At 67.1% G+C, this 55604-nt stretch carries 51 protein-coding genes and 4 tRNA genes (2 of these 55 only partly in view); 30 read left to right on the top strand and 25 right to left on the bottom strand.

Annotated elements, in window-relative coordinates; all coding sequences use genetic code 11:
• Positions 1 to 58: the end of an acyl-CoA thioesterase gene (locus tag C6570_RS15690; protein WP_106704046.1), read on the top strand. It extends 365 nt beyond the left edge of the window; only the last 58 of its 423 coding nucleotides appear in the window; its start codon lies off the left edge, out of view; the stop codon is at positions 56 to 58.
• Between the two features lie 123 nt (positions 59 to 181).
• On the opposite strand, the gene C6570_RS15685 is transcribed toward C6570_RS15690, so the two are convergent.
• The 3 genes from C6570_RS15685 to C6570_RS15675 form a co-directional block, all read right to left on the bottom strand.
• Positions 182 to 1273 (bottom strand): glycosyltransferase family 4 protein, encoded by a 1092-nt coding sequence (locus tag C6570_RS15685; protein WP_106704045.1) that lies wholly within the window; start codon positions 1271 to 1273, stop codon positions 182 to 184.
• Between the two features lie 269 nt (positions 1274 to 1542).
• A complete protein-coding gene (locus C6570_RS15680) occupies positions 1543 to 2769 on the bottom strand; it encodes an exo-beta-N-acetylmuramidase NamZ family protein (RefSeq protein WP_106704044.1) in 1227 nt (408 codons plus the stop codon).
• Positions 2770 to 2822: 53 nt separating this feature from the next.
• A complete protein-coding gene (locus tag C6570_RS15675; RefSeq protein ID WP_106704043.1) occupies positions 2823 to 3386 on the bottom strand; it encodes a DOMON-like domain-containing protein in 564 nt (187 codons plus the stop codon).
• Between the two features lie 231 nt (positions 3387 to 3617).
• Between C6570_RS15675 and C6570_RS15670 the strand changes: the two genes are divergently transcribed.
• From C6570_RS15670 to C6570_RS15645, 6 genes are all read left to right on the top strand, one after another.
• On the top strand, positions 3618 to 4469 hold the full coding sequence (locus tag C6570_RS15670) for a GNAT family N-acetyltransferase (protein ID WP_106704042.1): 852 nt from the start codon (positions 3618 to 3620) through the stop codon (positions 4467 to 4469).
• A 193-nt stretch (positions 4470 to 4662) separates the two neighbouring features.
• Positions 4663 to 5490: a UDP-2,3-diacylglucosamine diphosphatase gene (locus C6570_RS15665; RefSeq protein ID WP_245896510.1), complete on the top strand. Its 828-nt coding sequence runs from the start codon at positions 4663 to 4665 to the stop codon at positions 5488 to 5490.
• The gene (locus tag C6570_RS15660; protein WP_106704041.1) at positions 5487 to 6539 is read left to right on the top strand and encodes a glycosyltransferase family 4 protein; all 1053 of its coding nucleotides are present in this window, start codon (positions 5487 to 5489) and stop codon (positions 6537 to 6539) included. Before C6570_RS15665 ends, C6570_RS15660 begins: the two co-directional genes overlap by 4 nt.
• Positions 6540 to 6589: 50 nt before the next feature.
• Positions 6590 to 8671 carry a polyphosphate kinase 1 gene (gene ppk1 / locus C6570_RS15655; protein ID WP_106704040.1) on the top strand — a complete coding sequence of 694 codons (2082 nt, stop codon included), beginning with the start codon at positions 6590 to 6592 and terminating at the stop codon, positions 8669 to 8671.
• A complete protein-coding gene (locus C6570_RS15650; protein ID WP_106704039.1) occupies positions 8662 to 9123 on the top strand; it encodes a SixA phosphatase family protein in 462 nt (153 codons plus the stop codon). Before ppk1 ends, C6570_RS15650 begins: the two co-directional genes overlap by 10 nt.
• Positions 9124 to 9328: 205 nt before the next feature.
• Positions 9329 to 9976, top strand: coding sequence for a CHRD domain-containing protein (locus C6570_RS15645; protein WP_106704038.1), 648 nt, complete (start codon positions 9329 to 9331; stop codon positions 9974 to 9976).
• A 193-nt stretch (positions 9977 to 10169) separates the two neighbouring features.
• Here the strand turns inward: C6570_RS15645 and C6570_RS15640 are convergent.
• The 4 genes from C6570_RS15640 to trxB form a co-directional block, all read right to left on the bottom strand.
• Positions 10170 to 10257 (bottom strand) — tRNA-Ser (locus C6570_RS15640).
• Positions 10258 to 10363: 106 nt separating this feature from the next.
• Positions 10364 to 10534 (bottom strand): 50S ribosomal protein L33, encoded by a 171-nt coding sequence (rpmG, locus tag C6570_RS15635; protein WP_006298735.1) that lies wholly within the window; start codon positions 10532 to 10534, stop codon positions 10364 to 10366.
• A 22-nt stretch (positions 10535 to 10556) separates the two neighbouring features.
• Entirely contained in the window at positions 10557 to 10790 is a 234-nt protein-coding gene (rpmB, locus tag C6570_RS15630) for a 50S ribosomal protein L28 (protein ID WP_028601562.1), read from the bottom strand.
• 192 nt (positions 10791 to 10982) lie between these two features.
• Positions 10983 to 11936, bottom strand: coding sequence for a thioredoxin-disulfide reductase (gene trxB / locus C6570_RS15625; protein ID WP_106704037.1), 954 nt, complete (start codon positions 11934 to 11936; stop codon positions 10983 to 10985).
• 149 nt (positions 11937 to 12085) lie between these two features.
• Between trxB and C6570_RS15620 the strand changes: the two genes are divergently transcribed.
• The 8 genes from C6570_RS15620 (at position 12086) to C6570_RS15585 (ending at position 21654) form a co-directional block, all read left to right on the top strand.
• On the top strand, positions 12086 to 12760 hold the full coding sequence (locus C6570_RS15620; RefSeq protein ID WP_106704036.1) for a Crp/Fnr family transcriptional regulator: 675 nt from the start codon (positions 12086 to 12088) through the stop codon (positions 12758 to 12760).
• A 182-nt stretch (positions 12761 to 12942) separates the two neighbouring features.
• Complete coding sequence (locus C6570_RS15615; protein WP_106704035.1) at positions 12943 to 15288, top strand: DNA translocase FtsK; 2346 nt, start codon at positions 12943 to 12945, stop codon at positions 15286 to 15288.
• Between the two features lie 158 nt (positions 15289 to 15446).
• Positions 15447 to 16142: an outer membrane lipoprotein periplasmic chaperone LolA gene (lolA, locus tag C6570_RS15610; RefSeq protein WP_106704034.1), complete on the top strand. Its 696-nt coding sequence runs from the start codon at positions 15447 to 15449 to the stop codon at positions 16140 to 16142.
• Between the two features lie 273 nt (positions 16143 to 16415).
• Positions 16416 to 17747, top strand: a complete 1332-nt coding sequence (locus C6570_RS15605) for a replication-associated recombination protein A (protein ID WP_106704033.1) — start codon at positions 16416 to 16418, stop codon at positions 17745 to 17747.
• 262 nt (positions 17748 to 18009) lie between these two features.
• On the top strand, positions 18010 to 18939 hold the full coding sequence (locus C6570_RS15600; protein WP_106704032.1) for a branched-chain amino acid ABC transporter permease: 930 nt from the start codon (positions 18010 to 18012) through the stop codon (positions 18937 to 18939).
• Positions 18940 to 18951: 12 nt separating this feature from the next.
• Positions 18952 to 20148 carry an ABC transporter permease subunit gene (locus C6570_RS15595; protein WP_106704031.1) on the top strand — a complete coding sequence of 399 codons (1197 nt, stop codon included), beginning with the start codon at positions 18952 to 18954 and terminating at the stop codon, positions 20146 to 20148.
• 14 nt (positions 20149 to 20162) lie between these two features.
• Entirely contained in the window at positions 20163 to 20936 is a 774-nt protein-coding gene (locus tag C6570_RS15590; RefSeq protein WP_106704030.1) for an ABC transporter ATP-binding protein, read from the top strand.
• A gap of 1 nt (position 20937) precedes the next feature.
• The gene (locus C6570_RS15585) at positions 20938 to 21654 is read left to right on the top strand and encodes an ABC transporter ATP-binding protein (RefSeq protein WP_106704029.1); all 717 of its coding nucleotides are present in this window, start codon (positions 20938 to 20940) and stop codon (positions 21652 to 21654) included.
• Between the two features lie 249 nt (positions 21655 to 21903).
• Here the strand turns inward: C6570_RS15585 and C6570_RS15580 are convergent, their stop codons facing one another.
• Positions 21904 to 22692: a siderophore-interacting protein gene (locus tag C6570_RS15580; protein WP_106704028.1), complete on the bottom strand. Its 789-nt coding sequence runs from the start codon at positions 22690 to 22692 to the stop codon at positions 21904 to 21906.
• 35 nt (positions 22693 to 22727) lie between these two features.
• Between C6570_RS15580 and C6570_RS15575 the strand changes: the two genes are divergently transcribed.
• Together C6570_RS15575 and C6570_RS15570 are read left to right on the top strand one after the other, a co-directional pair.
• A complete protein-coding gene (locus C6570_RS15575) occupies positions 22728 to 23210 on the top strand; it encodes a MarR family winged helix-turn-helix transcriptional regulator (RefSeq protein ID WP_245896220.1) in 483 nt (160 codons plus the stop codon).
• Between the two features lie 159 nt (positions 23211 to 23369).
• Positions 23370 to 24512: a branched-chain amino acid ABC transporter substrate-binding protein gene (locus tag C6570_RS15570; RefSeq protein WP_106704749.1), complete on the top strand. Its 1143-nt coding sequence runs from the start codon at positions 23370 to 23372 to the stop codon at positions 24510 to 24512.
• Positions 24513 to 24591: 79 nt separating this feature from the next.
• Here C6570_RS15570 and C6570_RS15565 read toward each other — a convergent pair whose 3' ends face one another.
• Together C6570_RS15565 and C6570_RS15560 are read right to left on the bottom strand one after the other, a co-directional pair.
• Positions 24592 to 25557: a Bug family tripartite tricarboxylate transporter substrate binding protein gene (locus C6570_RS15565; RefSeq protein WP_106704027.1), complete on the bottom strand. Its 966-nt coding sequence runs from the start codon at positions 25555 to 25557 to the stop codon at positions 24592 to 24594.
• 89 nt (positions 25558 to 25646) lie between these two features.
• A complete protein-coding gene (locus tag C6570_RS15560; protein ID WP_106704026.1) occupies positions 25647 to 26690 on the bottom strand; it encodes a CDP-6-deoxy-delta-3,4-glucoseen reductase in 1044 nt (347 codons plus the stop codon).
• A 50-nt stretch (positions 26691 to 26740) separates the two neighbouring features.
• Here C6570_RS15560 and C6570_RS15555 point away from each other — a divergent pair, with 50 nt between their 5' ends.
• Entirely contained in the window at positions 26741 to 27673 is a 933-nt protein-coding gene (locus tag C6570_RS15555; RefSeq protein WP_106704025.1) for an NAD-dependent epimerase/dehydratase family protein, read from the top strand.
• 238 nt (positions 27674 to 27911) lie between these two features.
• Here C6570_RS15555 and C6570_RS15550 read toward each other — a convergent pair.
• Positions 27912 to 27998, bottom strand: a tRNA-Leu gene (locus tag C6570_RS15550).
• Positions 27999 to 28038: 40 nt separating this feature from the next.
• Here C6570_RS15550 and cysM point away from each other — a divergent pair.
• The 3 genes from cysM (at position 28039) to C6570_RS15535 (ending at position 29794) form a co-directional block, all read left to right on the top strand.
• A complete protein-coding gene (cysM, locus tag C6570_RS15545) occupies positions 28039 to 28941 on the top strand; it encodes a cysteine synthase CysM (protein WP_106704024.1) in 903 nt (300 codons plus the stop codon).
• Positions 28942 to 29003: 62 nt separating this feature from the next.
• Positions 29004 to 29552, top strand: coding sequence for an NUDIX hydrolase (locus C6570_RS15540; protein WP_106704023.1), 549 nt, complete (start codon positions 29004 to 29006; stop codon positions 29550 to 29552).
• 14 nt (positions 29553 to 29566) lie between these two features.
• Positions 29567 to 29794 (top strand): sulfurtransferase TusA family protein, encoded by a 228-nt coding sequence (locus tag C6570_RS15535; RefSeq protein ID WP_106704022.1) that lies wholly within the window; start codon positions 29567 to 29569, stop codon positions 29792 to 29794.
• Positions 29795 to 29842: 48 nt separating this feature from the next.
• Here the strand turns inward: C6570_RS15535 and C6570_RS15530 are convergent, their stop codons facing one another.
• The 5 genes from C6570_RS15530 to galU form a co-directional block, all read right to left on the bottom strand.
• A complete protein-coding gene (locus C6570_RS15530; protein WP_106704021.1) occupies positions 29843 to 30844 on the bottom strand; it encodes a helix-turn-helix transcriptional regulator in 1002 nt (333 codons plus the stop codon).
• 151 nt (positions 30845 to 30995) lie between these two features.
• On the bottom strand, positions 30996 to 31856 hold the full coding sequence (locus C6570_RS15525) for a PP2C family protein-serine/threonine phosphatase (protein ID WP_106704020.1): 861 nt from the start codon (positions 31854 to 31856) through the stop codon (positions 30996 to 30998).
• Positions 31843 to 32580: a hypothetical protein gene (locus tag C6570_RS15520; protein ID WP_106704019.1), complete on the bottom strand. Its 738-nt coding sequence runs from the start codon at positions 32578 to 32580 to the stop codon at positions 31843 to 31845. Before C6570_RS15520 ends, C6570_RS15525 begins: the two co-directional genes overlap by 14 nt.
• Positions 32558 to 33607, bottom strand: coding sequence for a Sir2 family NAD-dependent protein deacetylase (locus C6570_RS15515; RefSeq protein ID WP_342747936.1), 1050 nt, complete (start codon positions 33605 to 33607; stop codon positions 32558 to 32560). The genes C6570_RS15520 and C6570_RS15515 overlap by 23 nt, the downstream gene beginning before the upstream one ends.
• Positions 33608 to 33711: 104 nt before the next feature.
• Positions 33712 to 34599, bottom strand: coding sequence for a UTP--glucose-1-phosphate uridylyltransferase GalU (gene galU / locus C6570_RS15510; RefSeq protein ID WP_106704018.1), 888 nt, complete (start codon positions 34597 to 34599; stop codon positions 33712 to 33714).
• A gap of 85 nt (positions 34600 to 34684) precedes the next feature.
• Between galU and C6570_RS15505 the strand changes: the two genes are divergently transcribed.
• Entirely contained in the window at positions 34685 to 35665 is a 981-nt protein-coding gene (locus C6570_RS15505) for an NAD(P)-dependent oxidoreductase (RefSeq protein WP_106704017.1), read from the top strand.
• Positions 35666 to 35748: 83 nt separating this feature from the next.
• On the opposite strand, the gene C6570_RS15500 is transcribed toward C6570_RS15505, so the two are convergent.
• Entirely contained in the window at positions 35749 to 38799 is a 3051-nt protein-coding gene (locus C6570_RS15500; protein ID WP_106704016.1) for a valine--tRNA ligase, read from the bottom strand.
• A 337-nt stretch (positions 38800 to 39136) separates the two neighbouring features.
• On the opposite strand from C6570_RS15500, the gene C6570_RS15495 reads away from it, so the two are divergent.
• Positions 39137 to 39964: a tRNA threonylcarbamoyladenosine dehydratase gene (locus C6570_RS15495; RefSeq protein WP_106704015.1), complete on the top strand. Its 828-nt coding sequence runs from the start codon at positions 39137 to 39139 to the stop codon at positions 39962 to 39964.
• Between the two features lie 44 nt (positions 39965 to 40008).
• Positions 40009 to 40084 (top strand) — tRNA-Lys (locus tag C6570_RS15490).
• Between the two features lie 279 nt (positions 40085 to 40363).
• Here the strand turns inward: C6570_RS15490 and gluQRS are convergent.
• The 3 genes from gluQRS to C6570_RS15475 are packed head-to-tail and all read right to left on the bottom strand — an operon-like array spanning position 40364 to position 43382.
• The gene (gene gluQRS, locus C6570_RS15485) at positions 40364 to 41311 is read right to left on the bottom strand and encodes a tRNA glutamyl-Q(34) synthetase GluQRS (protein ID WP_106704014.1); all 948 of its coding nucleotides are present in this window, start codon (positions 41309 to 41311) and stop codon (positions 40364 to 40366) included.
• 53 nt (positions 41312 to 41364) lie between these two features.
• Complete coding sequence (locus tag C6570_RS15480) at positions 41365 to 42432, bottom strand: NAD(P)/FAD-dependent oxidoreductase (protein ID WP_106704013.1); 1068 nt, start codon at positions 42430 to 42432, stop codon at positions 41365 to 41367.
• A 5-nt stretch (positions 42433 to 42437) separates the two neighbouring features.
• The gene (locus C6570_RS15475) at positions 42438 to 43382 is read right to left on the bottom strand and encodes a LysR family transcriptional regulator (protein ID WP_106704012.1); all 945 of its coding nucleotides are present in this window, start codon (positions 43380 to 43382) and stop codon (positions 42438 to 42440) included.
• Between the two features lie 155 nt (positions 43383 to 43537).
• On the opposite strand from C6570_RS15475, the gene C6570_RS15470 reads away from it, so the two are divergent.
• The 3 genes from C6570_RS15470 (at position 43538) to C6570_RS15460 (ending at position 45907) form a co-directional block, all read left to right on the top strand.
• Positions 43538 to 44239: a pirin family protein gene (locus C6570_RS15470; protein ID WP_106704011.1), complete on the top strand. Its 702-nt coding sequence runs from the start codon at positions 43538 to 43540 to the stop codon at positions 44237 to 44239.
• Between the two features lie 177 nt (positions 44240 to 44416).
• Positions 44417 to 44824, top strand: a complete 408-nt coding sequence (locus tag C6570_RS15465) for a DoxX family protein (RefSeq protein WP_106704010.1) — start codon at positions 44417 to 44419, stop codon at positions 44822 to 44824.
• Positions 44825 to 45205: 381 nt separating this feature from the next.
• The gene (locus C6570_RS15460) at positions 45206 to 45907 is read left to right on the top strand and encodes a response regulator (protein ID WP_106704009.1); all 702 of its coding nucleotides are present in this window, start codon (positions 45206 to 45208) and stop codon (positions 45905 to 45907) included.
• Positions 45908 to 46008: 101 nt separating this feature from the next.
• Here C6570_RS15460 and C6570_RS15455 read toward each other — a convergent pair whose 3' ends face one another.
• Both C6570_RS15455 and C6570_RS15450 read right to left on the bottom strand, forming a co-directional pair.
• The gene (locus C6570_RS15455; protein WP_106704008.1) at positions 46009 to 46314 is read right to left on the bottom strand and encodes a hypothetical protein; all 306 of its coding nucleotides are present in this window, start codon (positions 46312 to 46314) and stop codon (positions 46009 to 46011) included.
• A 267-nt stretch (positions 46315 to 46581) separates the two neighbouring features.
• Positions 46582 to 47178 (bottom strand): NADPH-dependent FMN reductase, encoded by a 597-nt coding sequence (locus C6570_RS15450; RefSeq protein WP_106704007.1) that lies wholly within the window; start codon positions 47176 to 47178, stop codon positions 46582 to 46584.
• Positions 47179 to 47243: 65 nt separating this feature from the next.
• Between C6570_RS15450 and C6570_RS15445 the strand changes: the two genes are divergently transcribed.
• Both C6570_RS15445 and C6570_RS15440 read left to right on the top strand, forming a co-directional pair.
• Positions 47244 to 47696, top strand: a complete 453-nt coding sequence (locus tag C6570_RS15445) for a MarR family winged helix-turn-helix transcriptional regulator (protein WP_106704006.1) — start codon at positions 47244 to 47246, stop codon at positions 47694 to 47696.
• Between the two features lie 82 nt (positions 47697 to 47778).
• Positions 47779 to 47853: transfer RNA gene (locus C6570_RS15440), tRNA-Arg, on the top strand.
• Positions 47854 to 47956: 103 nt separating this feature from the next.
• On the opposite strand, the gene C6570_RS15435 is transcribed toward C6570_RS15440, so the two are convergent.
• Together C6570_RS15435 and C6570_RS15430 are read right to left on the bottom strand one after the other, a co-directional pair.
• Positions 47957 to 52153, bottom strand: coding sequence for a translocation/assembly module TamB domain-containing protein (locus tag C6570_RS15435; RefSeq protein WP_123812280.1), 4197 nt, complete (start codon positions 52151 to 52153; stop codon positions 47957 to 47959).
• A 158-nt stretch (positions 52154 to 52311) separates the two neighbouring features.
• Entirely contained in the window at positions 52312 to 54201 is a 1890-nt protein-coding gene (locus C6570_RS15430; protein WP_245896502.1) for an autotransporter assembly complex protein TamA, read from the bottom strand.
• Positions 54202 to 54344: 143 nt separating this feature from the next.
• Here C6570_RS15430 and C6570_RS15425 point away from each other — a divergent pair, with 143 nt between their 5' ends.
• Positions 54345 to 54899, top strand: coding sequence for a hemerythrin domain-containing protein (locus C6570_RS15425; protein WP_106704003.1), 555 nt, complete (start codon positions 54345 to 54347; stop codon positions 54897 to 54899).
• 12 nt (positions 54900 to 54911) lie between these two features.
• Here the strand turns inward: C6570_RS15425 and C6570_RS15420 are convergent, their stop codons facing one another.
• Positions 54912 to 55604, bottom strand: partial view of a vWA domain-containing protein gene (locus C6570_RS15420; RefSeq protein ID WP_106704002.1) — the 3' portion only. It continues 495 nt past the right edge of the window; 693 of the gene's 1188 nt are visible here — the last part of the coding sequence; its start codon lies off the right edge, out of view; it ends in the stop codon at positions 54912 to 54914.

Raw genomic sequence — 55604 nt, 5'->3', positions numbered from 1 at the left:
CCCGCGGCAGAAGGCGGTGGAGCTGCCCGACTGGATCCGCAAGCTGGTCAGCGAATAGCGCCTTCGTTCACCTTCGCTCACTTTCATTTGTGGCGTTCATTCGCCCAGGGCGATATGGCACTGCGCCTTGAACATTCCCAGTAAAATCGGCCTCTGGCGCAGGTGCAGCCTGCGCTGGCAGCTATTTAATGGATAGCGATTTGCCGTCAGCGCCAGCGACTGGGTCGTGCCCGAAGTCTGCCGTGACTGGCGTTGGAGCCGCCCCGCGGGCGTGCGGCAGCGGCGCCAGCGCCTGCTCGAACTGGCGGGTGGCAGCCGGCCAGTTGAACTGCTCGGCATGGCGGCGCACGCCGTCGCGCGGCTTGTGCAGCGCGGCCAGGCAGGCGGCGCGCAGGTCGTCGCTCAGCGCGCCGCCGGGCGAATCGCGCCCCACCACGTCGATGGGCCCGGGCACGGGGTAGGCGGCCACGGGCGTGCCGCAGTCCATGGCTTCGGCCATCACCAGGCCGAAGGTGTCGGTGACGCTGGGGAAGACCATCACATCGGCGCTGCGGTACACGGCGGCCAGCTCGTCGCCGCCCAGCACGCCAAACCAGCGCACGTCGGCAAACTGGCGCTTCAGGCGCGCTTCTTCGGGGCCGGTGCCGGCCACCCACTTTTCACCCGGCAAGTCCAGCGCCAGGAACTTCTGCACCTGCTTTTCGACCGCCAGGCGCCCCACGTACAGAAAGACAGGGTGGCTGGGCCGGGGCAGGCGCGGGCCGTCGGGCGTGAAGGCGTCCAGGTTGACGCCGCGCGACCACAGGCGCGCCTGGGTGAAGCCGCGCGCGCGCAGGTCGTCCACGATGGCGGGCGTGGGCGCCAGCGTGGCTTGCGCGGCGTTGTGAAAGCGCCGCAGCAGCGCGTAGCTCCAGCCCAGCGGCACGCGAACGCGGGCGTGCACGTATTCGGGAAAGCGGCTGTGGTACGCGGTGGTGAAAGGCCAGCCGCGGCGCAGCGCCACGCCGCGCGCGGCCCAGCCCAGCGGGCCTTTGGTGGCGATGTGAAGGCAGTCGGGCTGGACCTGGTCGATGTGCCGGGCCACCGCGCCGGGGCTGACCAGCGCCAGCGAGATCTCGGGGTAGGTGGGACAGGGGAAGGAGCGGAAATCCAGCGGCGAAAGGATGTGCGTGCTGTGCCCCATCGACTGCAGGTGCCGCGTGGTCATCTTCAGCGTGCGCACCACGCCATTGACCTGCGGCTCCCACGCGTCGGTGACGATCATGATCTTCATCGTCGCTACCGAGTTGATAGCTGCTTGCGCAACAGAAGTGCGCACCGCAGCGGTGTTGAGTTCGAAGCGCGCAGGCTTTCCCGCGTGCCGCTGCGGGCATTGAGCCGTCGGAATGTGAAGCGCGTGTGACGGGGCGCGCGCGCCTCATACCCAATTGCGTTGAATCCGTCAGAAACCGTTCGCACTGAGCTTGTCGAAGTGCATGCACCGCGCAGGGCTTCGACAGGCTCAGCCAGAACGGTTCTTATATTTTTGAGGGCGGATTCGTATCAGCCAGCGGCGTCGTACAGCAGGTGCGGGCGGCGTTCGGCCAGCCAGGCGGCTTCGTCGGCGCGGGCCAGCGCGTCCAGCTCGGCCGGGGGCGCGGTCACGTCGTCCACCCATTCGCGCAGCAGCGGGCTGCCGTTGATCAGGTCGATGGCCAGGCGGTCGTGCTCGTATTCGTAGCCGAAATCGCGCCACAGCGGGTAGTCGGGCCGCTGCAGGCGCACGGCGCGAAACGCCAGCGCCTGCAGGCGCCAGGGCTGGAAGGCGGCGTGGTCGTAGTGGGCCGGGTCTTCCACGTGGATCTGCACGCCCGCGCACAGCTGGCCCACGTGCTTGTGGAAGGTGGGCTCAAACCAGCACTCGCGCAGCTGGCAGCCGCGCAGCCAATCGGGCGCCAGCGCGCGCATGTCGGCCAGCAGGCGGGCGGTGTCGATGTCGGGCGCGCCAAACAACTCCAGCGGGCGCGTGGTGCCGCGCCCTTCACTTAGCGTGGTGCCTTCCAGCATCACGGTGCCGGCATAGGCGCGCGCCATGCTCAGGTTGGCGGCGTTGGGGCTGGGGTTGACCCAGGTGCGCCAGTCTTGCGGGCCCATCGGCCAGCCGTAGCCGGGGGCGGCCCCGGGCTGCCAGCCTTGCATGGTGACCACGCGGTATTCCAGCTGCATGCCCAGCTGGGCGATGAACCAGTGGCCCAGCTCGCCCATGGTCATGCCGTGGCGCATGGGCATGGGGCCGGCGCCCACGAAGCTTTCCCAGCCGGGGCGCAGCGTCAGCCCTTCCACCGGGCGGCCGGCGGGGTTGGGGCGGTCCAGCACCCACACGGCCTTGCCATGCGCGGCGGCGGCTTCCAGCACGTAGCGCAGGGTGGTGATGAAGGTGTAGATGCGGCAGCCCAGGTCTTGCAAGTCCACCAGCAGCACGTCCCACGGCGCCAGCATGGCTTCGGTGGGGCGGCGCACTTCGCCGTACAGGCTGAACACCGGGATGCCCAGACGCGGGTCCACAAAGTCGGGCGATTCGACCATGTTGTCCTGCTTGTCACCGCGCAGGCCGTGCTGCGGGCCGAAGGCGGCCGTCAAGCGCACGTCGGGCAGGGCGGCCAGTGCGTCGAGCGAGTGCGTCAGGTCGCGCGTGACAGACGCGGGGTGCGCCAGCAGCGCCACGCGGCGGCCCTTCAGCGGGGCGCGCAGGGCAGGGTCTTCGATGAGGCGTTCAAGTCCGGTTTTCATTCGGTGGCAGGCGGAAAGAGGTAGAGAAGCGGCGGCAGCGGGTTGCAAGCCAGTCACGCGGCGGGCAGGCGGGCTGGCCAGCCGGCGCGGGTGTGAAAGTCGGGCTGCGGCCGGGGGTGGGCCAGCGCCCAATAGCTCAGCTGCCCGTCGGCCGATTCGATCACGGCGCTCAGGCCCAGCAGGGTGTCGGCGGACTCGTCCCACGGCGTGGGCAGGTGGGGGGTGACCGCCGTCAGTGTCAGCGCGTCGGCCTGTTGGCTAAAAGTCAGGGTGGGTGCGGCAGGCGCGGGCGGCGCGTCGGCGCGCACGCGCTCTTGGGCGAAGTCGTATACGGCCCAGTCGCCGGAGGGGGAGAAGTTGAACTCGCGGTAAGTCGTTGCCGATGCGGGCCCAATGAATGCTTCAAAGCAGGTGTGGCGCCACAGCCCGTCGCTGGGCTGCGGTTGGTCCGATGCGGGTGGCAGGCGCAATGCGGCCACATCGCCGCTCAGCCGGTAGACCAGGCGCAGCGCGCCAGCGGCGGTGCGCCCCACGTCCACCGACAGCGAATGCACGGCGCGGCACGGCGTGCTGGGGTGCGGTGCAAGCTGAAAGCGCAGGGGCGGCGGTGTGGGCATGGGAAATATTGTCTCAGCGCAGCGGTCAGCCGCCGGATGCTATGCAAAAAGTAGCTGCCAGCGCTAGTGGAGTGTGCGCTGGCGGCCTAAATGGTTCCAAAACCTTTCGCGCAGGCGGCATGCTTTCGTGGCGGCGTTGTCATCCATTTTTCATGAATTCGACACGTCTTGGTCACGCGGCAAAACCACCATCTGGGGCAACCAGCGGACATACAACAAGAGGACTTGGCCATGAAAGAACTGCCTACGCCGACCTTCGCCCTGTCCCAGTTGAACCATGCGGTTCAGCTGCCACGGGGGTCTCTTCATCCAGGCTGCGGCGTCGCGGATTCTCGCTCGGGTGCGTCGCGGTACGGCGCCGACATCGAAGTCACCTGGGCACGCCATCAGGACGAAGTAAGGGCCGCGCAGCGCCTGCGCTACCAGGTGTTCGCCGGTGAGATGGGCGCGCGCCTGACCACCTCCGTGGCCGGGCACGACGTGGACCTGTTTGACGACTATTGCGAACACCTGCTGGTGCGCGACGCGGCCTGCGGCGAGGTGATCGGCACCTACCGCGTTCTGACGCCCGCGCAGGCCCGCCGCGTGGGCGGCACCTACAGCGACACCGAATTCGATCTGACGCGCCTGCGTGCGCTGCGTTCGCGCATGCTGGAGCTGGGCCGCAGCTGCGTGCACGCCGATCACCGCCACGGCGGCGTGATCATGGCGCTGTGGACGGCGCTGGGCGAATTCATGGTGCGCAACCAGCTGGACACGATGATCGGCTGCGCCAGCATCCCGATGCTGCACAACGGCATGGTCAGCGGCGACGTGGCCGCCAGCATCTGGCGCCAGATGAGCGAAAAGCACATGGCGCCCATCGAATACCAGGTGCGCCCGCGCCTGCCCCTGCCGGTGGAGCAATTGAACGCCAGCCTGCCGGTGGAGCCGCCTGCGCTGATCAAGGGCTACCTGCGCCTGGGCACCAAGGTGCTGGGCCCACCGGCGTGGGACCCGGATTTCAACTCGGCCGATTTGCCGATGCTGATGCGCCTGGGCGACCTGCCTTCGCGCTACCGCAAGCACTTCCTAGGGCAGTAAATTGGGACGCCCGCCTGAGTCGCTGCGCGCCTTGTCCGCGCTCACTTTGGGAGCAGGGGCAACGCCATCGCCCCACGTGGGGGCCGACGCGGCGCTCGCGGGCGATGGCCTCGCGGCGGCTGCCGTACGGGCGCTGGGGCCAGCGTCGTGGCTGGCGCGCGCCGGCGTGCAGGGCGCGGGGGAAGCACAGCACCTGTGGGAATGCGACGGGACAGCGCAGCCAGACAAGCCTGGCGCGGCAACCGAGCGCCCACGCTATCGCGCCATCTTCATTTCCGACCTGCACCTGGGCACGCCCGGCTGCCAGGCCGTGCCGCTGCTCGAGTTTTTGCGCGAGCACAACAGCGAGTCGCTGTACCTGATCGGCGACATCATCGACGGCTGGCAGCTGCGCCGGCGCTGGTACTGGCCGCAGGCGCACAACGACGTGGTGCAAAAACTGCTGCGCCAGGCGCGCAAGGGCTGCCGCGTGGTGTTCGTGCCGGGCAACCACGACGAATTTGCGCGCGGCTTCGTCGGCAACAACTTCGGCGGCATCGAGGTGGCTGAAGACGCCGTGCACACCACGGCCGACGGGCGGCGGCTGTGGATCACCCACGGCGACCATTTCGACGGCGTGATCCAGTGCGCCAAATGGCTGGCCTACGTGGGCGATCATGCGTACGAGTTCGTGCTCAAGCTCAACCGCCACGTGAACAGCTTTCGCGCGCGGGCGGGCTTGCCGTACTGGTCGCTGTCGGCGTACCTGAAACACAAGGTCAAGAAGGCCGTGAACTACGTCAGCGACTTTGAGCGCGCGGTGGCGGCCGAGGCGCGCCGCCGGGGGCACCACGGCGTGGTGTGCGGGCACATCCACCACGCGGAAATCCGCGAGATCGACGGCACGCTGTACTGCAACGACGGCGATTGGGTCGAAAGCCGCAGCGCGCTGGTCGAACACCACGACGGCCGGCTCGAATTGGTCTATTGGCAGGGCGTAGGCGCGCCGGCCGAGCGCGCGGCGCCGGCGGTGCACGCATGAGGCTCGCGCTGATCACCGACGCCTGGGCGCCACAGGTCAACGGGGTCGTCACCACGCTGGTGGAACTGGTGGCTGCGCTGGAGCGGCGCGGCGACGAGGTGCTGGTGATTCACCCATACCGTTTTCGCACGCGGCCCTGCCCGGGCTACGCGGGCATTGACCTGGCCGTTCGGCCGGGACGCGAAGTGGCCCGCCTGCTGGACGGCTTTCGGCCCGACCCGGTGCACATCGCCACCGAAGGGCCGCTGGGCTGGGCGGCGCGCGGGCACTGTCTGCGTCGCGGCTGGGCCTTCACCACGGCGTTCCACACCAAGTTTCCCGAGATCCTGAACGCCGCCGTCAAGGTGCCGCTGAGTTGGGGCTACGCGCTGTTTCGCCACTTTCATCGCCCCTCGGCCGGGGTGATGGTGCCGACCGATTCGGTGGCCGACATGCTGGCCCAGCGGGGCTTTCGCAATCTGCGCTACTGGACGCACGGGGTGGATACGCGCCTGTTCGCCTTCAGCGGCTTACCGGTCGCGCACCCTGCGCTGGCCGGCCTACCGCGCCCGCTGCAACTGTTTGTAGGCCGCGTCTCGTACGAAAAGAACATCGAAGCCTTTCTGGCGCTGAAAACGCCCGGCACCAAGGTGGTGTGCGGCGTGGGGCCCGTCGAGCAGAAACTGCGTGCCGACCACCCGGGCGTGCGCTGGCTGGGCGTGCTGCCACGCCATGAGCTGGCGCGCGTTTATGCCAGCGCCGACGTGTTCGTCTTTCCCAGCCGTGCCGACACGTTCGGCCTGGTGATGCTGGAGGCCATGGCCACCGGCACGCCCGTGGCCGCCTACCCGGTGGATGGCCCGCTGGAGGTGCTGCGCGCGCCCGCGGGCACGCCGGTGGGCGGCGTGATGCACGAGGACCTGGGGCAGGCGGTGGCGCAGGCCCTGCAGATCGAACGGGGCGCCGCGCGGCGCCATGCCGAGCGCTTTGGCTGGGACGCCGCCACCGACCTTTTCCGCCAATACCTGGTGCCCGCCGCAGCCCCTGCCCAGCAGCCGGTCATTGGTTGATTGGCGCTGCTTGAGTTAAGCTGGCGTGCTCTTACTTTTGAAGTGCATTCATGTCGCCCCGCCGTCCCGCGCCGCCCCCGCTTTTGGAACGTTATCCCCTGCTGGACCGGGACGCCAGCATCCTCGCTTTCAACCACCGCGTGCTGCATTGGGCCGAACGCCCTGACGTGCCCCTGCTGGAGCGGCTGCGCTACCTGTGCATCGTCTCGTCCAACCTGGACGAATTCTTTGAGGTGCGCGTAGACCCGCACATGGCGGCTTGGCGCAGCGCGGCCGAAAGCTCCGGCCGTATGCGCCCCACCCTGGCGGACGCGCACGAACTGGTCGCACGCCAGTACCAGATATTCAACGAAGCGCTGTTGCCCGCCATGGCTCAGCAGGGCATGCGCATCGTGTCGCACCTGGACCGCACCGAGGCGCAGCGCAAATGGGTGCGCGAGCTGTTCCTGCGCGAGGTCAAGCCCCTGCTGGTGCCGGTGGCGCTGGACCCGGCGCACCCCTTTCCGCAGGTGGCCAACAAGTCGCTGAACTTCATCGTCCAGCTCAAGGGCAAAGACGCTTTCGGCCGCGCCAATGAGATTGCCATCGTCAAGGTGCCGCGCGTGCTGCCGCGGGTGCTGCGCATGCCGCAGCGTGTGACGGGCGGCGAAACGCTTTTCGTGATGCTTTCCAGCGTCATCCGCGGCAACCTGGCGGATCTGTTCCCGGGGCGCGAGGTGGGGGCGTTCTCGCACTTCCGGGTCACGCGCCACTCGGATTTGTCGGTGGACGAGGAAGAGGTCAAGAACCTGCGCACCGCGCTGCGCCAGGGCCTGCATCAGCGCAACTACGGCGAGGCCGTGCGGGTAGAGGTTTCATCGGCCTGCTCGGATGAGCTGGCGGGCTTTCTGCTGCACCAGTTCCAGCTGCCGCCTGAAGCGCTCTTTCGGGTGCAGGGGCCGGTCAACCTGGTGCGGCTGCAGCAGTTGATTGATCTGGCCGATCGGCGCGATCTGCAGTTCGTGCCCTACAAGGCCAGCTACCCTGCGGCGCTGCGCAAGGGCGAATCCGTGATGGCGCGGCTTAAGCAGGGCGACGTGGTGTGCCACCTGCCGTTTGAAAGCTTCGATGGTGTGATCGACTTCCTGCGCGAGGCCGTGCAGGACCCGCAGGTGCTCGCCATCAAGCAGACCATTTACCGCACTGGCAACGACAGCCGGATGATGGATTTGCTCATCGAGGCGCAACGGCGCGGCAAGGAAGTCACGGCGGTGGTCGAGCTGAAGGCACGCTTTGACGAAGAGGCCAACATCAACTGGGCAGAGCGGCTCGAGCGTGCGGGCGCCCAGGTGGTCTATGGCGTGGTGGGCCTGAAGACGCATGCCAAGATGCTGCTGATCACGCGGCGCGAAGGGCGCCAGCTGCGCCGCTATGGCCATCTGTCGACGGGCAACTACAACCCGCGCACGGCGGCGCTGTACACCGACATCAGCTACCTGACCGCCGACGCGCGCCTGACGGCCGACATGGATCGTCTGTTTGTGCATCTGGCCAGCCACAGCCGCCTGCCGCGCATGCAGCGCATGCTGCTTGCGCCCTTCACGCTGCACAAGCAGATGCTGGCCAAGATCGAAGCGGTGGGCCAGGCCGCCCGGCGTGGCCTGGGCGGGCGCGTGGTGGCCAAGATGAATGCGTTGACCGACCAGCCCTTGATCGAGGCGCTGCTGCGCGCGGGCGATGCGGGGGCGAAGATCGATCTGATCGTGCGGGGCGCGTGCATGCTGCCCGGCCAGCTGACTGAGAACATCCGCGTGCGCAGCATCATCGGGCGCTTCCTGGAGCACTCGCGCGTGTTCTATTTCCGTGCGGGCGAGCGAGAGGAGCTTTGGCTGTCGTCCGCCGACTGGATGAACCGCAACATGCTGCGCCGGGTAGAAACCGCATGGCCCGTGACCGACCCCGGGCTGCGCCAGCGCATCATCGACGAATGCCTGGTGGCCTACCTGTACGACGAGGCCGACGCATGGGTGCAAGGCGCAGGCGGTGCCTACAGCCGCGTGGCAGAAGATGGCGCTGATTCGGCCCTTTCCGCCCAGCAGGCCTTGATGGCGCGCTATGGTTCTAATAGTGAAGAGGGTTTGGAATGGACTTGATTCTGTGGCGTCACGCCGAAGCCCAGGAGCCCGAGGGCGCCATGACCGATCTGGATCGCCCGTTGACGCGGCGCGGCGAAAAACAGGCCGCACGCATGGCGGCCTGGCTGGATCGCCAGTTGCCCGACGGCACGCGCGTTCTCAGCAGCTCGGCGCGCCGCACGGAAGAGACGGCTCGCGCTTTGGGGCGGCGCTTCAAGTCGATGGACGGCCTGCGCCCCGGCGCCAGTGCCGAGCAACTGCTGCAGGTCGCCGGCTGGCCCTTGTCCAAAACGCCGGTTCTGGTGGTTGGCCATCAACCCACACTGGGGCAAACGGCCGCGCAGTTGCTGGGTTTGCCCGGCGGTGAATGCGCCATCAAGAAAGGCGCCATCTGGTGGCTGCGCTCGCGCGAGCGCGACGGCGAAGACCAGACCGTGCTGGTCGCCGTGCTGACGGCAGAGCTGGCTTAACGGCAGAGATCAACGCCCGCGGGTTGCCCCCGTACCCCGAGGCCAGAGACGCTTTCGGCCTACGCGATTCACGTCGGGCATTGCCTACAATGGCCGCCCGGGGCGGATGGCCATGGTCTGAGCCCCGCCGGTGTGCCGTCAGGAAATCCCTTGGTGTTTTCCGCAAGTTCGTGCGCAATTGCCCATCACCCTGTGAGGAGTTTCCATGTCTGCATTTGCCTCGCCCACGCCGCGTACCGCGTTGATTGTGGTGGCAGTGGCCGCGCTGACCAGCGCCTGTTCGTCCGTTGATCTGGGGCCCAGGTACGATCCGCCCCCCGTGCGCATGCCGCAGCCCCTGCCGTCTGCGCCAGTGCAGCCGGCGCCGGTGGCGCAACCCAGCGCGATTCCGCCCACGCAACCCATGCCTCAAACGCTGCCCCCGTTGGGATCGCCCCAGCCAAGCGTTGGCGCGCCGGTTGTGCCTCAGGCCTCTGCCGACCCGCGAGCCAGCCTGATCACGTTGACCACGCGCCTGGAGCCCGGCAATGCGATTCCGCCCGCGCGCAGCAATGGCGTGGGTCAGCTGGACGCCATCTACGATTCGAATGCTCGCTTGTTGCGTTGGAAGACATCGTGGTCCGGCCTCAGCGGCCCCATCACCGGCGTGCAGTTTCATGGGCCCGCAGATCCCGGGCAAAACGGCCCGGCCACCTTGATCTGGCCTGGCCCGTTCGGGGCCACCTACGAGGGCCGCGCCACGCTGACACCAGAGCAAGCCGTAGATCTGATCGCCGGGCGGTGGTACCTGAACCTCAGAACGTCAGCCAACCCGGCGGGTGAGTTGCGCGGGCAATTGCACGTGGTGCACTGAGCTGAATGAGGGGCAGGGCAGGGGCGCTGAGCCCTTGACCTTGGTCGGCAACGCGCGCGGGCCGTCGAATCGACTTCTAGCATGCGCGCAGATGGCTTCTAGGTCTCTGCGGTGCGGCGGTGACCAGCAATACGCCTACTCGGCGGCACCTGGCTTTACGGACCGCTGCGCGACAGTCTGTAGACGCCCAATTTGGCGGAAGAGGTGAGATTCGAACTCACGGACCCTTGCGAGTCGCCGGTTTTCAAGACCGGTGCAATCGACCACTCTGCCACTCTTCCTGAACAGCCGCGCATTCTATCCGGAGCGCGCGCCTGATTTGGTCTTTCACAAAAAAACAAGCCCGCCTGATGCGGGCGGGCTGTTGCGGTTAGGGAACCTGCCGAATTACTTCAGCTTGATTTCCTTGTATTCCACGTGCTTGCGAGCCTTGGGGTCGAACTTCATGATCGACATTTTTTCAGGCATCGTTTTCTTGTTCTTGCTGGTCGTGTAGAAGTGGCCCGTTCCGGCCGTGGATTCCAGCTTGATCTTTTCGCGTCCACCTTTGGTAGCCATGGTGTGTTCCTTTTGAGGTTAATCAGGCCTGACCACGGGCGCGCATGTCTGCGAGCACGGCGTCGATACCATTCTTGTCGATCAAACGCAGGGCGGCGCTAGACACGCGCAGGCGCACCCAGCGATTTTCGCTCTCAACCCAGAAGCGGCGGTACTGCAGGTTGGGAAGGAAGCGGCGTTTGGTTTTGTTGTTGGCGTGAGAAACGTTGTTTCCCACCATCGGGCCTTTGCCCGTCACTTCGCACACGCGTGCCATATAAGATTGCTCCGGTCACTCGGTCTTGGCTGGGCGCCGCTGTTGTTGATGCGACTCGCCTTGACCTCACCTCGCCATGAAAAAGGGTGGCGGTAGCCCTGTGGCTGCACTACTGCGCGCCTGTCAGAAGGCACGCTGACACGCAGCAAAGCCCGCCATTATAGCGTCAGTAGGCGGCGAAGGCCACCATCATCAGTCGGGCAGCTGTTCCAGGAAGCGCTGAGCGTCCAGGGCGGCCATGCAACCCGTTCCGGCGCTCGTGATCGCCTGACGGTAGACGTGATCTTGCACATCGCCTGCAGCAAACACGCCTGGCACACTGGTTTCGGTGGCGAAACCTTGCAAGCCGCCGCGCGTCTTGATGTAGCCGTTTTCCATCGCCAGTTGGCCGGCAAACACTTCGGAGTTGGGGGTGTGGCCGATGGCGATGAAGCAACCCTGGAGTTGGATGTCTTCGGTTTGGCCGCTGTCCACATGGCGCAGGCGGATGCCTGTCACGCCGGTGTTGTCGCCCAGGACTTCGTCCAGCCGGTAGAACGTCTTCAACTCGATCTTGCCGGCAGCCACCTTTTCCATCAGCTTGTCCACCAGAATCGGCTCGGCGCGGAATTTGTCGCGGCGATGCACCAGGGTCACCTTGCGGGCGATGTTGGACAGGTACAGCGCTTCTTCAACGGCGGTGTTGCCGCCGCCCACCACGCAAACGTCCTGATCGCGGTAGAAGAAGCCGTCGCACGTCGCACAGGCCGACACGCCGCGGCCCATGAAAGCCTCTTCCGACGGCAAGCCCAGGTAGCGCGCGGAAGCGCCAGTGGCGATGATCAGGCTGTCGCAGGTGTACTCACCGTTGTCGCCAAACAGCCGGAAAGGGCGAGTGGCCAGGTCGGCCGAGTGGACCTGGTCGAACACCATCTGGGTATTGAAGCGCTCGGCGTGGTGCAGGAACCTCTGCATCAGATCGGGGCCCTGCACGCCCATGGCGTCTGCGGGCCAGTTGTCGACCTCCGTGGTGGTCATCAACTGGCCGCCCTGCGCCATACCGGTTACCAGCATCGGTTGCAGGTTGGCCCTCGCGGCATATACAGCAGCCGTGTAACCGGCGGGGCCGGAGCCCAGGATCAGCACTTTGGAATGAAGGGAAGTCATGGATATCGGAAAGAGGGGAACAGCGGGTAAGCTACGATTGCAACTCGGGAGCGAGCGTGCAAAACTTCACAAAGCCATGGCATTCATGCCGCTCGGATTAGAAGGATTTTAGGGAGTCGGCCAATGGCCGGTGTCCGAAAGGGATTGAGATGACGATGCTTTCGAGCCTGGATCTGATTCGCAGAGTACCGCTTTTTTCGATGCTCACGGAATCGCAGGCGAATGCCGTTGCAGATGCGGTGATCAAACGGCGTTTCAAGCGCGGCGAGATGATCGTCGAGCAAGGCAAGAAGTCCAACGCGCTGTTCATTTTGCTGAACGGGCGCGCTCGCGTGGTCACGGCGGACAGCCGTGGCCGTGAGGTGATCCTGGCGACGCTGCAGCCGGGCGATCACATCGGTGAAATGAGTCTGATCGACAACGAACCCCATTCGGCCACCGTGCGCGCCGAGGTGCAGACCGACGTGCTGATGCTGGGCCGCCTGGAGTTTGCCCGCTGCCTGCCCGAGAATTCGTCCATGGCCTACGCTGTCATGCGCGGCCTGGTGCAGCGACTGCGGCACGCTGATCGCAAGATCGAGTCGCTGGCCCTGATGGACGTGTATGGCCGTGTGGCGCGCGCGCTGCTCGAATTTGCGAGCCAGACGCCAGAAGGCGAATTGCTGATTCGCGAGCGCATTTCCCGCCAGGACATTGCCAAGATGGTGGGCGCCTCCAGAGAGATGGTCAGCCGCGTCATGAAGGATCTGGAAGAGCGCGGTTTCATCGAGACACAGGAAAACGGCGCCATTGTGGTCAAGGAACGTTTGAACGCGCTGGGCTGAGCCGGGCCGCCGCCTCTCTCGCGGCGCAAGGGAGCCACTGGGACGTGCGGTCCGTGGCGTGAACGTGTTCGTACGTTGAGCCGGCGCTCACGTGTTTGCGCGAAGCTGTGGGTTACCGATCGATTCCGGGCTTTCTTGTTCGCGCAGCCGTGCGGTAAGCTACGAAAGTTGTAGTTGAATCCATGGCTTACCCTCTTAATACCTTCAATGCAGATCCGGGCACCGAGGTGCCGCGCACGGGCATCTTGCGCTTTGCTCAGGAAGTCGTTCTGGTCATCGGCCTGGCCGTCATCATCTTCCTGGTGATGGCGTTGTCCAGCTATTCGGCCCAGGATGCGGCGTGGTCCACGTCAGGCGCGGGGGGCTCGCTGCACAACTGGGCGGGCAAGCTGGGCGCTTGGCTGGCCGACCTGGCCTACGTGCTCATGGGGTTTTCAGCTTGGTGGTGCGTTGCGGCGGCCATTGGCGCGTGGCTGCGCGGCGTACGCCGCTGGCTGCGTGGCGCCGCGCCGCAGCCGATTCCTGCGGGCTCCAGGCGGGCCCGCATCTGGTACCGCATTCGCAATGCGCACTGGGTTTTCTGGATCGGGCTGGCGCTGGTTTTGGCTGCCAGCACGGGGCTGGAGTGGACGCGCCTCTACCGCTGGGATGACGCGCTTCCAGGGGTTTCAGGTGGCGTGCTGGGCTATTTGGGCGGCCCCTTGGCAGTCAAATGGCTGGGCTTCACCGGCTCGGCGCTGCTCGGCATCCTGACGCTGGTCTTCGGTGTCTCGCTGCTGTTCGGCTTTTCCTGGACGGGCGTGGCCGAGCGCATCGGCGCGGCACTTTTCGGGGTGGTCGAATCGCGGCGTGAGCGGCGCGAAGTCGCGCGCGACGTGGCTGCCGGCAAGCAGGCTGCGCGTGAACGCGAAGAGGTCGTGCACCACGAGCGCGAAGTGATCGAAGAGCAGCACCCGGCGCCGGTGTTCATTGAGCCCGCAGTGGCCGCCGTGCCGGTGAGCGACCGCGTCGTCAAGGAAAAGCAAAAGCCCTTGTTCACCGAGTTGCCCGACAGCAACCTGCCGCAGGTTGACCTGCTGGATGGCGCGCCCGCGCACCAGGAAAGCGTGGCGCCCGAAACGCTTGAGATGACCAGCCGCCTGATCGAGAAAAAGCTCAAGGACTTCGGCGTGGACGTGCGCGTCGTTGCCGCCGCACCTGGCCCGGTGATCACGCGCTATGAAATCGAGCCTGCCACTGGCGTCAAAGGCTCGCAGGTGGTCAATCTGGCGAAAGACCTGGCGCGTTCGCTGTCGCTGGTGTCCATCCGGGTGATCGAGACGATTCCTGGCAAGAATTTCATGGCCTTGGAATTGCCCAACGCCAAGCGCCAGACCATCCGCCTGTCCGAGATTCTGGGTTCGCAGGTCTATCACGACGCCAAGTCGCTGCTGACCGTGGGGCTGGGCAAGGACATCATCGGCAAGCCCGTGGTCGCCGATTTGGCCAAGATGCCGCACGTGATGGTCGCGGGCACCACCGGGTCGGGTAAGTCGGTTGGTATCAACGCCATGATCCTGAGCTTGCTGTACAAGGCCGAGCCCAAGGACGTGCGCGTGCTGATGATCGACCCCAAGATGCTGGAGATGTCGGTCTACGAAGGCATTCCGCACCTGCTGGCGCCGGTCGTCACCGACATGAAGCAGGCGGCCAACGGCCTGAACTGGTGCGTGGCCGAGATGGAGCGACGCTACAAGCTGATGAGCAAGGCCGGTGTGCGCAACCTCGCCGGTTTCAACCAGAAGATCGACGAGGCCAAGGCGCGCGGCGAGTTCATCTACAACCCGTTCAGTCTGACCCCCGACGACCCCGAGCCGTTGGAGCGGCTGCCCTACATCGTCGTGGTGATCGACGAGCTGGCCGATCTGATGATGGTGGTCGGCAAGAAGATCGAAGAGCTGATCGCCCGGCTGGCGCAGAAAGCGCGCGCGGCGGGCATTCACCTGATTCTGGCCACCCAGCGCCCCAGCGTGGACGTGATCACGGGCCTCATCAAAGCCAACATCCCGACGCGGATCGCGTTTCAGGTCAGCAGCAAGATCGACAGCCGCACCATCCTGGACCAGATGGGCGCCGAAGCCTTGCTGGGCATGGGCGACATGCTGTACATGCCCAGTGGCACCGGCTTTCCGCAGCGGGTGCACGGCGCATTCGTCAGCGACGACGAGGTGCACCGCGTGGTGGAATACCTCAAGTCGCAGGGCGAGCCCAACTACATCGAGGGCGTGCTGGAAGGCGGCACCGTCGATGGTGAAGACGGCGCGCTGGGCGGCGGCGAGGGCGGTGGCGAGGCCGATCCGCTGTACGACAAGGCCGTGCAGATCGTGCTGTCCAACAACAAGGCCAGCATCTCGCTGGTGCAGCGGCACCTGTCGATCGGCTACAACAAGGCGGCCAACCTGCTCGAAGCAATGGAAAAAGCGGGTCTGGTCAGCGCCATGAACGGCCGCGGGCAACGCGAAATTCTGGCGCCCGCGCGCGCAGAGTAGGGCGCATTGCCTTACTTGCCGCAAACCTTGGATTCGGGTTGCGCAAATCATCCGTTTCCCGCTGTCGTGCAGCGTGCGGCGGATGTGTCCGCTTCGCAATCGGGTGTTTCAAATCGTGGGGCGCTGAACCTTTGGCGCCACCCCCAGTCTCATTGACCATGACGCATTTCAGCCATTTCACCCGCGCCCTTGCATCCGTCCGCCGCCCGTGGGGCCGCGCCGCCTGCGCAGCCGCCTTGGCTCTATTGGCACCGCTGGCCTGGGCCGGCGGCATGGACAGCCTGTCCGATTTCGTGAAGCAGGCGCGCAGCGGCAAAGCTGGTTTCACGCAGGTGGTGACGGCGCCGGGCAAGGAAGGGCGCCCCGGCAGCACCAAGACGCAGACCGGCACCTTTGAATTTCAGCGCCCCGGCAAGTTTCGTTTTGACTACAGCAAGCCGTTCGAGCAGACCATCGTCGCCGACGGGCAAACGCTGTGGCTGTACGACGTCGATCTGAACCAGGTCACGGCCCGCAAGCAGGACCAGGTGCTGGGCAGCACGCCCGCGGCCATCATCGCCGCCGCGCCCGATCTGAAGGCTTTGCAGCGCGATTTCACGCTGACCGAAGAGCCCGACGCGCAAGGCCAGCAATGGGTGAAAGCCGTGCCCAAGGCACGCGACGGCCAGCTGCAGAGCATCCGACTGGGCTTCAAGACGGCGGGGCAAAGCGCCGAGCTTGCCACCCTTGAAATCGCCGACAGCTTCGGGCAGCGTTCCGTGCTGACCTTCAGCCGGGTCGAGCTGAACGTGAGCCTGCCGGCCAACCGCTTTCAATTCAAGCCGCCAGCGGGCGCGGACGTGCTGCGCAACTGAGGCGCTGAAACTCACCACCGGCGAGCCTGCCGCCTTGCCGGCTTAAGCACCTGGTTGCTTCAAATAGCATAGCTGCTACCGCAGGTGCAGCGGGCGCTAGAGCATGTTTTCTTTCTAAATTTTGAGCGCCAATTGCGCCGCTGCGAAGTCGGGCGTGTGGGCGACTTTTCCATCTGACGCTATCGGCCGATCGCTCTCTCTCACAACGCGGCCATGGTTGCGCCCGACCAGTCGGCGCCGTCGCCGCAGCAGCATGTACCATGACCGCGCACCATGAGCACGTCGCGCACCTCTCGTCCTTCCGGCCCTTCTGCGGGCGTTCACGTTCCGCTGGCTGAGCGCCTTCGCCCCCACAACCTGGGTGAAGTGGTCGGGCAGCAGCACCTGCTGGGCGAGGGCATGGCCTTGCGCATCGCGTTCGAATCCGGCCAGCCGCACAGCTGCATCCTTTGGGGCCCGCCGGGCACCGGCAAGACCACCATTGCGCGGCTGATGGCCGACGCTTTCGATGCGCAGTTCATCCCCATCAGCGCCGTGCTGGGTGGGGTGAAGGACATCCGCGAGGCGGTCGAGCTGGCGCAGAAGGCGCGCGATGGTCTGGTGCCGCAAAGCACCATCGTGTTCGTCGACGAGGTGCACCGCTTCAACAAAAGCCAGCAAGATGCCTTCTTGCCGCATGTTGAAAGCGGGCTGTTCACCTTCATCGGTGCCACCACCGAGAACCCTTCGTTCGAGGTGAATTCGGCCCTGCTGTCGCGCGCAGCGGTGTACGTGCTGAATTCTTTGACAGACGACGATCTCAAGCAGATTCTGGCCCGGGCGCAGGCAGAATATGCGCAGACAGCTATCGAAAGTGAAGCGGCAGACCGCCTGATCGCCTACGCCGACGGCGACGCACGGCGCCTGCTGAACACGCTGGAGACGATGTTCGTCTCGGCCCAGGCGGAAGGCCTGTCCACCATCACCGACGCGTGGCTGCTGAAGGTACTGGGCGAGCGCCTGCGCCGCTACGACAAGGGCGGCGAGCAGTTCTACGACACCATCAGCGCGCTGCACAAGTCGGTGCGCGGCAGCGACCCGGATGCCGCGCTGTACTGGCTGGTGCGCATGCTCGACGGCGGGGCCGATCCGCGCTACATGGCGCGGCGCATGGTGCGCATGGCCAGCGAAGATATCGGCCTGGCCGACCCGCGCGCGCTGCGCCTGGCGCTGGACGCGGCCGAAGTGTATGAAAGGCTGGGCAGCCCCGAGGGCGAGCTGGCGCTGGCCGAATGCGTGGTGTACCTGGCCATGGCGCCCAAAAGCAACGCCGTCTACAGCGCCTACAACGCGGTGCGCGCCTTCATCAAGCAGGACATCACGCGCCCCGTGCCCATGCACCTGCGCAACGCGCCCACCAAGCTGATGAAGCAGCTTGACTACGGCAAGGGCTACCGCTACGCCCACAACGAGGAAGACGCGTTCGCTGCCGGCGAGTCGTATTTGCCCGAAGGCATGCCGCCGCAAGCCTTCTATGAGCCCGTGCCGCGCGGGCTCGAGATCAAGATCGGCGAACGGCTGGCCCAGTTGCGCCAGCGCAACCTAGACGCCGGGCGCACCGAATAGCGGCGCCGTGCACGCCGGAGGTGCATTTGCCTGCGCGCGACGCACCTATAAAGAAAAGAGGGAAAACCCCCGTGCACCATTTGCTGGCGCCCTAATTCCTGTCGCTAGAATTTTGGCTTGTCCAAACCCGCTGCGAACAAGCTGGCGGGTTTTTTGCTAGGTACATACCTGAAAGAGACCCAACAGGTCTCGCGGCAGTTTCGCCAGATAACCCGGGCATCCCATTGATCATGGGTGCGGCGCCACAGAGAGGAAGTGTTTCATGGAAATCTTGCTACAGCAGATCATCAACGGTCTGGTGCTGGGCAGCATGTACGCGTTGATAGCCTTGGGCTACACGATGGTGTACGGCATCATCCAGCTGATCAACTTCGCGCACGGCGAGGTGTTGATGGTCGGCGCGCTGACGGCGTGGTCCATCATCGGCGTGATGCAAAGCAGCATGCCCGGCGCGCCGGGGTGGGTCATCCTGATCCTGGCGATGGTGATTGCCTGCGTGGTGGCCGCGGCACTGAACTTCGTGATCGAGAAATTGGCGTACAGGCCCTTGCGCAACAGCCCGCGATTGGCGCCGCTGATCACCGCCATCGGCATGTCGATCCTGCTGCAGACGCTGGCCATGATCATCTGGAAGCCCAACTACAAACCCTTCCCGACCCTGTTGCCCAGCGCCCCGTACAACGTGATGGGCGCCTACATCACCCCCACGCAGATCATGATCCTGTGCGTCACCGCCGTGTCGCTGGCTGGGCTTATGTACCTGGTGCACTACACCCGCCTGGGCCGCGCAATGCGCGCCACGGCCGAGAACCCGCGCGTGGCCGGGCTGATGGGCGTCAAGCCCGACATGGTGATTTCCGCCACCTTCATCATTGGCGCCATGCTGGCCGCCATTGCCGGTGTGATGTACGCGTCCAACTACGGCACGGTGCAGCACACCATGGGCTTCCTGCCTGGCTTGAAAGCCTTCACCGCAGCCGTGTTTGGCGGCATCGGCAACCTGGGCGGTGCCGTGCTGGGCGGCATTCTGCTGGGCCTGATCGAGGCCATTGGCTCGGGCTACATCGGCACACTGACGGGCGGCCTGCTGGGCAGCCAGTACACCGACATCTTCGCTTTCATCGTGCTGATCATCGTGCTGACGCTGCGGCCTTCCGGCCTGTTGGGCGAACGTGTGGCCGACCGCGCCTGACCGGGGGAAAACATGACGCAAAAGAACAAACTGATCGTTTTTCTGATCTGTGGCATCGCACTGCTGCTGGTGCCGCTGGTGCTACAGAGCTTCGGCAATGCCTGGGTGCGCATCGTCGACATCGCGCTGCTGTATGTGATGCTGGCCCTGGGCCTGAACATCGTGGTGGGCTACGCCGGCCTGCTGGATCTGGGCTACGTCGCCTTCTTTGCCGTGGGCGCGTACCTGTACGGTTTGTTGGCGTCGCCGCACCTGACCGACACCTTCCCGGCCATCGCCGCTGCCTTCCCCAACGGTTTTCACACCTCGTTGTGGATGGTGATTCCGCTGGCCTTGGTGCTGGCGGCGTGCACGGGCGTGCTGCTGGGCATTCCGGTGCTGAAACTGCGCGGTGACTACCTCGCCATTGTGACGCTGGGCTTCGGCGAGATCATCCGGATCTTCATGAACAACCTGGACCACCCGTACAACCTAACCAACGGGCCCAAGGGCATCAGCCAGATCGACTCGGTCAAGGTGTTTGGCCTGGATTTGGGCAAGCCGCTGACGATCGGCGGGTTCGAGATCGCCTCCGTCTCGCTGTATTACTACCTGTTCCTGTTCCTGGTCATCGTTACCGTATTCATCTGCAGCCGCCTGCAGGATTCGCGCGTGGGCCGCGCCTGGATGGCCATCCGCGAAGACGAGATCGCCGCCAAGGCCATGGGCCTGAACACCCGCAACCTCAAGCTGCTGGCCTTTGCCATGGGCGCCTCTTTCGGTGGCGTTTCGGGCGCCATGTTCGCGGCCTTCCAGGGCTTCGTGTCGCCGGAATCCTTCAGCCTGATGGAGTCGGTGATGATCGTCGCTATGGTGGTGCTGGGCGGTATCGGCCACCTGCCTGGCGTGATCCTGGGGGCGTTGTTGCTGGCTGCGTTGCCGGAAGTGCTGCGCTACGTGGCCGGCCCGCTGCAAGCCATGACCGATGGACGACTCGACTCCGCCATCCTGCGCCAGCTGCTGATCGCGCTGGCCATGATCAGCGTCATGCTGATTCGCCCGCGCGGCCTGTGGCCCTCGCCAGAGCACGGTAAGGCGCGCAAACTCAATGTTGAACCCGGCGGCCAATCGGCGCCGACGACGGCGCAGCAAAACGCGCCCGGCGTCGACTTCCCGGCCGATGCCGAGCCCGGTAACACCGACGTGCGCCAGTACCCCATCAACCCCTGAGGAAGCCCCTACCAATGAGCAACGACACCGTACTCAAAGTCCAGGGCGTTTCCAAGCGCTTTGGCGGCCTGCAAGCCCTGACCGACGTGGGCATCACCATCCGGCGCGGCCAGGTCTACGGCCTGATAGGCCCCAACGGCGCGGGCAAGACCACGTTCTTCAACGTGTTGACCGGCTTGTACACGCCCGATGCCGGGTCTTTTGAACTGGATGGCAAGCCCTACAAGCCGCAGGCCGTGCACCAGGTGGCCAAGGCGGGCATTGCCCGCACGTTCCAGAACATTCGCCTGTTTGCCGAAATGACTGCGCTCGAAAACGTGATGGTCGGCCGCCACGTGCGCACCCATTCCGGCCTGTTTGGCGCCATCTTTCGCACACGCGGGTTCAAGGCCGAAGAAGACGCCATCACCCAGCGCGCACGCGAGTTGCTGGATTACGTGGGCATCGGCAAGTACGCCGACTTTCGCTCGCGCACGCTGTCGTATGGCGACCAGCGCCGCCTGGAGATCGCCCGTGCGTTGGCCACCGACCCGCAGCTGATCGCGCTGGACGAGCCAGCGGCCGGCATGAACGCCACCGAAAAAGTGCAGCTGCGCGAGCTGATCGACCGCATCCGCAAGGACAACCGCACCATCTTGTTGATCGAACACGACGTGAAGCTGGTGATGGGCCTGTGCGACCGCGTGACGGTGCTGGACTACGGCAAGCAGATTGCCGAAGGTACGCCCGCCGAAGTGCAGAAGAATCCGAAAGTTATTGAAGCCTATCTGGGCACGGGAGAGCATTGATATGGCCCAGGTGTTGTTGAAGGTTTCCGGCCTGAAGGTGGCCTATGGAGGCATCCAGGCCGTCAAGGGCGTGGATTTCGAGGTGCGTGAGGGTGAGCTGGTCTCGCTCATCGGCTCCAACGGGGCGGGCAAGACCACCACGATGAAGGCGATCACGGGCAACCTGCCGCTGGCCGGGGGCGACATTGAGTACCTCGGCAAGTCGATCAAGGGGCAGGGCCCCTGGGACTTGGTGCGCCAGGGCCTGGCCATGGTGCCCGAGGGCCGCGGCGTGTTCACCCGCATGACCATCACCGAAAACCTGCTGATGGGCGCCTATACGCGGCGCGACAAAGCTGGCATCAACGCCGACATCGAGAAGGTTTTCACCATCTTCCCGCGCCTGCGCGAGCGCAAGGACCAGCTGGCTGGCACCATGTCGGGCGGTGAACAGCAGATGCTGGCCATGGGCCGCGCGCTGCTCAGCCGCCCCAAGCTGCTGCTGCTGGACGAGCCGTCCATGGGCCTGTCGCCCATCATGGTCGACAAGGTCTTTGAAGTGGTGCGCGACGTGTACGCGCAGGGCGTCACGATCCTGCTGGTGGAGCAGAACGCCAGCCGCGCGCTGGCGCTGGCCGACCGCGGCTACGTGATGGAATCCGGCTTGATCACCATGCAAGGTGGCGGGCAGGAGCTGCTGGCCAACCCCCGCGTGCGGGCGGCCTACTTGGGCGAATAAGGCGCTGGCTGAAGACGGGTGCGCGGCGGTGCTCTGTGCCAGGGCCGCCCGCCGCTTGTGCGGGCGTTGGCGCGGCGTGCTGTGCTTCGCTGCCGATCTTGCGCGGCCGCCTCGTGCAGGTGCGCCACCGATTCAGTGGTCGCGCCCGTCATTTACTCCTGAAAAGATAGCTGCCCGCGCTGATCGGTCGGGCGCTGGAGGCCAATTCGCCTAGTAGGCGTGCCGCGCCGCTTTATCTCGCGACCGGCCTCACTGCAGGTCTTCATGCTCGAAGTTGTCGGCGCCCAGCTTCCAGTACGCGGCGATGCGCATGGCCTCTTTGGGGTGGCCTTGGGTGTGCAGCACCAGGTCGCGTACACGCGCCATCGTGGCCGCTTCGCCCGCCGCCCAGATATAGCCTTCGCCACTGCGGGGCGCCAGGCTGGCCAGTGCGCTGAGCATGGCGTCGCCGCTGGCCACTTGATGCAGTTCGACCTGCGCGGCGCTGCGCTCCACTTCGAGGATGGCGGTGTCGGCCAACTGCGCCACCACGATGACGCGGGCGCCCTTGGGCAGCTCGGCCAGGCGCCGCCCGATGGCGGGCGCCGCCGTGGCGTCGCCGATCAGCAGGTGCCAGTCGTAGTCGGTGGGTACCACCATCGAACCGCGTGGCCCGGCAATCACCACGCTTTGGCCGGGCGCCGCCTGGCGCGCCCAGTCGGATGCCACGCCCGTACCGTGCAGCGCGAAGTCGATCGAAAGCTCGCGCCGCTCGGTGCTCCACGCGCGGGGCGTGTAGTCGCGCCGATCTGGGGGCGCATCGGCCGCCGCACCGGGCCGCGCCAGGATGAACTTGACGTGGTCGTCAAACCCTTGCGAAACGAAGTCGGCCAGCGATTCGCCGCTGAAGACAACGCGCACGAAGTCGGGGCCGATGGGCTCCACGCGGGCAACCTGCACGTCGCGGAACTGCAGCACATGCCGCACGCGCTCGACGCGGCGGGCCACGGAAGGAGAAGGTGAATTCACGTTGACGGCCTGATTGGTTGATAATGTCATCAATTATGGCGCGAACGGTTGACCATATCAACAAAATGGCGAATCCCACCCCAGCAGCATTGCCCGAAGCCGCCACTGCCCCGGCGCCCACGCCGGAAGACGTGGTCGAAGCCTTGCACCAGACCATGCGTGGCTTGCGCGCGGCCTTTCACGGCGGTGGCCGCAAGGAGGGGCGCGACCTCACGCACCTCGACAGCCGGGTGCTGGGCTTTTTTGCGCGCTGCCCGGGCGCCACCCAGAAAGAGCTGGCGCAGCACAGCGGGCGCGACAAAGGGCAGATCGCGCGCCTGATCCATGGGCTGAAGGAGCGGGGCCTGCTTTCGGCCACGCCGGACGAGGCCGACCGCCGCACGCTGCGCATCGAGCTGACGCCCGCAGGCCTGGACGCCCACCGGGCGCAGCACGCGCGGGCCTACGCCTTGGCAGAACAATCCGCCCAGGCATTGAGCGACGACGAGCGCCGCACCTTGATTGACCTGCTGCAGAAGGTGCACACCCATTTGGGCGCCGGCGCCTGAAGTTGGTGCGCGCCTGCACGTGCCGGCGCGGCGCGGGCGGGCACGCCGTAGTGACTGGGACGGCCCGGCGGATCGCGGTAGCATTGGCGAGCGCGCCGATGCTCCACTTTGGGGCACGGTGCTGGCTTTCCCGAAGCATTTTTCAACGAGATGAACGATATGAAAAACACCCATCGCATTTCCGCCACCGCCCTGGCCGTCGCTGGCCTGATGGTCGCTGCCGCCGCCAACGCCCAGGAAGTCCAAACCGTCAAGATCGCCCACGCGGGCCCGACGTCCGGCGGCATCGCCCACATCGGCAAGGACACCGAGAACGGCGTGCGCATGGCCATCGACGAGCTGAACGCGCAGAACCTGACCATCGGCGGCAAGAAGATCAAGTTCGAGATCGTGGCCGAAGACGACGCGGGCGACCCCAAGCAGGCCACCGCCGTGGCACAAAAACTGTGCGACATGAAAGTGGCTGGCGTGGTGGGCCACCTGCAATCGGGCACGACGATTCCCGCTTCGAGCATCTACCACGGCTGCGGCATTCCGCACATCACCACCGCGGCCACCAACCCGGACGTGACCAAGCCCGGCTACAAGACCACCTACCGCCTGATTGCCAACGACAACGCCCTGGGCGCTGCGCTGGCCATCTACGCGGCCGACGCGCTCAAGCTGAAGAACGTGGCCGTTATCGACGACCGCACCGCCTACGGCCAGGGCCTGGCCGATGTGTTCAAGCAAACGGCGAAGAAAAAGGGCTTGAACGTGGTGGCGTCGGAATTCACCACCGACAAGGCCACCGATTTCATGGCCATCTTGACCAACATCCGCAGCAAGAAGCCTGACGCGATCTTCTACGGCGGCCTGGATTCGCAGTCTGGCCCGATGCTGCGCCAGCTTGAGCAGCTTGGCCTGGGCAACGTGAAGTTCTTCTCGGGCGACGGCTCGTGCACTGAAAAGCTGCCCGAGCTGGCCAGCAAAGTCGCCGCTGTCGGCAATGTGACCTGCGCCACTGGCGGCATCTCCGTCGAGAAGATGGCCGGCGGCCAAGAGTGGAAGAAGCGCTACGACGCCAAGTACCCCGGCCAATTCCAGATCTACAGCCCGTATTCGTACGACGCCACCATGGTGCTGGTCGACGCGATGAAGCGCGCCAACTCGGTCGATCCGAAGGTCTACGTGCCTGCGCTGGCCAAGACCAACTACAAGGGCGTGACAGCGCAGATCCAGTTCACCAACAAGGGTGAGCTGACCCAGCCCGCCGTGACGCTGAACGGCTACAAGAATGGCGTGCGCACGCCGCTGAACTGATATCAGCCAAACGCCTGCGCGTTCAAGCAAAAAGCCACGCTGTCCGGCGTGGCTTTTTTATTGGGCGCGGCGTGCTGGCTCAGTCCACCTTCGCGCCCGATCGCTTGACCACCGGCTCGTAGCGGGCGCGCTCGCGGTCCATCAACTGGCCGAACTGCTCGGGCGTGGTGGCCACCGGCTCGGCCATCAGCAGGGCGAAGCGCTGCTGCGTCTCGGGGCTCTTCAGCGCGGTGGTGAAGGCCGCGTTCAGCTTGTCGATCACCGCGCGGGGCGTGCCCGCGGGGGCCACCAGGCCCCACCAGGTGTCCACTTCAAAACCCTTGATCGTGTTGGCCAGCGGCGGCACGCCCGGCAGCATGGATGAGGGCTTGGCGGTGGTCACGGCCAATGCCTTCAGCTTGCCCGACTTGATGTTGGGCGCCGCCGTGGCCAGGTTGTCGATGTTGTAGTCGACCTGGCCGGACAAAAGCGCCAGCTGCGCCGGGTTGCCGCCGTTGTAGGGAATGTGCACGGTGAAGATGCCGGCGCCCTGCTTGAACATTTCGCCCGCCAGGTGCCCGGCCGAGCCATTGCCGCCCGAGCCGTAGTTCAGCTTGCCGGGGTTCTTCTTGGCGTAGGCGATCAGGTCGGCCACGGTGTTGATGTGCAGGCGCGCGGCGGTGTCGGCGTTCATCACCAGCACGTTGGGCACGCGCACCATCTGGGTGATGGGGGCGAAATCCTTCGCGGCGTCGTACGGCATCTTGGCGAACAGCCAGGGGTTGATGGCGTGCGTGGCCACGGCGGCCAGGCCGATGGTGCGGCCGTCGGGCGCGGCCTTGGCGACCAGGTCGCTGCCCAGGTTGCCGCCGGCGCCCGGCTTGTTGTCCACCACCACGATGCCCAGCGAATCCTTCACCCGCTCGGCCAGCGCGCGCGAGGTGATGTCCAGCGGGCCGCCCGCGGCGTAGGGCACGATCAGGCGAATGGGTTTGCCGTTGTCGGCCAAAGCGCTTGCGCTGGCGGCCAGCGCGATGCTGGCCAGCATGAGGTGTCTGCGTTGCATGGTTGTCTTATCAATCAAAAAAACAGGCTCCAGCGCAGGTGCAGAGGGCGCTGGCAGCTATCAAAAAAGAAGCGAATGGCGCTGGCCGATCAGGGCGCGGCCTTGTCCGCCTCGGTGGTGAAGGCGTCGGCGTAGAACTCTTCCTCGGGCAGCGCGGCGCGCTCGGTGAAGTCCTTGCGGGCCGAATCCACCACGATGGGCGCGCCGCACGCATACACCTGGTGGCCGGACAGATCAGGCAGGTCTTGCAGCACGGCCTGGTGGACGAAGCCGGTGCGGCCCGTCCAGCCGTCTTCGGGCAGCGCGTCGGACACGACGGGCACGTAGCGCAGGTGCGGCATGGCCGCCTGCTGCTCGCGCACCCAGGCGTCCAGGTACAGATCGTGCGGGCGGCGGCCGCCCCAGTACAGCACCACGTCGCGCGTGATGCCCATGAACTGCATGTGCTCCAGGATCGCCTTCACGGGCGCAAAGCCGGTGCCCGACGCCAGCATGACGATGGGCTTGGGCGAATCGTCGCGCAGGTAAAAGCTGCCGTACGGCCCTTCGATGCGCAGGATTTCCTTTTCCTTCATCGCGCCGAACACGTGATCGGTGAACTTGCCGCCCGGCATGTGGCGGATGTGCAGGTCCACCATGGGCGCGCCGCTTTCCAGCAGGCGGTGCGGCGCGTTCGCCATGCTGTAGCTGCGGCGCGCGCCGTCGCGCAGGATGAATTCGATGTACTGGCCCGCGTGAAACTGCATCACGTCGGCGGCGGGCAGCTGCAGCTTCACACGCATCACGTCGTGCGACAGGCGTTCCAGCTGGGCCACGCGCGCGGGCATTTTCTTGATCGGGAAGGCCCCTGCGTGCGTCACCTGGCGCGATTCCAGCACCACGTCGCTGGTGGCGGTGCCGCAGCACGTCAGCACGTAGCCGTCGGCCTCTTCCTGCGCGCTGAGCGCTTTTTCCTGGTGCGGCCCGTGGACCACCGTGCCCGACAGCTTCTTGCACTTGCACGAACCGCAGGCGCCGTCCTTGCAGCCGTAGGGCAGGCCCACGCCCTGGCGAATGCCGGCTGCCAGCATCGTTTCGCCCGCATCCGCTTCAAAGCTGCGGCCGCTGGGCAGCACCGAGATGTTGAACGCCATGTCTTCGATATCCTCGCGGGTCTGTCTGTATCTGTACTGAACGGTCGATTTTGCCCTCAAACCTCAGCCCCCTCGGCGCGCTGCCCGCCCGCTTTCGCCGTGCGCGCGTCTTGATCGTCGGCTACGGCGACGTGGGTGGGCGCGTCGCGCGCCTGCTGGCGCCGCGCGTGCGGGTGCTGGGCCTGACTCGGAGTGCCGCATCCACTGGCAGTGGCGGGGCGTTGGGTAACGGGCCCGCGGCCTTCATGCTGCGCGGCGATCTGGACAGCCCCGCCAGCCTGCGCCGTCTGGCGGGCGTGGCCACGCACGTGCTGCACCTGGCCCCGCCGCCCGGCAGCGGCACGGGCGACCCGCGCACGGCGGCGCTGCTGCGGGCGCTGGCGAGGCGCACGCCGCCGCAGGCGTTGGTGTACGCGTCCACCAGCGGGGTGTACGGTGATCGCGCGGGCGCCTTCATCGACGAAACGGCCACCGTGCGCCCCAGCACGGCGCGGTCGGCCCGGCGGGTGGCGGCCGAGCGCCTGGTGCGCGACTTTGGCCAGCGCGCGGCCGTGCGCACCGCCGTGCTGCGCATTCCGGGTATCTACGCGCCCGACCGGCCCAACGGCACGCCCCGCGCGCGCCTGCTGGCGGGCACGCCGGTGCTGAACGCCGACGATGACGTCTACACCAACCACATCCATGCCGATGACCTGGCGCGCGCCTGCGTGCTGGCACTGTGGCGCGCCGGGCCGCAGCGCGTGATCAACGCCAACGACGACAGCCAGCTGAAGATGGGCGACTACTTCGACATGGCTGCCGACCTGTACGGCGTGCCGCGCCCGCCGCGCATCGGCCTGGCAGAGGCGCCCAGCCACCTGTCGCCCGAGCGCTTGTCGTTCATGCAGGAGTCGCGGCGGCTGGACAACACACGGCTCAAGCGTGAGCCGCGCCTGCGCTTGCGCTACCCCACGCCGGCGACTGGGTTGCTACCTAAAGAATAGCTGCCGGCGCTGGTGCAGCCTGCGCTAGAGGCTGTTTTTTTTTGAAATGGGTTGGGCTGCATTGACGGCCGCTGTGGCCGCCGCCTGGCGCTTGCGGCACGGTTGCCCGGCGCTTGAGCCTTCGCCGATCGCGCCCCAGAAACGCAAAAGGCGCCCCTCATGACGAGAAGGCGCCTGAAGCGGCGAGCCAGAGTCCGCCAACAGACCAACGAAGTGCGCGACAGCGGCAAAAAACCACTGGTGCCCGGAGCCGGAATCGAACCGGCACGGTGTTGCCACCGGCAGATTTTGAATCTGCTGCGTCTACCGATTTCGCCACCCGGGCAGCGCGATAGCCAGCCCGAAATTATGGCACAGTGCGAAGCATGAACTATCCGACGATTGAGGACGCCATTGGCCGCACGCCGTTGGTGAGGCTGCAGCGCATCGATGCGCAGGTCAACACGGCCCGCGGCAATGTCGTGCTGGCCAAGCTGGAAGGCAACAACCCCGCGGGCTCGGTCAAGGACAGGCCGGCCGTGTCGATGATCCGGCGCGCCGAAGAGCGCGGCGAGATCCAGCCTGGCGACACGCTGATCGAGGCCACCAGCGGCAACACCGGCATTGCGCTGGCGATGGCCGCTGCCATCAAGGGCTACCGCATGGTGCTGATCATGCCTGAGGACTTGTCCGTCGAGCGCGCGCAGACCATGAAGGCGTTTGGCGCCGAGCTGATCCTGACGCCGCGCTCTGGCGGCATGGAATACGCGCGCGACTTGGCCGACAAGATGGTTGGCCAAGGCAAGGGCCGCATGCTGGACCAGTTCGCCAACGCCGACAACCCGCGCATCCACTACGAAACCACCGGCCCCGAGCTGTGGGAGCAGACGCAAGGGCGCATCACGCATTTCGTGAGCGCGATGGGCACCACGGGCACCATCACCGGCGTGTCGCGCTACCTGAAAGAGCGCAACCCGGCCATTCAGGTGATCGGCGCGCAGCCGGCCGAGGGTTCGCGCATTCCGGGCATCCGCAAATGGCCCGAGGAATACCTGCCGAAAATTTACGAGCCGGCCCTGGTCGATGAGCTGGTGCTGGTCGACCAGTCCGACGCCGAGGAAATGGCGCGGCGCCTGGCGCGCGAAGAGGGCATCTTTGGCGGCATTTCGTCTGGCGGCGCAGCCTGGGTGGCCGAACAAGTGGCGGCGCGCACCGAATCGGCCACCATCGTTTTTGTGGTGTGCGACCGCGGCGACCGCTATCTCTCCACCGGCGTCTTCCCCGCTTGATTCAATCCAAATCGGCCGCTGGCGTTTGCCAGTAGGGCGCAAGCAGCTATCAAAATAAAAGCATGAACGAATTCCGCTTCTGCCCGCAATGCGCCACGCCGCTGGAGCTGCTGCCCTCCCTGGAAGACGGCGGCTGGAAAGAGCGGCTGCGCTGCCCGGCCTGCGGCTTCACGCACTGGAACAACCCCACGCCGGTGCTGGCGGCCATCGTCGAATACCAAGGCAAGGTGCTGTTGGCGCGCAACGCGGCGTGGCCGCCCAAGATGTTTGGCTTGATCACCGGCTTCATGGAGGCGGGTGAATCGCCGCTGGAAGGCGTGGCGCGCGAAGTCAAGGAAGAAACCAACCTGGATGTGCGCGGCTTGAAGCTGGTGGGCGCATACGAATTCCTGCGCATGAACCAAGTCATCATCGCCTACCACGCCGTGTGCGAAGGCGATGTGCGCCTGTCGCCCGAGTTGGTGGATTGGCGCCTTTGCGCGCTGGACGAACTCAAGTGCTGGCCCGCGGGCACAGGCTATGCGTTGGCCGACTGGCTGCGCACGCGCGGGCACGAGCCGGTGTTCTTCACCGAGGAAGAAAACGCCGAGCGGCGCCGCGGGCTGGATTGATCGACAATCGCCCCATGGACATCGCAAAGGAAGTGGATGCGCGCGGCATGAATTGCCCGCTGCCCATCCTCAAGGCCAAGAAGGCGCTGGCAGAGATCGAAAGCGGGCAGCTGCTGAAGGTGGTGTGCACCGATCCGGGGTCGGTGCGCGACTTTCAGGCCTTTTGCAAGCAAACCGGCCACGGCCTGGTCGAGCAGCAGAGCGCGGGCGACGAATACACGCACGTGCTGCGGCGGCGTTGAGGTTGAAGCCAAACTGGCTGCTGGTGCTTATTTAGCAAGCGCTGGCAGCTATTTGTTTAGGAGCGTCGTGGTGCGCAGTGGCTGCGCTGGCTTGCTGTTGACCTCGCGCACGGACTCTCCAAACCCCCGCAGCCACCATTGCAGCATGGCGCTGTCCACGACCGTGGCGGTGACTTCCATCCACCCATCTCCGCAATCGCGCACCTGCTGGTCCTGGGACAAAGGCGTTTCACGCAGGTGAAAGCCAGCCTCGTTTTCAATGCAGAACGTGAGCTGCACCCGCTCCCCTTCGCCAAACCCAAAGCGTCCGTCGTCGTCGTACTTCTGCAAGTCGAAATCCGCAGGCCGCTCAAAAGCCAGCGTGGACGCCTGCGCCTTGCGGACGCGGTGCAGCGCCAGGCTGCGTTCGTTGCCAAAACCCTCATACCGGCACACCAGGTACAGGCGAGGGCCTTGCTGGGCCAGGCCCAGGGGCATGACCTTGACCGGCTTTCGTTTGCCTGCGGCGTTCTGGTAGTCCAGCTCCAGCCAGCGGTTGCCGTACAGCGCGTCGCTCACGGCTTCCAGCACGCCGGGGGCGATGGAGGGCGGCAGCAGCGGCTGGCTGGTGGCAACCACGCGCACCTTGCGCGGCCATTCACGGGCCAGGCGCACGTTGTGGCCCTGGCTATCGTCGCCCAGATTGCGGCGGGCCTGGGCAAAGAAGCCGTCCATGGACTGCATCAGCCGCGTGGGCAGCAGGTGTTTCAGGTGCTCCTCGGCCAGTTGCAGCAGCAGCGATTCGTGCGGCGTGAGGTGGGGCACGGCCAGGTGTTGGGCGCGCTCCAGCCAGCGGTAGCCGTAGGGCTTGCTGCGCTCGTCGCGCTCAATCTCGAAATGGCGCGAGAGCATTTCCAACTGGCGCTGGATGGTGCGCTCGGTACGCTCCATGCCCGCGTCCTTGAGTTGCCGGTGCAGTTCGGCGGCGGTGATCTTGCGCCCGCGCGGGATGCGGCGCAGCAGTTCCACGGCGAGCAGGACGCTTTCGAGGGTGTCGGGGCGTTGGGGCATCGCTTCAGTCTCGCACGGGCTGGGCAGGGGATTCTCCGGGTGTCATGGGGTGTCATCTTCCGCATGGTTGCGCCAGGATGGCTTCAAGCAAATTAAGGCTGTATCCCTTGTCTGGAAAGCGTCGGCAGCTATCAAATTCGATGCGGCAGCGCTATGCACCAATGTCCAGCAGAACCACCGAGACGTCATCCTGTGCCCCGGCCCGCCGGTACGCGTCGTGCAGTGCCTGCAACTTGCCTGGCGGCGCGTCGGCCACCTGCCAGAGGGCCTGCATCTGCGCATCGGTCAGCACGCCGTGCAGGCCATCGGTGGCCAGCAGATAGGCATCGCCCAGCGCGGCCTGCCCGTGCCAGATGTGCAGCCAGTCGTCCTCCTGTGCGGCGCTTTCGTCGGCGTCTTCGTCCAGATCGTCGTCGGCGTCCAGCACCAGGCAGTGCAGCAGGCCCTGGTAGATCGAAGCGTAGGCGTCCGCCTGGGCGGCATCCGCTTCGCCGTCGTCCAGCATCTGCTGCCACGCCGTATGGTCGCGGCTGAGCTGCCGCCATTGCACGCTGCCATCGGCCTGTGGGCGCAGGCGCCAGATGCGCGCATCGCCGCTGTTGACGGCGCACACCTGCCCGTCGGCCACCAGCAGGCTCGCCAGCGTGCAGGCCGCGCCACGGGTGCGGGGCTTCAGGTAGCGGGCGCGCCAGTCGAGCCGCGCATGGCGCACCAGGCCCGGCAGTTGCCGGGCGGCGGCCGGGCTGGCGCGGTGCAGCACCTGCAAAAAGCTGCGGCTGGCCAGGTCGGCGCAGGGGCTGGACGCCACGCCATCGGCCACGGACACCCACGCCACGCCGCCGGGCGCGGCGCAGGCCCATCGGCCCAGTGGCGCTTGCCGGACGTGGCGCTCGTCCAGCGTATGGAGCGCCAGCGCGTCCTGCTGCGGCGCCGGGCGGGCATGGCGCAGCGCGGCAGGGTGCATGGCCTGCTGGAAGGCCGTGATGCGCAGGCTGCTTTTACCGGCAGCCATGCTGCTCCATCAGTTGGGCGATCCGGTCGCCGAATTTCTGGATGCTCTCGTTGCGGGTCAGACCATGGCGGTTGACCATGAAAGGGATGATGGCGACCAGGATGCCGTCACGGTTGACGCCCCACCACAGGTCGCGGCCGTCGATGGGGGGGTCGTGGGTCAAGCGGGTGTTTTCGTCGCAAAACGCCTTGTGAAAATCGTCGCGGTAGCTCTTGCCAAGGCACAGAATCAGCTTGGGCCGCGCCGCTGCGGCCCATTGGCGCATCTGGGGGAAACGGAGTTGTCTGCACCATTCGATGTAGCCGGACTTCTCTTCAAACCCGGTCGCTTGCGCGAAATCTGCATGCCACCGGGCCTGGTTCGTGTCCTTGAAGGCGATGGGGTACAGGTTCATCTTGAAATACCCTGACGAGCCTTGGGTGAAGGGTTTTGCCTGTTCGCAGAAATCGCGGTATCCAGACACCTGGGTGCCATGGATGGCAGACAGTATCTTCATGGCCTGCCGGTTGAAGATGTAGCCCAGGTTGTCCGACGCATTGCCGTAGCCCCCGCGCGGGCGGGGTTCGCCGCGCTGCATTTCGGCCTGCAGTTGCCCGGCGGTGCGGGCGCCGCCCCACTCGATGCCGCACAGCCAGATGGCGCGCCGCTCGGGGCTGCCGATGTCGCCGCCGTCGCAGCCTGCATAGGACTGGGCCCATGTTTCAAATTCTGGGTGCATCGCCATCTGCTTTTTCCTTGCTGTGATTCGTCGAGCCCTGGCTGACCAGGTGCGCCTCCAGGGCTTGCAGCGCTTGCTTTGCCCCCAGCGCCAGTTCAATGTCCCTGGGGTTGTGGATGTTCGCCTCGTGCAGGTTGATGCGGATCAGCCGGCTGCCGCGCAACTGCATGCGCCGGGTGAAGTTGCGCACCGTGGGCACGGCGCGGCCCGCGCCGATCTCCAGCACCAGCGGGGCCTGGACGCTGTCCAGCCACATGTCGAGCAGCATGCGCTGCTGGGCGCTGCGCGTTGCATTCCATTGCCAGTCGTCGGCCATGAGGATGTTGGGCCGCGCCAGCGCGCCGCAGCGGGGGCAGGTTGGCAACTCGCCCCGCCATTCGCACGCGGCCTCATCCACCTGCGGGCGCAGGTCTGTCGTGGACCAGATAGGGCCTTTGCAGTTGTCCGCGCATTGCAGCCGGTGGATGGAGCCGCGGCATTCGTACACGCGGGCGGGCGTGAAGCCCGCCTTCTGGAAGTGCCCATCGATATTGCTGGTGAACACGAAGCAGCCCTGCTGCATGCGCTGCCCCCAGGCGTGGAGCAGGCCGAACCCGGCGTGGGGCGTGGCGGCGCGGTACAGGTTGAGCTGGTGGCCGTAGACGCCCCAGACAGCGGCGGGGCGCTGCTGGAACGCCTCGGGTGAGCCCATGTTGCCAAACCGCAGGCCGGAGTCGATGCCCATGCCAGCGCCCGCGGCCACGACCATGGCTTGCGCGGTGCTGATCCAGTGGGCGGCCTGGGCGAGCTTGTCTTGCAGCAGCAGGTCGGGCCCTTCACCGGCCCCTTCGGCGATGTGCCAGCCGTGACCCTGTTCGTCGCAGTTCAGGATGTCGCCGCGCATGGCGTCGCGCAGGCGGGTGGCGTGCTGGTGGCCGATGCGCAGGGCGCGTTGCAGCGTGGCGATGCCGGGGGCGCGGCGGAAAAGCACGAGCTGGCGCGCGCGCAGGTACAGCGGGTCGTCGCGGCCCTCGAAGGGTGTCTCGGTGGTCATGGCCGCCATCATCGGCCGGGCAGCGACAAACTGTGTCGCATGCAGAAGTTTTTTGTTAAATCGGCCTCTGGCGCTTGATGGAAAAGCGCTGGCAGCTATGAATATCAGAGTGCCAGGGACTTCAGGTATTCGCAGAACGACGCACCCATCTGCGGGTGTTGCAGGGCCAGTTCCACCGTGGCTTGCAGAAAGCCCTCTTTGCTACCGCAATCGTAGCGCTTGCCCTCGTACTGGTAAGCGTAAACGCGCTCTTTGGCCATCAGGCGCGCGATGGCGTCGGTCAGCTGAATCTCGCCGCCAGCGCCGGGCGGCTGGTCGCGCAGTTCGTCGAAGATGCGCGGGGTGAGGATGTAGCGCCCGGCAACACCCATGCGCGAAGGCGCTTCGGCAGGCGAGGGTTTTTCGACGATGCGCTCGATGCTCATCAGCCGCTCGCCCGCAGGCGAGCCGGCCACGATCCCGTAGCGGCTGACCTGGTCGGTCGGCACCTCTTGCACGGCCAGTACCGAACGGCCCAGCGATTCGTAAGCGCGGGTCATTTGCGCCAGCACCGGCAGGCCATTGGCCGGGCCGACCATCAGGTCATCCGCCAGCAGCACCGCAAACGGGTGCTGGCCCACGATGTGCGCGGCGCACAGCACGGCGTGCCCCAACCCCAATGAGCGCGGCTGGCGCACGTAGGTGCACACCATGTCGGCAGGCTGCACGGCCTGAACGGTGTTCAGCAGGGCGGATTTGCCAGCGGCTTCCAGCTCGCTTTCCAGCTCGTAGGCGGTGTCGAAGTGGTCTTCGATGGCGCGCTTGCTGCGCCCTGTGACAAACACCATGTGCCGCACGCCGGCCGCGTAGGCCTCTTCCACCGCGTATTGGATGAGTGGCTTGTCCACCACCGGCAGCATCTCTTTGGGGCTGGCCTTGGTGGCCGGTAGAAAGCGCGTGCCGAGCCCTGCGACGGGAAAAACGGCGACATCGACCTGGTAGGGCTTAGGCATGAATTTTTAATACAAATGCTACAGTGACTGCCCCAACAAGCTGCCAGAATGTCGGGCCGCATCATTCGACATCACTGAGGAACGCGTGCACATTCTCCTGCTGGAGGATCTTGCCTCCGACGCCCGCCAATGGCTTGCATCCCGGCATACGGTGGATTATCTGCCAGAGCTTGCAGACAACCCCGAGGCCCTGGCTGCGCGCCTGGGCGAGGTCGACGCGCTGGTCGTGCCCTCGCGCTTCAAGGTCAATAGCGCCTTGCTGGACATGGCCCCGCAGCTGGTGGCCATCGCCCGCATTCACGACGGCACCGACAACGTCGATTTCGAGGCCTGCCAGAAGCGCCGCGTGCGCATGATTCAGGCGTCCAGCGCCACGGTCCGCGCCAGCGCCGAATACTTGCTGTCCACCATCTTGACGCTGTTTCGCTCGGGTGTGCATGGCGCCTGCGCTGGCGCCCGCGATCGCGCGGCGGCCGTGCGGCCGGCGCCTGGGCGAGAGATCAACGACAGCGTGGTGGCCTTGCTGGGCCTGGCACCGGTGGCGCACGTACTGGCGACGATGCTGGTGCCCCTGGGCGTGCGCGTGGTGGGTTACGACCCGGCCGTGCACCGCAACGCCGAGCTGTGGCGCCGCCTGGGCGTGCAGCCGATGAGCCTGAATGAAATGCTGGAAGTGGCCGACGCCGTTTCCGTGCAGATGATCTACGCCAGCCGTTACCGTGGTTTGCTGGGCGAACGCATCCTGTCTTCATGCAAGCCCGGCCAGCTGTGGACTTCCATCAGCCGCGCCGCGCTGTTCGATCTGGACGCCTTGTCCGAAGTGCTGCGCAACGGCCGCATCAGGGCGATGCTGATGGACAGCGACGACGAAGAAATCTACGCGCCCGATTCGCCTCTGCAAGGCCTGGATAACGTCTGCGTGACGCCGCGCCTGGCGCCCTATACGAACGAATCGCAGCTGCGTGGCAGCTGGTACCTGGTGGATCGAATCCACGAAACCCTGATGATGAGCGAGGCGCGGGGCCCCGGCGGACTGCTGGACAGCGAGCCCATGCCGTTCGCCTGAACCAGCGGGCCGCGCGCCAGGCAGGCGGCCCGGCGCGCTGATCGGGGCTTTGTCCTGGACCGGTTGGCCCAGGCGCGCTGGCGTCAGCCCAGGCGCCGGCGCTGCGCCTTCAACTTCTCCAGCGCATCGCCAAAGTCGGCCACACGCTTTTTCTCTTGCTCGATCACCTGCGGCGGCGCCTTGGCCACGAAGGCTTCGTTGCCCAGCTTGGCGTTGGCCTTGGCGATCTCGCCTTCCAGGCGCTTGATCTCCTTGTCCAGGCGCTGCTGCTCGGCCGCCACGTCGATTTCCATGAACAGCGCGAGGCGCGCATCGCCCACCACGGCCACGGGCGCGGCGCCAGCGGCCTCGGCCCATTGCGCTTCGTCGGCAAACAGGCGCACCTCGCTCAGTTTGGCCAGCGCTTGCAGCGTGGGGCCCATGGTGCGCAGGAAGGCTTCGTCGCCGGTGGCGTACAGCGGCAGGCGCTGCGCGGGCGACACGTTCATCTCGCCGCGCAAGGTGCGGCAAGCGTCCACCAGCGCCTTCAGGCGGGCGATTTCGGCCTCGGCCGCCTCATCGATGTTGGCCGCCTGCGATTGCGGGTAGGCCGCCACCATGATCGACGCGCCCGACTTGCCCGCCACGGGCGCCACGGCTTGCCACAGCGCCTCGGTCACGAACGGGATGATGGGGTGCGCCAGCCGCAGAATGGCTTCCAGCACGCGCACCAGGGTGCGGCGCGTGGCGCGTTGCTGCTCGGGCGAGCCGGTCTGGATCTGCACCTTGGCGATTTCAAGGTACCAGTCGCAGAACTCGTTCCACACAAAGTCGTAGATGGCGTTGGCTGCCAGGTCCAGCCGGTAGTCCTCGAAAGCCTTGGCCACGGCGGCCTCGGCCTTCTGCAGGCGGCTGACGATCCAGCGGTCGGCGGCAGAGCGTTCAGGGGCGGTATCGCCTTCGGCCCCGGTGCCGGGCCGCCCCAAGGCGGGGCCAGCCCCCTCGGGGGGCAGCGAACCACGCGAAGCGGGGAGCGTGGGGGCGTTATTTCCGCAATCATGACCTTCGCAATTCATCAGCACGAATCGGCTGGCGTTCCAGAGCTTGTTGCAGAAGTTGCGGTAGCCCTCGCAGCGCTTGCTGTCGAAGTTGATGGTGCGCCCCAGCGTGGCCATGGCGGCGAAGGTGAAGCGCAGCGCGTCGGCGCCGTAGCCGGGAATGCCTTCAGGGAATTCCTTCTTGGTGTTCTCGCGCACCTTGGGCGCCGTCTCGGGGCGGCGCAGGCCCGTGGTGCGCTTGGCCAGCAGCGGGTCGAGCGCGATGCCGTCGATCAGATCGACCGGGTCCAGCACGTTGCCCTCGCTCTTGCTCATCTTCTTGCCGTGCGCGTCCAGCACCAGGCCGTGGATGTACACGTCGCGGAAGGGCACCTTGCCGGTGAAGTGCGTGGTCATCATGATCATCCGGGCCACCCAGAAGAAGATGATGTCGTGCCCTGTCACCAGCACCGATGAGGGCAGGTACAGCGCCATGTCTGAGAGCTGCGCCGCACGGCCGCCCGAAGGCGCAGCAGCCCCCTCGGGGGGCAGCGAACCACGCGCAGCGGGGAGCGTGGGGGTCTCTTGCTGCGGCCAGCCCAGCGAAGAGAAGGGCACCAGCGCCGATGAGTACCAGGTGTCCAGCACATCGGGGTCGCGCGTCAGGGTGCCGGTATAGCCAGCTTTTTGGGCCTTGGCGCTGGCCTCTTCTTCGTTGTTTGCTACAAAAATTGAACCATCTTCGCCGTACCAGGCGGGGATTTGGTGGCCCCACCACAGCTGGCGGCTGATGGTCCAGTCCTGGATGTTGTTCATCCACTGGTTGTAGGTGTTGACCCAGTTTTCGGGCACGAAGCGCACCTGCCCGCTGGCCACCGCGTCGATCGCCTTTTGCGCAATGCTCTTGCCCGTCGGGTCTTGCGGGCTGACCTTGGTCATGGCCACAAACCACTGGTCGGTCAGCATCGGCTCGATGATCTGGCCGGTGCGCTCGCAGCGCGGCACCATCAGCTTGTGTTTCTTGGTGTCGACCAGCGCGCCTTGCGCATCCAGGTCGGCCACGATGGCCTTGCGCGCCACGAAGCGGTCCATGCCGCGGTATTTCTCGGGCGACTGGTCGTTGATGGTGGCGTCTAGGTTCAGCACGCCGATCATGGGCAGCTTGTGCCGCTGGCCCACGGCGTAGTCGTTGGCGTCGTGCGCGGGCGTGACCTTGACCACGCCGGTGCCGAACTCGCGGTCCACATAGTCGTCGGCAATCACCGGAATCTCGCGGCCCACCAGCGGCAGCGTGACGTGCTTGCCGATCAGCGCCTGGTAGCGCTCGTCTTCGGGGTGCACCATCACGGCGACGTCGCCCAGCATGGTCTCGGGCCGGGTGGTGGCCACCACCAGGCTGGCGGGCGCGCCGGCGGCTTTCAGGCTGCCGTCCGGGTCGACCAGCGGGTAGGCGATGTGCCACAGAAAGCCGTCTTCTTCTTCGCTGACCACTTCCAGGTCGCTCACGGCGGATTTCAGCGCCGGGTCCCAGTTGACCAGGCGCTTGCCGCGGTAGATCAGGCCCTGTTCGTACAGGCGCACGAAGGTGTCGGTCACCACTTTGGACAGGTTGTCGTCCATGGTGAAGTACTCATGGCCCCAGTCCACGCTGTCGCCCATTCGGCGCATCTGGCGAGTGATGGTGTCGCCCGACTGCTGCTTCCATTCCCACACGCGCGCCACGAAGTTCTTGCGGCCCAGGTCGTAGCGGCTTTGGCCTTGCTGCTCTTGCAGCTGGCGCTCCACCACGATCTGCGTGGCGATGCCCGCATGGTCGGTGCCGGGCACCCACAGCGTGTTGAAGCCGCGCATGCGGTGGTAGCGCGTGAGCGTGTCCATGATCGTCTGGTTGAACGCATGGCCCATGTGCAGCGTGCCCGTCACGTTCGGGGGCGGCAGCTGGATGCAGAAGTTATCGCCCCGCGCCGCCGCGGCCGCGTCGGGCTGGCCTGTGCCGCGTACGCCCGCGCGCCCGTAGCCCCGGCGTTCCCACTCGGGGCCCCAGAAGGCCTCGATGGCGGTCGGTTCGAACGATTTGGACAGGCTTTCAAGGCCGGGTTGCGCGGGCTGATCGGACATGGTGTTGTGAAGTGGGCCGTCTAGGCCGGGATGGAGCCAGAATGGACAAGGCGCGGGCCGCCAGCCAAGGGCGCCCGCAAGAGAATCAAGGGGGTCATTCTACCGAGGGCATGCCTTGGGGTAGCGCAGCGCCGTCGCTTCCGGGCTTTAAGCAAAATTGGCCTCTGGCGCCCGCTGCACCAGCGCTGGCAGCTATGAAAAACATAGTTGATCGGATGTGCCAACCGGCAGGCACGCCCGCGCGGCGCGCACAGCACTTCTACAATCTGCGCCACAGCCGGCGGCCCGGGCTGGGGCCCAATGCTCCTTGCCGCGCCCTGGCCCTTGCCACCGATTCATGACCCACGCCCCCGAACAGCCGACCGCCCCGCCGATGCCCATCGGTGCCGAAGACGCGGCCGATACCGAACGCCGCTTTGGCGGCCTGACGCGCCTGTACGGCAGCGAGGGCGCCGCGCGCATTCGCGCCGCGCACGTGGCGGTGGTGGGCATCGGCGGCGTGGGCTCGTGGGCCGCCGAGGCGCTGGCGCGCAGCGGCGTTGCCCGCCTGACGCTGATCGATCTGGACCACGTGGCCGAATCCAACGTCAACCGGCAGATTCACGCGCTGACGCCCACGCTGGGGCAAGCCAAGGTCGAGGCGATGCGCGAGCGCATTGCGCAGATCCACCCTGGTTGCATCGTTCATGCCGTGGATGAGTTTGTCGAGCCCGGCAACTGGCCCGCGCTGCTGCCCGCACCGGCCGACGCCGTCATCGACGCGTGCGACCAAGTGCGCGCCAAGACCGCCATGGCCGCCTGGGCGCGCGCTGAGCGCGTGCACTTCATCACCGTGGGCGCGGCCGGTGGCAAGCGCCACGCCGAGCGCGTGGACATCGCCGACGTAGCCGACGTCACGCACGACCCGCTGATCGCCCAGTTGCGCTATCAGCTGCGCCGCCGCCACGGCGCGCCGGCCGCCGGGCGCCGCATCGGCGTGCACGCGGTGTTCAGCCGCGAAACCGTGGTCATGCCGCAGGCGTGCGATGCGCCGGCAGAGGTGGACGGTTCGCTCAATTGCAGCGGCTACGGATCGTCGGTGGCGGTGACCGCCACCTTCGGGTTTTGCGCGGCCGGATGGGTGCTTGAAAAAATTTCTGGCCACCCCCAAAAAACCGGGCTATAATTCGAGGCTTTCCAGCAAACGCTAAAGCGTAAACTGGCAAATGTGGGACGTTAGCTCAGTTGGTAGAGCAGCGGACTTTTAATCCGTTTGTCACAGGTTCGACCCCTGTACGTCCTACCAGAACATGGCTTCTGGCCTGAAAACCCCGCTATCCACAAGATAGCGGGGTTTTTTTCTGGGGCTTCGGGTGCGTGAAGGGCTTGGCGCGCGGCCCGGCTGTTGTGACCACGCTTTCGTTCCATCGGTCAGACAGCGCATTCGCGCAGCTGCCCGCCGCCATTGGAATCCACCCATGCGGCTTCCGCACATCCTCGCGCCGGCAACTGCTTGATGTGCACGTTGGCTGTGCCGGAAATGCGTGCCCTACGGCAGCTCGCCGCCCCGGTGGCGCTCAGCCTGTCAGCACAAGCGCGTGCGCCACGCGTCGGTCCAGAAAGCCAGTGCGCCGCGCACGTCGCCGGTGGGCGCGGGGGGCAGGCCCAGTGGCGCGGCGGCGGCGTTCAGGGCCTGCAGCGGTGTGCGGGTGTCCACGGCTTCGGCGCCGTTTTGCTTGCTGAGCTTTTCGCCATCGGCGGCCAGCACCAGCGGGGTGTGAAGGTACAGCGGCGTGGGCAGGCCCAGCGCGCGTTGCAGCAGGATCTGCCGCGGCGTGTTGTCGGCCAGGTCTTCACCGCGCACGACGTGCGTTATGCCTTGCGCGGCGTCGTCCACCACCACGGCGAGCTGGTACGCCCACAGCCCGTCTGCGCGGCGCAGCACGAAGTCGCCCACCGCGGTGGCGACATCCTGGCGCTGCGGGCCCAGTCGGCGGTCGTTCCAGGTGATGGTCAGCGCTGAATTTGCTATGAAATGCGTAGCTGCCGGCGCTGGCCCATCCTGCGCTGGGGGCTGATTGGGTATCAAACGCCCAGTGTGCAGGCGCCACGCGCGGGCGGGTCGGCCATGCAGGCCGCCGCGCTCGGGCCGGCAGGTGCCGGGGTAGGGCAGTTCCACGCCGCGCGTGGCGCTGCGGCCCAGCGCCGCCTGGGCCAGAGCGATGTCTTTGCGTGAGCACGCGCAGGGGTAGGCCAGGCCCTCATCCACCAGCCGCGCCAGGGCAGCTTCGTAGAGATGGCCGCGTTGGGATTGCCAGGTGGGCGCTTCGTCGGGCACCAGGCCGCAATCGGCCAGCTGCTGCAGGATGCGCTGGTCGGCGCCGGGCAGGCAGCGCGGGGTGTCCACGTCTTCGATGCGCACCAGCCAGCGGCCGCCTTGCGCACGCACGTCCAGCCAGCTGGCCAGCGCTGCCACCAGCGACCCGGCATGCAGCGCGCCGGTGGGCGAAGGGGCAAAGCGGCCGATGACCATGGGCAGCGCCAGGCCCCTTGCCGCGGCGGCGGCCGGCGCCTGAAGGATTCGTCTCAGCGGGCCAGGGCGGCCAGGGCCAGATCCAGGCCCGATACAAAAGCGTGCTCGACGCGGTTGCCCAGGCACCAGTCGCCGCACAGGCCGACTTGCAGGCGCGCGTCCCACACAAAGGGCTGGCCCAGCGGCGTGAGGGTTTGCGCGTGGTGCCACAGCTGGGCGTGCGCGTAGGCGGGCGTGGCGCGGATGCCGGTGATTTCGGCAAAGGCCTTGCGCAGCTTGTCGCTGGCGCGCGGTGCGTCGTCCAGCTCATGCTCGCGTGACCAGGCGGGGCTGGCCTGGATGGTCCATCGCTCGATCTGCGCGCGCCCCGGCTTGGACGATTCGCGCGCCAGCCAGCTGACGCGGTGGTGCGTGCTGCGCGCGGCGTTCCACTGCGGGCCCAGCGTGGTCAGGCCGGGCTGCGCCGCGTTGGGGTAGGCCAGCGTCAGCGTCCAGCACGGGGCCATGTCCACCTTGGCCAGCGGCTTGGCCAGCTCGGCCAGTTGCTTTGAATTGGATAGCAGCTCGCGCACGTCGGGCGCGGGCAGGGCGAGGATAACGCCGTCAAAACCTGCGCGGATGGGGTTGGACTGCGCGGCGGACTGGGTCTGCAGCTGCCAGCGCGCGGGCGCCAGCGCGTCGCGCTCGATGCGCAGCACGCGGGTGCCCAGTTGCAGCGAACCGTCGGCCGCCAGCGGGGCTGCCCAGCGCTCGGCCAGCGCGCGCATGCTGGGTGCGGCGACCCAGTGGGCTTCGCGCGGTGGCGGCGGCGCTTCAACCACGCGGCCTTCGGCGTCGAGTACGCGCACGGCGCTGGCGCTCCAGCGGCGGGCCACGTCGGCGGCGGTGGCTTCCAGCGCGCGGGCGAATCGCGGGTCGCGCACGGTGAAGTACTGCGCCCCGGTGTCGAAGCTGCCGAAAGGCGTGTCCTGCGTGGCCATGCGCCCGCCCACGGCGTCGGCGCTCTCGAACAGGGTGACTTGATCGCCCGCCTGGCGCAGCGTGCGCGCCGCGGCCAGGCCGGCAATACCAGCGCCGATCACGGCGAAATGTCGGGGTGGGCGGCGGCGGGCGGTGCTCATGCCGCCTACTCTACACGCTGGCCGTGCTGTTCCAACAGCGCGCGCCGCGTCTTCGGGCTTTGCAGCTGCTCCAGCCACCATTCCAGCGCCTTGCCGGGGTTGCCGTCGGCGCGCCAGGCGTAGTTCAGTTGCGCGACGCGGGTGCAGCGCTCCACGCGCCGTTCAACCAGGCGGCCGGTGGCGAGGTAGGGCCGCGCGATCGGCTCAGGCAGAAAGCCCGCGCCCAGCCCGCGCAACTGCGCGTCCAGCTTGGCCGCCAGGCTGGATACGGTGAGCGTGTCTTGCCCCTCCAGCAGCCCAAACGACTGGGTGATGCCGCTTTGCACCGAATCGGCCACCACGATGCCGCGGTGCTTGAGCAAATCGGTGTCGGCCAGCGGCTCAGGCGCCTTGGCCAGCGGGTGGTGCGGCGCCACCGCGTAGACAAAGCGCACCTGACCCAGCGGCATGGCCTTCAGGTTGGCGGCCGAAGACGGCTCCAGAATCACGCCCAGCGCCAAGTCGGCACGGCCCGAGGTGACGGCGCTCAGCGTGCCGCTCAGGATTTCGTCGCGCACGCGCAGCCGGGTGGGCGGGTTGAGCGCGTAGAAGGCTTCCACCAGCTCCATCAGCGCCGAAGACGAGATCAGCCCGTCCGCCGCGATGGTGAACTGCGGCGCCCAGCCGGTGGCCACGCGCTTGACGCGGTTGACCACGGAGTTCACTTCGCGGTGCAGGCGCTCGCCCTGGGCCAGCAGCTCGGCGCCGGCTTCGGTGGGGCGCGCCTGGCGGGAAGAGCGGTCGAACAAAAGCACGTCCAGCGCGTCCTCTACCTGGCGCACGCGGTAGGTCAGGGCGCTGGGCACCACGCCCAATTCGCGCGCGGCACCGGCAAAGGTGCCGTTGCGGGCGATGGCGTTGAGGATCCGAAAGGCATCGGGGCTGAGCAGGTCGGTAGGCGTTTCGGGCATGGAGGGCGATTGTTTAATTTTTTTGAATGATGACGTCAATGTGTCGAACCCCCATCGGGTCTAACCCGGCCTAAAGTTCTAGTTCTGTGCTGAGGGTGGCACCCACGCTGCAATGCAGCATGAGGCGGCCTTCCGCACTTGAAAGGCATTACCCCATGATTCAAATCCGAAAATCGCAAGACCGTGGCTATGCGGACCACGGCTGGCTGAAGTCCAACCACAGCTTTTCCTTCGCCGGCTACTACGACCCGGCGCACATGGGCTGGGGCAACCTGCGCGTCATCAACGAAGACCGCGTAGCGCCGGGCAAGGGCTTTGGCGCGCACAGCCACCGCGACATGGAAATCATCAGCTACGTGCTGGAAGGCAACCTGGCCCACCGCGACAGCATGGGCAACGTCGAAGGCATTCCGCCTGGCGACGTGCAGCGCATGAGCGCCGGCAGCGGCGTGACGCACAGCGAGTTCAACCACGCCGAAGGCCAGATCACGCACTTCCTGCAGATCTGGATCGAGCCCAACCAGACCGGCATCGCGCCCAGCTACGAGCAAAAAACCGTGCCCGAAGCCGACAAGCGCGGCCAACTGCGCCTGGTGGCTTCCCCGCAGTCCGACGCGCACGCGGTCAAGATTCACGCCGACGCCGCCCTGTACGCCGGCCTGTTCGACGGCGCCGAACACGCCACGCTGGCGCTGAACCCCGCCCGCAAGGCCTACGTGCACCTAGTGCGCGGCCAGCTGGATGTGAACGGCCAACGCCTGACGGGCGGCGACGCTGCCTTGATCGACGGTGAAAGCCAGATCACGCTGAACCACGGGCACGACGCCGAAGTGCTGGTGTTCGACCTGGCGCCCTGAGCGTGCCGGCGGCGGCCTCTCGGCCAAGCGCCGGCGTGCCTGAAAGCCGATTCACAACCTGACCGGCGCCGCAGCGCGCGGCCCGGTGGCATTTGGTGCTGGCTGCTGCCAGCGCAGGCGCCTACTTGCGCGGGTGCTCCTGTTTTTGATTTTCTTAACCCTCTGAAGGACCTTGTCATGTCATCCCTGCAAAACCCCATCGCCCTGATTGGCCGCCTGTTGCTGGCCTACCTGTTCATCCCCGCCGGCATCGGCAAGCTGACCGGCTTTGCCGGCACCGTGGGCTACATCACATCCAAGGGCCTGCCCATGCCCGAGGTGGCCGCCGGGCTGGCTATCGTCGTGGAACTGGGCGTGGGCCTGATGCTGCTGGTGGGCTTTCAAACCCGCTGGGCTGCGCTGGTGCTGACGCTCTTCACCCTCGCTGCCGGCTTTTTCTTCCATAACTACTGGGCCGTGCCTGCCGACCAGGCCATGGTGCAGCAGCTGATGTTCAACAAGAACGTGGCCATCGCGGGCGGCTTGCTGGCCTTCGCCGCTTTCGGCGCAGGCGCCTTCAGCCTGGACGCCAAGCGCGGCCGCTGATCGGATACCTCGCCGCAAGGCGCCCTGCCCTGAGGGCTTGGGCGCCTTCGGCCTTGGTCGGATGAGGGCATGGCCGCACCGGCGCCTGACAGCAGCGGGTGATGCGCTGGCCACTCATTGGATATGTTTTTGCCGTTGGGCAAGCAGTGGGGCCTTCGTCCGAGAAAGCCCGGCTGCATCCTCCCCGCACGCTCCATTGCGCAGACCGGTCGGGCGCCCGCCGCCAGGGCCCGTTAGGCGCCCAACTCACGCACGGCATAGGCCAAATGGCCTATGTCCAATGGCGATCATTTGGCTTGCGCGCCAGCCGCGGCGCGTATATCGTGACCGGGCGTAACCGGGCACGGTGCCCGGTTGGCTGCGCTGTATGCGGGTGCCCCCATGAAAATCCTTATCGCCGATGACCACCGCCTGATCGTCGAAGCCGTCGCCGACAAGCTGAAAGAGCTGACGCCCGATCTGGCCGTCTGCACCGCCTTTTCGGTGGACGAGCTGCACCACGCGCTGGACGCCAGCGTGGCGCTGGCGCTGATCGACCTGGGCATGCCCGGCGCACGCGGGGTGGAGCACATCAGCGAGGCGCACCGGCGCTGGCCGGGGCTGAAGATCATCGTGTTGTCGGGCGCGCAGGACGATGCCGTGGTGCGCGCCGCGATGGAGGCGGGCGCGCAAGGCTTCATCCCCAAGGCGCACAGCCCCGAAGCCATGCTGATGGCGGTGCAGACGGTGCTGGGCGGCGGCACCTACCTGCCTTGGCAGCTGATGCCGGGCACGGCGCCGGCAACCGAGCGCGCCAGCGACGAGGCGCTGGACCCGTACACCGTGGCGCTGAGCCCGTCGATCGCGCAGCTGCGCCACATGCTGACCGACCGCCAGCTGGACGTGCTGTCGCACCTTTCGGCCGGGCAGCCCAACAAGGAAATCGCGCGCGGCCTGGGCATCAGCGAAGGCACGGTCAAGATCCACCTGGCGGCCATCTTCCGTGCGCTGCGGGCGCGCAACCGCACCGAGGCGGTGATCGCCGCCCGCGCGCTGGGCGGGGTGGAGCGCCTTAAGGAAAATCAGCGTCTGGCGCAGGTGTGACGGGCGCTGGCAGCTACTCAATCAATAGCAAAACCAGGGCGCGACTGCCGGGCGGTGCCAAGCCATAGCGTCACAACTTCAGAGCGCGCCCGCCAGCGGCGTCACTCGCAGGCGAACTTCAGTTCGCTCTCGGCGTGCGAAGACAGCGTGCCCGGCGGGCTTTCCTTCAGATCCAGCTGGCGAAACCGCTTGCCGCTGGCCGCGCAGTGGGCCGTCGCTTCTTGCACCGCTGAGCGCGTCAGCTGGCCCGGCTGCTGCGCCACGATGCCGCGCTTGCTGATCGTCCAGGAGCCGTCAAAGCCGGCCACCGGCCCCGAATCGGTCGCCGCGCAGGCGCCGAGCAGCAGGCAGGCCAGCAGCGGCAGGCTCAGCGCGGGTGCGGCTGGGGAGTGGATCAAGCGGCGCATGGCGGTCTCCTGGTGAGGTGATGGCGCCCAGCCGCTGGGGCGGTGGGCGCCTCAGCCATCTTAGGGCCGCGTGCGATCGGCGTGTGCCGCTTGTGTTACGGAAGGGGCGGAGTGTTGCTGGGTGCGCCACAGCGCGCCGGTGGCGGGGTGTTGGGCGCCTTGCTGGCGCCGTTTTGCTGGCCCCGGTTCTCAGTAGGTTCCAGAATCCGGCGCGGGCCAGCACTTGGGCAACGCCAAAGCTGAGTGGGCTTGCGGGCCCGGCTGACTTCAGTGGGCTGCGGTGCTGGCTTGCGCAGCGGCAGCGTCGCTGATCAAGCCTCTTAGCTCCTGGAAAGCACTTTGGATTTGCGGAATCGCCGCACGAAAGTCTTCGGCCGGGTGCAGCGCCGCGCCTTCACGGATGACGGGGTCTGGCACCTCCATGGCGGGCATGGTGGGCGCCACTTTAAGCCCGACCGCCGCCGCCACTTGCTTCAGCTGCTCGGCACAGCGGGTGCCGCCGTGGCCGCCGTAGGTCACGATGGCGGCAGGCTTGTCGCGCCATTCGCCGTACAGGTGGTCAATGGCGTTCTTGAGCACGGCGGGGTAGCCCCAGTTGTACTGCGGGGTGACAAAAACCACGGCGGCGGCCGAGCGGACTTTTTCGCTCCACGCCAGCGTGTGCGCCTGCGTGTAGTGGCCCAGGGCGGGAATGCCGGGCTCATCGTCCATCGGCAGCGGCCATTGGGCCAAGTCCACCACTTCGTAGCGCAGCTCAGGGCAAGCCTGGCTGGCAATGGCTTGCACCCAGGCGGTGACTTCGGGGCACTTGCGCCCCGCGCGGGTGCTGCCCATGATCAGCAACACGTTGGGGTCGAGTTTCATCGGATCGGCTTTCAAATGCATGTACGATGCATGCATTGTGATCAACTTTGGAGGCGGTGTAAAGCATGCGCGATACATGCAATGTCGACGCCATCGCGGCGGCGCTGATTGAGCTGACGGGCTTGCTGAACAGCCCGCGCCAGGACGAAGTGCTGCTGGGCGCCGCCGGCGTCTCGCTGGACAGGGCGCTGTTCCCGCTGCTGGTGCGGCTGAGCGCATCCCCCGCCATGGGCGTGGCGCAGCTGGCCGACAAGGCGGGGCGCGACCCTTCAACCGTCAGCCGCCAGATCGCGAAGCTGGAGCGGCTTGGCCTGGTCGAGCGGCCTTCGTCCGAGGCGGACATGCGGGTGAGGGCGGCCGCCATCACCGAAGCGGGCGCGCGCACGGTGCAGGCCATCACCCAGGCGCGGCGCCGATTGCTTGGCGAACTGGTGGCCGACTGGCCGGCGGCCGATCAAGCCGCGTTTCCTGAACTGCTGCAGCGCTTCGCCCAGGCCATCAAGGACCGGCAGGGCTAACTTTAGGCAGGGCGGCGCTGGACATGCGGGTGTCTTGCGAGGGGCGCAATTGCGCGGCCCGCTGCTATAGTTGCGGGCTCGCGTCCCTGTAGTTCAATGGATAGAACAGGTTCCTCCTAAGAATCAGATCCAGGTTCGATTCCTGGTGGGGACACCATCACGCGACACCTCGCACGAACAGGCAGCCAATGGCTGCCTGTTGTCGTTTTCAGGCCGGCGCGGCGTCTGTACGGCTGCGCCCGCCGGCGATCAACCGCAGCTCAGTCGAAGCTCAGCCGGAAGATCAAGTCCACCGCGCTGTTTTCGCCCGCCTGGCCGCGCAGTGTCCAGCGGCGCGACAGCTCGTAGAAGATCATCAGCGTGCCGCTGGCGCCCGCCAGGCTGTGTTCGTACGCCGCGTACAGCTTGTCGGACAGGCGCTTGCCCAGCGTGACGCTGGCGCTTTGCAGCGACCCGCCTTCGCCGCCGGAGAAGCTCAGCTCGTCCAGGCCGAAGTTGGCCGCCAGCCCGCGCCCTTCGCGCCCGCCCAGCAGGGCGAGTGCGGCGGATTGCAGCATGGCCGCCTCGGCCCCCGATTCGGGGGCGGCGCGGCCCAGCAGCAGCCAGGCCAGGGTCTGGTTGTCGGGCAGGGCGGGCTCGGAATACAGGCGCACGCGCGGCAGCAGCGCGCTGCCCATCACCTGCACGCCCACGCGCTGGTCGCTGGTGTAGTTGGGCCGCAGCGCCACGATGTCCAGCGCCGGGTTGTCGATGGGCCCGCTGAAGACCACGAAGCCGCGCTGAATGGTGAGGAACTGGCCGTACGCGCGGAAGGTGCCACCCACCGTGCGCACGCGGCCGGTCAGCGTGGGCAGCTGCGTCAGCGGGCCGTCGGCGGCCAAGGTCAGCTGCCCGGCCAGGCGCGTGTCGATGCCCATGCCGGACAGGCGGAAGTCGTCGCCCAGGTCGATCTGCACGTTGGCCTTGGCCGTCAGCGGCTCGGCGCGGCTTTCCTTGGCCTTGGCTTCTGCGCGCTGGCGGCTGCTGGCGGCCCGCGCGTCGCGTGCGGCCTCTTGCTGGCCGGCGGTGCTGGTGGGCTTGGCCACGGCGCCGGGCGCATCTTTGCCCGCCATCACCTTGCCGCCCGCACCCCGCACGATCACGTCGTCGCCCAGGCTGGGGCGGCTTTCGTCGGGCAGCACGATACGGGCGCGGTCCACGCGCAGCTTGCCATCGGCGGTCACGCTGCGCCCGTCCAGCGCCGCGGTCACGTTGCCCGACACGGTCACCTGCCGGTCGGCGCGGATGCTGGCGCGCAGCTGTTCCAGCGTGGCGCGCAGGACCGCCTGCGGCCGCCCGTCCACCAGCCCGGCCTGCCCGGTGGCGCGCAGCAGGCCGCCACCGTCCTGGTTGCCCGCGCCGCGCAGCACGAATTCGTCGATCAGCAGGCGGGTGCCGTCCAGGCGCGCACGCAGGCGCCCGCCCTCGAACTGCAGGCCGTCCACCACCGAGCGCATGGCCATGTCGTCGGCGTTCAACGTGCCGTTGACCAGGGGCGCGCTGCGCGTGCCGCTGATGCGCAGGTCGGCCGCCAGCGAGCCGCGCAGCCGCCAGCCGGGCGGCGCCAGTACCGACCAGGCCGAAATCTGCGGCAAGCGCGCCCGCAACTCGCCCTGCAGCGGCGCCGCTTCAGGCCAAGACCACTGCGTGGCGCCTTCGCCGCTGCGCTGGGCCGACAGTTCGGTGCGCAGCTGGCCGGTGACGGTGCCGGCGCGCTCGCTGTCCCACACCACGCGCGCCTGCAGCGCCTGGCCCTGGCTGGTCAGGCTGAGCCGCGCGTCGCGCAGGCCCGCGGCCACGCGCGACTGCACGCCGGTGCTCGGGTCGGTCGTCAGGATGCCGATGTCGCCCCTGGCGCGCGCGAGGTTGGCGCTGACGCGCAGGCCGTGGCCCAGCGTGGCGTCCCAGTCGCCGTTGAAGACCACGTCGCCGGTGACGCCCGCGGCGCGCAGCTGGGCGCCGGCCACGCGCTCGGCCCATTCCAGCGGCAGGCCGGTGATGCGCCCGGTGGTCGTCAATTCGCCGCCGCGCCAGCGCGCCGGCCCCCACTGGATGCGCGCCTGGGAAACGGGAGCGGACGAGGTGACGGCCAGCGCCCCCGCGCCCACCTCGAACTGGCCGCCTTGCGCGGGCGACCAGCTGAGCGGCACGGCGCCTTCGGTGGCCGCCTGCCAGGTGCCTTCGCCCAGGGCCGGGTCGCGCACCACCGCTTGCAGGCGCGTGAGCTGCGCGCGCCAGCTGGAGGCGGCCAGCGTGGCCTGCGGCGTGGTGCGCCCGCCGTTGGCAGCCAGCCGCAAGTCCAGGTGGCGCTCGCCCTGCGTCACCTCGCCTTGCACAGCAAGGTCAGCCTGCGCCAGACGGCCTTTGACGCTGGCATTCAGCGCGCGCAATTGGATGGGCGTGGCTGAGCTGGCGCTGCGCGGCGGCGTCATGCTGAGTGAGGGTGCGGTCAGCTGCGCCTGAATGTTGGGGTCGCGCCAGCCGCCACGCCAGGTGCCGTCCAGGCGCGCGCTGCCCCGGGCGCTGGCGCCGGCCAAGGCGTCGCTGGCGCCGGGCAGCTTTTGCGCCCAGGCCAGGGCGCGCGCGACGTCTTGCAACTGCACCAGCAGCGTGCCCGCGCCGGTGTTGGGCTGCAGCTCGCCTTTGAGCTGCGCTTGCGTGCCAGGCGCGGTCAGCCGCAGATCGGCCTGGCCGCCGGGGCCGGGCTCGCTGCCGGGGCGCACGTGGGCATTGCCGGCCAGTTCGGCCTCGTCGGTGCGCACACGCAGCGTGTTCAAGGCCAGTTCGCCATCTGCCCAGCGGCCAGTGGCGGTGGCGTCGCGCAGATGCACGGCGCGCAGGTCGCGGGCCAGCGCTTGCGCGGCCGATTCGCCGCGCCGCGCTGGCGCAGCGGTACGGGTACTTCGCGCCTGCAACTGAACGTCAAAGTCGATGCCGCCCGCCGCGCCCTGCACTTTGGCCGTGCCATCGATCGGGAAGGCCGCCAGCTGCTTGTGCAGCGCGGCCGGGTTGATGCCCTGAACGCGCGTATCCAGCGCCCAGCCGGACGCGGCCGCCGGGGCGCTGGCGCCCGTCGCAGGTGGTGTGGCTGAGGCGGATGGGGCCGAAGCCGCGCTGGCGGGCGCAGGCGCTTGCGCCCAGCGGCCGGTGGATTCCAGTGTGCCGCCGGCCACGTCGGCCTTGAGTGAGCGCACCGTGGCCACGCCGTGCTGCCAGGTCAGGTCGGCCAGCAGCCGCTCGACCGGCAGGCGGTGCTGGTCCCAGGGGCCGGCGCCACGGTTGGTCAGGTCGGCGTCCACCGCCCAGCAGGTGGCGCCGGGCGATGCGCCTTCGATGGGGCGCACGTGCAGCTCGCCCGTCAGATGCGTTTGGGGCGCCTGCGCCCAGATGGCGCCCACGTCCAGCGCCCGCACGCGGGCGTGCGCTTCGGGCAGCGGCTGCGCTTGCCAGGGGGTGATGCGGGCGGTGGCATGCGCCTCGGGCACTTCGCTGGGGGCGGCGCCCGGCGGCGCGCTGGCCGCGGTGCCGGAGGGTTTTGCGTCTGCGCGTGCGTTGGCCGAGGATGCGCCGGCCTGCGGTGCGGAGGCTGCGTCGGCCGATGGCGCGGCAGCGGCGGGCGTGGAAGCGGCAGCGCCGGGGCTGCTGGCGGCTGACGAAGGCGGGGCCTTGCCCGACGCACCGCGCGCCGCCGGCAGATCGGGAATCGCCGGGGCCGACGCACCCGGCGCCGCGGGCGCGGCTTGCAGGTCGGCGCGCGCCTGCATGTCGGTCAGTGGGCCGCTCAGCGTGGCTTGCAGCGTCAGTGGCACGGGCGCCTGCGCGCCGGGCACCGGGGCCGTGAGCGCGCCGGCCAGCGCCACGTCCAGCTGAATGGGGGCGCGCGCGGTGATGTTGGCGCGGGCCTTGTAGCGGCCGCCCTCGATCTGCGCGCTGTCCAGCACCAGCGCGTGCTGATGGCCGTCGTACTTGAAGCGCCCCGCCACGTCTTGCAGCGAGTAGGGCGGTGGGCCGGCCCAGCGCAGCTCATCGGCGCGCAGGGCTTTCACGTCGATCTTCAGCGGCAGCGCCAGCGACTTCGGCGGCCCGCTGGATGCCTCGCCCTTGGGGCGCCGGTCGTCCACCACGATGCGGCTGGCCGAAAGCTGGTCGATCTGCAGCGTGCGGTGCATCAGCGCAGCGGGCGTCCACAGCAGCTCGGCGTTCTGCACCTCGACGCGCAAGCCTTCCTTGTCCCACACCAGGCGCCGCACCTTGCCGCCGCCGCGCACCGTGCCGGTGACTTCGTCGGTGACCAGCGGTTGTTGCGCGCCCGCCCAGCGCAGCGCGGTGGCCAGAGACCCTTCGCTGCCCGCCCACACCCACAGGCCGCCCAGCGCCAGCGCCAGCAGCAGGATCAGGCTGATCAGCAGCCAGAGCACCCAGCGCCAGGCGCTGCGGCGGCGTGGCGGTGGCGGCGTTGATTCAGTGCCATTTGGGTCGCCAGCGCCCGCTGCACCAGCGCTGGCAGCTATCAAATCAGAAGCATTGGCCGAATCGATGGCCGATGCGGTGGAGGCTGGCCCACTGCTCGCCATCATCAGAAGACGAAGCCCACGGTCATGTGCAGGCGAAAGGCTTTGGATTGCAGGCCGTAGGCCACGTCCAGCGCCATCGGGCCCACCGGGGTGATCAGCCGCACGCCTGTGCCCACGCCCCAGTTGGGGCGCAGGTCACCGATGTTGTTGGCCACACTGCCCACGTCCACGAACAGCGTGTGCTGCAGCAGGCCGGGAAAGCGGTCTTGCAGGATGGGGCGCTGCCATTCGACGCTGCCCACGGCCATGTAGCGGCCAGGGCCGATCAGGTCGTCGCCAAAGTCGATGCCGATCTTGCGGTAGCCGTAGCCGCGCACCGTGGTGTCGCCACCGGTGCGGAACATGTAGGTGGACGGCAGGCGCGCCTGCTTCGCGGCCAGCAGCGCGCCCGCTTCGGTGCGCAGCACGAGGCTGCTGCCGCCGCTGCCCACGGGGAAGATGCCCAGCCAGCGCCCGTTGAGCCGCGTGAACGGCTTGCGCGGCCCCGCGGCCGTCACGCCCGCGCCCACTTCGCCCGACAGGCCATAGCCGGCCGTGGGCACGGGCAGGGTGTTGAAGTAGCGCCCCGTCCAGCCGTAGTTCAGGCTGACGGCGGCGCCGTCGCCCAGCAGCGCGCTGGGCACGGCGCGGCTGCCCGAGCCGGTGACGTTGGCGTGGTCGAACTGCAGGTACACGCTGCGGTCGTACTTTTCCCCAGTCTTGTTCATGCCCAGGCGCAGCGTTTGCGAGGTGGTAACCAGCGCGCCATCGTCCTGGCGCATGTACCGCGCCAGCGCCGCGTTGCGCCAGCCGCTGGCGCGCGGCAGCGACGTCCATTCGGTCTGCAACAGCGGCGTCTTGCGGTCGAAGTTGAGCTTGGTGTCGGCCCGCCACGAGGTGCCCAGCGCCTGGTTGTCGCGGTGTTCCAGCGTGACACGCGGGCCGCCGTCGGTGCTGTAGCCCACGCCCAGCTGCACCTTGTGGCGCTTGGCTTCGCGCACGCTGTAGGTCACGGGCGCGGCGTTCGGGTCGCCCTGCGGGTCGATGCTGATGTAGGCCGAGTCGTAGTAGCCGCTGCCGGCCAGCCGCTGCTGCGCGTCGACCAGCTTTTTCTGGTCGTACACGTCCCCCGGCTTGAGCCAGGACAGGCGCTCGGCCAGCTCGGGCGGGTAGCGCTTGGCGCCGCGCACGGTGGCCGGGCCCAGGAAAAAGGGCGGCCCGGAATCCAGGCGCACGCCCAGGTTGGCCTTGGCCTCGGGCGCGTCGACATCGGCCAGGCTGTAGCTCAGGCGACCGCGCGGGTAGCGCCGCTCGACCAGCTCACGCAGTGCGCCCGTCTTGGCGCTGGACCAGCGGCTTTGCGTGAAGCGGCGGCCTTCGTCCAGGCTCCAGTGGTCTGTGATCTGGCCGCGCTGCTGCACGGCTTGCGCATCGGCGGTTTGCGCGATGTCGCCTTCAAACTCGATGTTCACCTTGCGCACGGTGGTCGGCTCGCCCGGCGTGATGGCGATCACCACCACCGGGCGGGCGCCAGCGCGCTCTTCGCGCCGCACCTTGATTTGCGGGTTGAAGTAGCCCTCGGTGCCCAGCAGGTTGCGCACGTCGCTTTCGGCCACGGCCATCACGCGGGCGAACTCGGATTCGTCCAGATCGGGCACGGCGCGGTAGCGCTGCAATTCGTTGTGCCGCTCGACCAGGGTTTTCAGCTCGTCGTCGTCCACCTCCACGCGGATGTCGAAAGACGGGTTGGCGGGCGCTTCGGTCAGTGCTGACGCGCCGTCGGCGGTGGACTGGGTGGCGGCCTTGTCGTCGGCCTTTTTGCCGCCGGGCAACCACGCGCACCCGGGCAAAATGAGCAGAAGCGCCAGCAGGATCGGCAATGAACTGGGGTGGCGCGGGTTTCCTGACTTCATCACCGACCGAGTGTAGTGGTTGACCTTGTCAGAGAAGGCCGCGAATTGGGTGACGGCCGAGACCACTTGTTACAGCGGTGGGCCGAATCTGGGTCACCCTATGGGGCACGCCCTGCTTACAGGGCACTCCAGATAATTCGACCATGAATGCCAGTTCGGTATGCCTGCCAGGGGTCCAGTCGCCGGCCGTTGGCTTCGATCAGCCTTTCGAGATGCTGGAGGCGTGCCATGAGCGCGTGCAGCGCAGCCTCGACCTGCTGCGGCGCCTGATCGCCCATGTGGATCAGCACGGCTGCGACGCCGATGCCCGCAGCGCCGCGGCCGATGTGCTGCGCTACTTCGACGTGGCCGCGCCCCTGCACCACGAGGACGAGGAACAGCACCTGTTCTCCGCCCTCGGCCATCACCCGGACGCGCGGGTGCGCGCCACCGTCGTCACGCTGGAAAACGACCACCTGCTGATGAACGCCATCTGGCAACGCCTGCGCGCCGTGCTGCTGCGCTGGCAGGCGGGGGGTGCCGGTTGCGGCCCCATGACCGAAACCGAACGCACCTACGCCAGCGACTTCGCTCAGGCCTACCAGCGCCACATCCGGCTGGAAGAAGACGTGCTTTACCCCGCCGCGCGCGCCGCGCTGGACGCGCCGACGCAGCGCGCCATGGGCCATGAAATGGCCGCGCGGCGCAGGCGGGACTAGCGCTGGAAGCTACTATTTAGATAGCATGCGCATCGCGTCTTCCAGCCCCTTCAAGGTCAGCGGGTACATGCGCTGGCCCATCAACTGCTGAATGATGGCGATGCTTTGGCGGTACTGCCACACGCCCTGCGGCTCGGGGTTGATCCACGCGAACTTGGGAAAGGCGTGCGTCAGCCGCTGCAGCCATTCGGCGCCCGGCTCTTCGTTGCTGTATTCCACGCTGCCGCCCGGCTGCAGGATTTCGTAGGGGCTCATGGTGGCGTCGCCCACGAAGATCAGCTTGTAGTCCTTGTTGTACTTGCGGATGATGTCCCAGGTGGAAAACTTCTCGGCAAAGCGGCGGCGGTTGTTCTTCCACATGAAGTCGTACACGCAGTTGTGGAAGTAATAGAACTCCAGGTGCTTCAGCTCGGCCTTCACGGCTGAAAACAGCTCTTCCACGCGCTGGATGTGCTCGTCCATCGTGCCGCCCACGTCCATCAGCAGCAGCACTTTCACGGCGTTGTGGCGCTCGGGTACCATCTTGATGTCCAGCCAGCCCGCGTTGGCGGCGGTGCTGCGGATGGTGTCGGGCAGATCCAGCTCAAAGTCGCTGCCGGTGCGCGCGAACTTGCGCAGCCGGCGCAGGGCAACCTTGATGTTGCGCGTGCCCAGCTCCTGCGTGTCGTCGTAGTCGCGGTAGGCGCGCTGGTCCCACACCTTCAC

Origin of the sequence: Ottowia oryzae, from assembly GCF_003008535.1 — a bacterium.
GTDB lineage: Bacteria > Pseudomonadota > Gammaproteobacteria > Burkholderiales > Burkholderiaceae_C > Ottowia > Ottowia oryzae.
This window is presented reverse-complemented; position numbering and strand designations above follow the sequence as displayed.

Bases quoted from the DNA above. Each gene is read 5' to 3' on its own strand.
- C6570_RS15685 (WP_106704045.1), bottom strand. From the start codon at position 1,273: ATGAAGATCATGATCGTCACCGACGCGTGGGAGCCGCAGGTCAATGGC.
- C6570_RS15680 (WP_106704044.1), bottom strand. From the start codon at position 2,769: ATGAAAACCGGACTTGAACGCCTCATCGAAGACCCTGCCCTGCGCGCC.
- C6570_RS15675 (WP_106704043.1), bottom strand. From the start codon at position 3,386: ATGCCCACACCGCCGCCCCTGCGCTTTCAGCTTGCACCGCACCCCAGC.
- C6570_RS15670 (WP_106704042.1), top strand. From the start codon at position 3,618: ATGAAAGAACTGCCTACGCCGACCTTCGCCCTGTCCCAGTTGAACCAT.
- C6570_RS15660 (WP_106704041.1), top strand. From the start codon at position 5,487: ATGAGGCTCGCGCTGATCACCGACGCCTGGGCGCCACAGGTCAACGGG.
- ppk1 (WP_106704040.1), top strand. From the start codon at position 6,590: ATGTCGCCCCGCCGTCCCGCGCCGCCCCCGCTTTTGGAACGTTATCCC.
- C6570_RS15650 (WP_106704039.1), top strand. From the start codon at position 8,662: ATGGACTTGATTCTGTGGCGTCACGCCGAAGCCCAGGAGCCCGAGGGC.
- C6570_RS15645 (WP_106704038.1), top strand. From the start codon at position 9,329: ATGTCTGCATTTGCCTCGCCCACGCCGCGTACCGCGTTGATTGTGGTG.
- rpmG (WP_006298735.1), bottom strand. From the start codon at position 10,534: ATGGCTACCAAAGGTGGACGCGAAAAGATCAAGCTGGAATCCACGGCC.
- rpmB (WP_028601562.1), bottom strand. From the start codon at position 10,790: ATGGCACGCGTGTGCGAAGTGACGGGCAAAGGCCCGATGGTGGGAAAC.
- trxB (WP_106704037.1), bottom strand. From the start codon at position 11,936: ATGACTTCCCTTCATTCCAAAGTGCTGATCCTGGGCTCCGGCCCCGCC.
- C6570_RS15620 (WP_106704036.1), top strand. From the start codon at position 12,086: ATGACGATGCTTTCGAGCCTGGATCTGATTCGCAGAGTACCGCTTTTT.
- C6570_RS15615 (WP_106704035.1), top strand. From the start codon at position 12,943: ATGGCTTACCCTCTTAATACCTTCAATGCAGATCCGGGCACCGAGGTG.
- lolA (WP_106704034.1), top strand. From the start codon at position 15,447: ATGACGCATTTCAGCCATTTCACCCGCGCCCTTGCATCCGTCCGCCGC.
- C6570_RS15605 (WP_106704033.1), top strand. From the start codon at position 16,416: ATGAGCACGTCGCGCACCTCTCGTCCTTCCGGCCCTTCTGCGGGCGTT.
- C6570_RS15600 (WP_106704032.1), top strand. From the start codon at position 18,010: ATGGAAATCTTGCTACAGCAGATCATCAACGGTCTGGTGCTGGGCAGC.
- C6570_RS15595 (WP_106704031.1), top strand. From the start codon at position 18,952: ATGACGCAAAAGAACAAACTGATCGTTTTTCTGATCTGTGGCATCGCA.
- C6570_RS15590 (WP_106704030.1), top strand. From the start codon at position 20,163: ATGAGCAACGACACCGTACTCAAAGTCCAGGGCGTTTCCAAGCGCTTT.
- C6570_RS15585 (WP_106704029.1), top strand. From the start codon at position 20,938: ATGGCCCAGGTGTTGTTGAAGGTTTCCGGCCTGAAGGTGGCCTATGGA.
- C6570_RS15580 (WP_106704028.1), bottom strand. From the start codon at position 22,692: ATGACATTATCAACCAATCAGGCCGTCAACGTGAATTCACCTTCTCCT.
- C6570_RS15575 (WP_245896220.1), top strand. From the start codon at position 22,728: ATGGCGAATCCCACCCCAGCAGCATTGCCCGAAGCCGCCACTGCCCCG.
- C6570_RS15570 (WP_106704749.1), top strand. From the start codon at position 23,370: ATGAAAAACACCCATCGCATTTCCGCCACCGCCCTGGCCGTCGCTGGC.
- C6570_RS15565 (WP_106704027.1), bottom strand. From the start codon at position 25,557: ATGCAACGCAGACACCTCATGCTGGCCAGCATCGCGCTGGCCGCCAGC.
- C6570_RS15560 (WP_106704026.1), bottom strand. From the start codon at position 26,690: ATGGCGTTCAACATCTCGGTGCTGCCCAGCGGCCGCAGCTTTGAAGCG.
- cysM (WP_106704024.1), top strand. From the start codon at position 28,039: ATGAACTATCCGACGATTGAGGACGCCATTGGCCGCACGCCGTTGGTG.
- C6570_RS15540 (WP_106704023.1), top strand. From the start codon at position 29,004: ATGAACGAATTCCGCTTCTGCCCGCAATGCGCCACGCCGCTGGAGCTG.
- C6570_RS15535 (WP_106704022.1), top strand. From the start codon at position 29,567: ATGGACATCGCAAAGGAAGTGGATGCGCGCGGCATGAATTGCCCGCTG.
- C6570_RS15530 (WP_106704021.1), bottom strand. From the start codon at position 30,844: ATGCCCCAACGCCCCGACACCCTCGAAAGCGTCCTGCTCGCCGTGGAA.
- C6570_RS15525 (WP_106704020.1), bottom strand. From the start codon at position 31,856: ATGGCTGCCGGTAAAAGCAGCCTGCGCATCACGGCCTTCCAGCAGGCC.
- C6570_RS15520 (WP_106704019.1), bottom strand. From the start codon at position 32,580: ATGGCGATGCACCCAGAATTTGAAACATGGGCCCAGTCCTATGCAGGC.
- C6570_RS15515 (WP_342747936.1), bottom strand. From the start codon at position 33,607: ATGACCACCGAGACACCCTTCGAGGGCCGCGACGACCCGCTGTACCTG.
- galU (WP_106704018.1), bottom strand. From the start codon at position 34,599: ATGCCTAAGCCCTACCAGGTCGATGTCGCCGTTTTTCCCGTCGCAGGG.
- C6570_RS15500 (WP_106704016.1), bottom strand. From the start codon at position 38,799: ATGTCCGATCAGCCCGCGCAACCCGGCCTTGAAAGCCTGTCCAAATCG.
- C6570_RS15495 (WP_106704015.1), top strand. From the start codon at position 39,137: ATGACCCACGCCCCCGAACAGCCGACCGCCCCGCCGATGCCCATCGGT.
- gluQRS (WP_106704014.1), bottom strand. From the start codon at position 41,311: ATGGTCATCGGCCGCTTTGCCCCTTCGCCCACCGGCGCGCTGCATGCC.
- C6570_RS15480 (WP_106704013.1), bottom strand. From the start codon at position 42,432: ATGAGCACCGCCCGCCGCCGCCCACCCCGACATTTCGCCGTGATCGGC.
- C6570_RS15475 (WP_106704012.1), bottom strand. From the start codon at position 43,382: ATGCCCGAAACGCCTACCGACCTGCTCAGCCCCGATGCCTTTCGGATC.
- C6570_RS15470 (WP_106704011.1), top strand. From the start codon at position 43,538: ATGATTCAAATCCGAAAATCGCAAGACCGTGGCTATGCGGACCACGGC.
- C6570_RS15465 (WP_106704010.1), top strand. From the start codon at position 44,417: ATGTCATCCCTGCAAAACCCCATCGCCCTGATTGGCCGCCTGTTGCTG.
- C6570_RS15460 (WP_106704009.1), top strand. From the start codon at position 45,206: ATGAAAATCCTTATCGCCGATGACCACCGCCTGATCGTCGAAGCCGTC.
- C6570_RS15455 (WP_106704008.1), bottom strand. From the start codon at position 46,314: ATGCGCCGCTTGATCCACTCCCCAGCCGCACCCGCGCTGAGCCTGCCG.
- C6570_RS15450 (WP_106704007.1), bottom strand. From the start codon at position 47,178: ATGAAACTCGACCCCAACGTGTTGCTGATCATGGGCAGCACCCGCGCG.
- C6570_RS15445 (WP_106704006.1), top strand. From the start codon at position 47,244: ATGCGCGATACATGCAATGTCGACGCCATCGCGGCGGCGCTGATTGAG.
- C6570_RS15430 (WP_245896502.1), bottom strand. From the start codon at position 54,201: ATGAAGTCAGGAAACCCGCGCCACCCCAGTTCATTGCCGATCCTGCTG.
- C6570_RS15425 (WP_106704003.1), top strand. From the start codon at position 54,345: ATGAATGCCAGTTCGGTATGCCTGCCAGGGGTCCAGTCGCCGGCCGTT.